At 38.5% G+C, this 57,671-nt stretch carries 34 protein-coding genes (2 of these 34 running past the window's edge); 5 read left to right on the top strand and 29 right to left on the bottom strand.

Annotation, left to right across the window (positions count from 1 at the left end):
* On the bottom strand, nucleotides 1-731 hold the 5' portion of the coding sequence (gene cas6 / locus BM179_RS16190; RefSeq protein WP_092018194.1) for a CRISPR-associated endoribonuclease Cas6. Its footprint begins 64 nt before the window's first position; only the first 731 of its 795 coding nucleotides appear in the window; it begins with the start codon at nucleotides 729-731; its stop codon lies off the left edge, out of view.
* A gap of 381 nt (nucleotides 732-1,112) precedes the next feature.
* Here cas6 and BM179_RS16185 point away from each other — a divergent pair, with 381 nt between their 5' ends.
* The 3 genes from BM179_RS16185 to BM179_RS16170 all read left to right on the top strand — a co-directional run bounded on the left by BM179_RS16185 (nucleotide 1,113) and on the right by BM179_RS16170 (nucleotide 3,684).
* The gene (locus BM179_RS16185) at nucleotides 1,113-1,571 is read left to right on the top strand and encodes a hypothetical protein (RefSeq protein WP_092018193.1); all 459 of its coding nucleotides are present in this window, start codon (nucleotides 1,113-1,115) and stop codon (nucleotides 1,569-1,571) included.
* A 247-nt stretch (nucleotides 1,572-1,818) separates the two neighbouring features.
* Nucleotides 1,819-2,424 carry a TetR/AcrR family transcriptional regulator gene (locus BM179_RS16175; protein WP_092018191.1) on the top strand — a complete coding sequence of 202 codons (606 nt, stop codon included), beginning with the start codon at nucleotides 1,819-1,821 and terminating at the stop codon, nucleotides 2,422-2,424.
* Between the two features lie 3 nt (nucleotides 2,425-2,427).
* The gene (locus tag BM179_RS16170) at nucleotides 2,428-3,684 is read left to right on the top strand and encodes a Na+/H+ antiporter (RefSeq protein WP_092018190.1); all 1,257 of its coding nucleotides are present in this window, start codon (nucleotides 2,428-2,430) and stop codon (nucleotides 3,682-3,684) included.
* Between the two features lie 116 nt (nucleotides 3,685-3,800).
* Here the strand turns inward: BM179_RS16170 and BM179_RS16165 are convergent, their stop codons facing one another.
* The 8 genes from BM179_RS16165 to BM179_RS16130 form a co-directional block, all read right to left on the bottom strand.
* Nucleotides 3,801-4,295: an SRPBCC family protein gene (locus BM179_RS16165; protein WP_092018189.1), complete on the bottom strand. Its 495-nt coding sequence runs from the start codon at nucleotides 4,293-4,295 to the stop codon at nucleotides 3,801-3,803.
* Nucleotides 4,285-4,611, bottom strand: coding sequence for an ArsR/SmtB family transcription factor (locus BM179_RS16160; RefSeq protein ID WP_092018188.1), 327 nt, complete (start codon nucleotides 4,609-4,611; stop codon nucleotides 4,285-4,287). Before BM179_RS16160 ends, BM179_RS16165 begins: the two co-directional genes overlap by 11 nt.
* Before the next feature lie 341 nt (nucleotides 4,612-4,952).
* Entirely contained in the window at nucleotides 4,953-5,405 is a 453-nt protein-coding gene (locus BM179_RS16155) for a DUF1569 domain-containing protein (RefSeq protein ID WP_092018187.1), read from the bottom strand.
* A 55-nt stretch (nucleotides 5,406-5,460) separates the two neighbouring features.
* Nucleotides 5,461-6,264, bottom strand: a complete 804-nt coding sequence (locus BM179_RS16150; protein ID WP_092018186.1) for an alpha/beta fold hydrolase — start codon at nucleotides 6,262-6,264, stop codon at nucleotides 5,461-5,463.
* An 81-nt stretch (nucleotides 6,265-6,345) separates the two neighbouring features.
* A complete protein-coding gene (locus BM179_RS16145) occupies nucleotides 6,346-7,224 on the bottom strand; it encodes an alpha/beta hydrolase family protein (protein ID WP_092018185.1) in 879 nt (292 codons plus the stop codon).
* 301 nt (nucleotides 7,225-7,525) lie between these two features.
* Nucleotides 7,526-9,967, bottom strand: a complete 2,442-nt coding sequence (locus BM179_RS16140) for an ABC transporter permease (RefSeq protein ID WP_092018184.1) — start codon at nucleotides 9,965-9,967, stop codon at nucleotides 7,526-7,528.
* 219 nt (nucleotides 9,968-10,186) lie between these two features.
* Nucleotides 10,187-10,621, bottom strand: coding sequence for a DUF3052 family protein (locus BM179_RS16135; protein WP_092018183.1), 435 nt, complete (start codon nucleotides 10,619-10,621; stop codon nucleotides 10,187-10,189).
* Nucleotides 10,622-10,825: 204 nt separating this feature from the next.
* Complete coding sequence (locus tag BM179_RS16130; RefSeq protein WP_092018182.1) at nucleotides 10,826-11,194, bottom strand: winged helix-turn-helix transcriptional regulator; 369 nt, start codon at nucleotides 11,192-11,194, stop codon at nucleotides 10,826-10,828.
* Between the two features lie 79 nt (nucleotides 11,195-11,273).
* On the opposite strand from BM179_RS16130, the gene BM179_RS16125 reads away from it, so the two are divergent.
* On the top strand, nucleotides 11,274-12,152 hold the full coding sequence (locus tag BM179_RS16125) for an NAD(P)H-binding protein (RefSeq protein ID WP_092018181.1): 879 nt from the start codon (nucleotides 11,274-11,276) through the stop codon (nucleotides 12,150-12,152).
* A gap of 160 nt (nucleotides 12,153-12,312) precedes the next feature.
* On the opposite strand, the gene galE is transcribed toward BM179_RS16125, so the two are convergent.
* The 10 genes from galE to BM179_RS16070 form a co-directional block, all read right to left on the bottom strand.
* A complete protein-coding gene (gene galE / locus BM179_RS16120; RefSeq protein ID WP_092018180.1) occupies nucleotides 12,313-13,329 on the bottom strand; it encodes a UDP-glucose 4-epimerase GalE in 1,017 nt (338 codons plus the stop codon).
* A gap of 11 nt (nucleotides 13,330-13,340) precedes the next feature.
* Nucleotides 13,341-14,714, bottom strand: coding sequence for a phosphoglucosamine mutase (glmM, locus tag BM179_RS16115; protein WP_092018179.1), 1,374 nt, complete (start codon nucleotides 14,712-14,714; stop codon nucleotides 13,341-13,343).
* A gap of 302 nt (nucleotides 14,715-15,016) precedes the next feature.
* Entirely contained in the window at nucleotides 15,017-16,705 is a 1,689-nt protein-coding gene (locus BM179_RS16105; RefSeq protein ID WP_092018177.1) for a DUF4091 domain-containing protein, read from the bottom strand.
* Nucleotides 16,706-16,773: 68 nt separating this feature from the next.
* Entirely contained in the window at nucleotides 16,774-20,886 is a 4,113-nt protein-coding gene (locus tag BM179_RS16100) for a glycoside hydrolase domain-containing protein (RefSeq protein WP_092018176.1), read from the bottom strand.
* A gap of 80 nt (nucleotides 20,887-20,966) precedes the next feature.
* Nucleotides 20,967-25,142, bottom strand: a complete 4,176-nt coding sequence (locus BM179_RS16095) for a T9SS type A sorting domain-containing protein (RefSeq protein WP_092018175.1) — start codon at nucleotides 25,140-25,142, stop codon at nucleotides 20,967-20,969.
* Between the two features lie 51 nt (nucleotides 25,143-25,193).
* A complete protein-coding gene (locus BM179_RS16090) occupies nucleotides 25,194-27,392 on the bottom strand; it encodes an autotransporter outer membrane beta-barrel domain-containing protein (RefSeq protein ID WP_092018174.1) in 2,199 nt (732 codons plus the stop codon).
* An 89-nt stretch (nucleotides 27,393-27,481) separates the two neighbouring features.
* Nucleotides 27,482-28,942 (bottom strand): RagB/SusD family nutrient uptake outer membrane protein, encoded by a 1,461-nt coding sequence (locus BM179_RS16085; protein WP_092018173.1) that lies wholly within the window; start codon nucleotides 28,940-28,942, stop codon nucleotides 27,482-27,484.
* A 22-nt stretch (nucleotides 28,943-28,964) separates the two neighbouring features.
* A complete protein-coding gene (locus BM179_RS16080) occupies nucleotides 28,965-32,045 on the bottom strand; it encodes a SusC/RagA family TonB-linked outer membrane protein (RefSeq protein ID WP_177219426.1) in 3,081 nt (1,026 codons plus the stop codon).
* A 471-nt stretch (nucleotides 32,046-32,516) separates the two neighbouring features.
* A complete protein-coding gene (locus BM179_RS16075) occupies nucleotides 32,517-33,386 on the bottom strand; it encodes a sugar phosphate nucleotidyltransferase (protein WP_092018171.1) in 870 nt (289 codons plus the stop codon).
* Between the two features lie 46 nt (nucleotides 33,387-33,432).
* Nucleotides 33,433-34,512, bottom strand: a complete 1,080-nt coding sequence (locus BM179_RS16070) for a mevalonate kinase family protein (RefSeq protein WP_092018170.1) — start codon at nucleotides 34,510-34,512, stop codon at nucleotides 33,433-33,435.
* Between the two features lie 1,239 nt (nucleotides 34,513-35,751).
* Between BM179_RS16070 and BM179_RS16065 the strand changes: the two genes are divergently transcribed.
* Nucleotides 35,752-36,897, top strand: coding sequence for a hypothetical protein (locus BM179_RS16065; RefSeq protein ID WP_092018169.1), 1,146 nt, complete (start codon nucleotides 35,752-35,754; stop codon nucleotides 36,895-36,897).
* Nucleotides 36,898-37,060: 163 nt separating this feature from the next.
* Here BM179_RS16065 and BM179_RS16060 read toward each other — a convergent pair whose 3' ends face one another.
* From BM179_RS16060 to BM179_RS16015, 10 genes are all read right to left on the bottom strand, one after another.
* The gene (locus tag BM179_RS16060) at nucleotides 37,061-37,276 is read right to left on the bottom strand and encodes a hypothetical protein (RefSeq protein WP_092018168.1); all 216 of its coding nucleotides are present in this window, start codon (nucleotides 37,274-37,276) and stop codon (nucleotides 37,061-37,063) included.
* A 343-nt stretch (nucleotides 37,277-37,619) separates the two neighbouring features.
* Complete coding sequence (locus tag BM179_RS16055; RefSeq protein ID WP_092018167.1) at nucleotides 37,620-38,189, bottom strand: TetR/AcrR family transcriptional regulator; 570 nt, start codon at nucleotides 38,187-38,189, stop codon at nucleotides 37,620-37,622.
* A 351-nt stretch (nucleotides 38,190-38,540) separates the two neighbouring features.
* Entirely contained in the window at nucleotides 38,541-40,769 is a 2,229-nt protein-coding gene (gene katG / locus BM179_RS16050; protein ID WP_092018166.1) for a catalase/peroxidase HPI, read from the bottom strand.
* A 742-nt stretch (nucleotides 40,770-41,511) separates the two neighbouring features.
* A complete protein-coding gene (locus BM179_RS16045) occupies nucleotides 41,512-42,810 on the bottom strand; it encodes a glucosidase family protein (RefSeq protein WP_143095249.1) in 1,299 nt (432 codons plus the stop codon).
* A gap of 95 nt (nucleotides 42,811-42,905) precedes the next feature.
* Nucleotides 42,906-45,596 (bottom strand): glycoside hydrolase family 38 N-terminal domain-containing protein, encoded by a 2,691-nt coding sequence (locus BM179_RS16040; protein WP_092018165.1) that lies wholly within the window; start codon nucleotides 45,594-45,596, stop codon nucleotides 42,906-42,908.
* Nucleotides 45,597-45,692: 96 nt separating this feature from the next.
* A complete protein-coding gene (locus BM179_RS16035) occupies nucleotides 45,693-48,437 on the bottom strand; it encodes a glycoside hydrolase family 38 N-terminal domain-containing protein (RefSeq protein ID WP_092018164.1) in 2,745 nt (914 codons plus the stop codon).
* Nucleotides 48,438-48,488: 51 nt separating this feature from the next.
* The gene (locus BM179_RS16030; RefSeq protein WP_218159236.1) at nucleotides 48,489-50,732 is read right to left on the bottom strand and encodes a glycosyl hydrolase family 95 catalytic domain-containing protein; all 2,244 of its coding nucleotides are present in this window, start codon (nucleotides 50,730-50,732) and stop codon (nucleotides 48,489-48,491) included.
* Nucleotides 50,733-50,992: 260 nt separating this feature from the next.
* Nucleotides 50,993-53,656, bottom strand: coding sequence for a glycoside hydrolase family 38 N-terminal domain-containing protein (locus tag BM179_RS16025; protein ID WP_092018162.1), 2,664 nt, complete (start codon nucleotides 53,654-53,656; stop codon nucleotides 50,993-50,995).
* Between the two features lie 18 nt (nucleotides 53,657-53,674).
* Nucleotides 53,675-55,498, bottom strand: a complete 1,824-nt coding sequence (locus BM179_RS16020) for a class I mannose-6-phosphate isomerase (protein ID WP_218159235.1) — start codon at nucleotides 55,496-55,498, stop codon at nucleotides 53,675-53,677.
* 493 nt (nucleotides 55,499-55,991) lie between these two features.
* Nucleotides 55,992-57,671, bottom strand: the final stretch of a protein-coding gene (locus BM179_RS16015; RefSeq protein ID WP_092018212.1) for a VCBS repeat-containing protein. The gene runs 1,902 nt beyond the window's last position; only the last 1,680 of its 3,582 coding nucleotides appear in the window; the start codon falls outside the window, past its right edge — the gene reads right to left on this strand; the stop codon is at nucleotides 55,992-55,994.

Here is a 57,671-nt window from a genome sequence, read left to right as displayed (position 1 = left end):
AGTCCAACTTTAATGATCTCCGGGGGTGCGGTTAATTCAAAAGAAAAGTTACGATATCCTTTTATTTCAGTAGCGGCTCCTCCTCCTTCTTTAATAGTTACTTTTCTGGATTTCATCTTTGATGTGTCCAACAGTTTAAATGCAATATGCTGGTCATTCAACGTTGAATCTATTGATTCTCCTCTTTCCAACTTCATGCTGATGTATTTATCAATTAAGCCATCAATCAAATATTTTTCAAATAGCTTATCTGTTGGTTCCAAGTATTGATAGTTACCATTTACTTTTTCAGCAACCACCATTGCGGATGAGGCCCAAAGCTGGGTGCTACTGCTGATTATCGGCTCAGAAAAGGTTTCTACACGTTCTATAATAAACGTAGCGTCAAATTCCTGATTAAATAATCTTATTTCCTGATCCCTGAAAAGACCAATAATGAAATTTTCTGCTGTTTTGTCTATTAAAAACGATACTGTCCATTGTACATTGGGTGAAGCTATCTCAAAACCATTCGTTAACTTCTTCCCCATCTTGAAGTGTAAATCTGAGAAGGTGAAATGTTTAAAGGATTTTCCGTTACTGGCTACATATCCTTTTCCATGGAGGAAAGTGGCATAATCAGCATCTGCCTTAGCAATAATCCTGTACAACCAGGATGCAAGAGGATAATGATAATTCCACATGACTTGTGGATTAGGGGTTAGTGGTTTAAGATGCAGTTTAATTCGCATAAATTTTATCAAATAAGGTGACAAATCGTAAATTGCGAACAATTTAATCAAAAGAATGATTATAAATACCTATCGACAAAAAAATTTATTATCCGGTAGTTTGCCTAACCGGGGCAGCTTAACAGACTTTGTCTTTTTACAGATTTTCTTCCACTCCAATGCTATAAAAATCAAATAATATTCCCTAAATATTCTGATTCATAATACAGTATCTATTTCTTCCCTCTTCCGGTATTTCTTCTTTTTTTAAGTTTTGTAACAGAGATATGCAACCTTCATTACATATCTCAACGTCTGTTAGTTGCAACAATCTTCCTTTTTATAAGACTGTTCCGCGTACCAAGGTTGAATGATTTCATTATCACCTTAAAAACCAAACATATGAAAATCAGACTTTTACTCTTGTTTATCGCACTGATTGTACTTCTTTCTTCCTGTAAAGAAGACAATCTGATTAATGTGACACAAAATTTCACGGGAAATTTTCGGGGAAAAACAGATTCTACTTTTAAAGGGAATACTTATGTAAATACTTTCTTTGCAGTAATTATCTCTACCCGACCAGGCTACCTGACTTTAACCTTATCCAATGAAAGTCGTCTGATTTTGGCTGAAGCCTCCTGGATCGATCAGGCCAGAACTACTTCATATACCATGAGTAATATTCTGGTCAAAAAACCGGATTACTTCGAAATAAATGAACCGGTAAAAGATTCGGATGGTAATATTTATACCGTTAAGGGCAATGGCACACTTAAAGGAAAAAATATAGAATTGTTGCTTATTTCTGACAATGGAGGGATTACAAAAACGCAGACACTGACTTTAAATAAGTATTGATTTCATAAGTCATTTTTCAATAGAGCATATTCTCCGGTTATTGCTTTTTGTTACCAGATCAACTAACTTATCATCTTTGCAGTACCAAAACCAAGTATATTTCTGCATATACATTAGTAAATTATAACATTTCCCCTCTTCTGCTTTTAGCCTTGTATCATTTCTAAAGTTGTCTCCTTTCAAGCCGCATAAATATTTTTTGTAATCCTGACCCATTTATTATATTTATATACCAAATGGTCGGTTTATGAACGAATCTAAAGAGCATATTTTACTTACTTCACTTACTCTCTTTCTGCAAAAGAGTTTTAAAGAGGTAACCATGAAAGAAATTGTTGATAAAACAGGACTTTCGAAAGGTGCATTTTATCACTATTTCAACAGCAAAGAAGAAGTTTTTTCAGAAGTAATCAACCATTTTTTTACCGGAATGATGACTGTTGATTTCAATACGCTTGCACGGGATTCGTTACAGGCATTTTACCTTGATATGCTTGAAAAATTTGAGGAAGGCAGGGAAAATATGTCCAGAATTCTTCCGAAAGATAAAGACAGAATTTTTAGCAGCAATTTTTATTATCTTCTGTTTGATGCCATAAGAATGCTGCCGAAATTCAGAGCAAAACATCATTTGCTACAAAAAGAAGAACTGAAAGCCTGGAAAAATATGGTAAATTTTGCCAGAAAACAAAATGAGATCAGTACTGACATGACTAATGAACAAGTTGCCAAACTTTTTATATACCTGAGTGACGGAACCAATCTGAATCTGATACTTGGCAATCAGGTTAACAAGAAAAAAAATGAATTGAAAAACCTCTGGGATGGATTATATAATTCTTTGAAAGCATAAATTATGGAAAACTATAGCATTGTTCTTTTTATTCTGGCAGTTATGATTGGTTTATCTGCCCTGGCAGACAACATAAAACTCCCCTACCCTGTGTTATTGATTGTAGCAGGGATTGCGGTAGGTTTTATTCCGTCATTACCTGATATTTCTTTAAATCCGGAGATAGTTTTTCTTATTTTTCTGCCACCCCTGCTATATGATGCCGCTTTTAATATTTCATTCAAAGAATTCAAAGTCCATATCAATACCATCAGCACTTTAGCCATATCACTGGTTTTTATCACTGCCTCAGGCATAGCGCTGGTGGCTCATTATCTGATCCCGGGTATGACCTGGCCACTTTCTTTTGTTTTAGGTGCCATTCTTTCTGCTACTGATGCTGTTGCTGCCATGAGCATCACCAAAGGACTTGGTCTGGCACATAAAACCTCAACAATCCTTGAGGGTGAAAGTCTGGTCAACGATGCTTCTGCACTGGTTGCTTATCGCTTTGCCGTTGCAGCCGTAACCGGAACTGCTTTTATATTTTGGAAAGCATCTCTGGAATTTGTGATCCTGATGGCAGGTGGCTTATTAATCGGAATTATTATGAGTAAGATTCTGGCTGTCATTATCAAACGTGTAAAAGACAATAATATCGTTACCATTAGTTTTATGTTATTAATGCCATTTATTACTTATCTCGCTGCAGAATCCTTTCATGTTTCCGGGGTTATTGCGGTAGTTATTCTGGGTTTAGCAATTTCCCGATTCAGTAATAAAGTTTTTCCGGAAAACTTAAAACAACAATCAAAATCTATATGGGATATTATCATTTTCCTTTTGAATGGCCTTATTTTTATCCTCATTGGCCTGCAATTTCCTTATGTGGTTAACAGCATTGATAAAAGCAATCTCTTACCTTTTATCGGGTATGGTTTTATCATTACAGTGGTAGCTTTAGCCTTGCGGATGGCCAGGGTATTTTCACAACAGGTCAACCTTGAGAAAGCTTTTCAGAAAGGCAGAGGTAAGATTACTGAACATGCCTTGCTGGATCTGAAGAACAGTCTGATTATAAGCTGGTCGGGTATGAGGGGAATTGTTTCGCTTGCTCTTGCAATCGGTTTACCTACTACGCTAAGTGACGGAGGTTCATTCCCGGAACGCAATACGATTATATTTATTTCTGTAGTTGTGGTGCTATTTACCCTTATCGGACAAGGATTGACTTTGCCATTTCTCGTACGTAGTTTAAACCTTAAGCATTCAGGAAAATAACAGACGATTAAAATCTGGCGCAATGGGTAACTCTATTATTTTAACATCTGAAATAACCGAAACTTCAACGTGATGCCTTTTACCTTTTTGCGCCAAACTATTCTTTACTATTCTGCCTAAGAATTTAGCAACTTATCAAGGTTTTCTAAGGCTGAAGTAAATCCGTCTTTAAAATTCATCGCAACAAGCATTTCCAGATCAGAAAGCTGGTCGAACTTCAATTCAACAGATACTATTGTTGAATTAGCTCTTTCGCTAAATTCATTTGTCCATAATGATTTCGTCGCAGCCAGATTAATATTACCGTCTTCATCACAAAAAGCAACCTGTGAAACAAATTTTTTCAATTGTACGATGGATTTAAATTCTACCTTTGACCAATGCACTGTCCCGTCCGGTATAATCATAGCATAAAGCCAATACCCGCCCTCTTTAAAATCCATAATTTTGGTTCTGGCTTCACAAGGTTTTGGCGCCCACCATTGATCCAGCAGTTCACTTTTTGTCCAGGCAGCCCACACATTTGAAATGGGTGCTGCAAACTCTCTTTCAACATTAATTTTGTTGTTTTCCCTGTCAACGGAAAAATTCATTAAAAGGTTACTTTTCATCTTTGTTCGAATTTAAGTTAAGTAATACCTGATCAAGCTGATTAAAACGTTTTTCCCAATGTTCCTTGAATTGCTCCAACCATTGGTCTATCTCTTTCATTTTTACCGGATTAAAATGATAATAAATCTCTCTGCCAACTTTTTGCTGTTCCAGCAAACGACATTCTGTAAGGACCTTAATGTGTTTTGACACTGCCTGACGGGTCGAATCGAAATGCTCCGCCAACGTATTGGGAGTCATAGCCTGTGTGGCAATAAGCACTAATATTGCTCTTCTCGTCGGGTCAGCTATCGCCTGAAATATATCTCGTTCCATATAAGCTAATTTAAATTAATGCAATCATATGGTTGCAAATATAAATGCAACTATTTGGTTGCGCAAATTTATTTTCAAATATTTTTCAGACTGATTACAATGATACTCATACCTGCTTTCTGAATGATTAAATGTATCCATCAGAATAATCTATCTTAAATATTTGATTTACAGCAGATTAAATGAATTCCACAACTGACAGGATTAATTGAAATGGGTCCTAAAACAAAAGCAAGGCTATTTCTAACCTTGCTTTTGTTTTGAAATGGATCGAATTATTTAACTTTTATTTACATCTCTGTTTGATGTCGGAATCGACACTTTCTTAATCAATTACTTTTTTATACATCAAATTGATTTAAATGATGATCAAGGTGTTTGTAAAACATATTATTCCATTCTGTTTTAGTCAGATTACCAAATGAGTGTGAGGCTTTGCCGTCAAAATATCCTTCACCTAATTCCTGAGTCTTTTTAATATAATTGACCAGTCTGGCTCTTTCAGTATCAAAATCTTTGTCATCTTTGACTATAAACTCCGAAGCTGTAGGGCTGCTTTTAGGATAAGGTTTTTCAGAAACCACTAATTTTTTCACAAATAACTTAAGCAGAAACTGCTTAAGTGCATTCGGTTTAGGGTGTTTATTGTCATAAACGAGTTCATACGTGACGCTGCAATGTGCCAGCATCTGAGCAACCGTCATTTTCCCCCAAAGTGGCTTTGTGCCCTGATTTAATCTGTTGAGGCGATTGATTACTTCTGTGGAAGTTTCTTCGGTAAAAATGTTTTTCATTTTTATAATGTATTATGTATCAATATGATGGAATATGTAATTAATTTATTCTTCGTTATTTGTCAGAGACAATCACCTCATCAAGAAATTGCTCAATTAAAGGCGTGATATACTCCTGAGTCCAGTTTCCATTATTTAATGTTGTTATTTCTCCGATATATTTGCCATGACCGCCCGGAATGATTGCTAACCGGGAGGCTGGAATCATGCGATACATTTCCACGATATGTTCCGGACTCCCAATATCAGAATCACCGCTAATAATCAAAGCAGGAGCCTTAATTGATTGAATCTGCTCATCACTCCAGCCTTTAAACTCAACCATTCTCTTTGCACATTTGTCGTGAAGATTTTGTAAACCATTCGGATTCGCCGATACTTTCAGATAAGCCTCTTTGAGTTCAGCGGGCATATTTTCAATTTTTGCCTGTTTCATAAAATCCCAGAATTGCGGAAAAACCCCGCTCCTTTTATAAAATGCGGAACCTATAATTATTTTGCTGACCAACTCCGGATATCGGATTGCTATTTCCAGAGTAGTTTGTCCGCCATTACTAAAGCCCAAAAAATCGGCCTTGGCAATCTGAAGGTTTTTCAGAAGCTGAATAACATCATCTGCATCCTGTTCAAATGATAAATCTGTATCACGGTCATTTGTACGCCCGTGAGCCTGCAACTCAAGTCCGATAATTTGTCTGTGTTTTGCAAGTTCCGGAATGATTTTCCCGAAAGACGTCTGAATGGTCGAACCGCCTCCATGAATTAAAACCAATGGTTTACCATGTCCATAAATTTCATAATACATTTCCAGTCCATTCACTTTGGAATAACCGCTTTTAAAATCAAAATTATCAGTCATAGTGTCTACAGGTTTATCTTAAAATTCTGTGGCTCTAATTTCGTAAAAATTATTATTACACAGCTTATCCCCAATATTTTATTATCTTGAATCTCCTTTTAATTTATCATTAAGAAAGTCCAGTATTTCTACCGGAAGTTCTTTATGAAACTGTTCACGATCAAATCCTTTCGGATCAGTTGACGGCAGGAAATCCGGTTTTTTCATTGCATCCGGAAAAGGGCTCAAAAAAGAAAAATGCCCTGCATTTTCAACTTCTCTGAATATAACCTGAGATTGATCAGGAACCCCTTTCAGAACAATTTCCGCATTCCAGGCCGGAGTAACAGGGTCATACTGAGCAGTGAGCATAAGAATCGGGATCGTAACTTTATCTAAAGAGTTCATAAACCACCCTGTTCCCGGAGCTAATAAGACAATAGCCTTAATTCTGTCATCGGATGAAACGTCAACCTTCAGTCCCTCCTTCGTTCTGGGGACTCCACCTGCTAAAGCCAGGGCCGTATAACCACCCATTGAATGTCCGATTACCGCAATTTTATCAGAAGCAATGCTTTTATAAAATCTGTTTTCAGAAAGCATTTCATTAATTGTCAGACTGATATGCCTGGGGCGATTTATCAGATTTTCTGTTGTATTTTGTAATTCATTGTTATTGCGATTATTGCCATAATGTTCAACCATAGCAACGATATATCCGTTCTTTGCTAAATGCGTACTTATTGTGCGATAAAGAAGATGAGATCCTCCATTTCCATGGGAAATAATAACGAGAGGATATTGTCCTTCCAATACCTCTGCATCAGGGCTTACATCCATTATATAAGGTCCGAAAGCAGTTGGTTTTGAAGGCTCATTTGTAGGATATTGCACTAACACAGGGAATGAAATTTTCCCGGACTCTTCTACGATTTTCAGTTGTACACTTCCTGCAAAAATCTCTGTATTTTTAATAGTCATCGGTTCAGGTTTCTATTTTCCAACATCTTTAATATGTTTTAAAGCAGTAATCCGGGTATTGCAAAATGTTGAATAATCCGTAAATATTTACCAAAACTACTATTATTAAATGTAGTTTCATCGGCTCACGGAACTGAAATGCGAACTTCAGTATTAATAATGAGTCTATTTTCTTCTGATATCTATTATCCGGTTTGTTTTCAAATAAGCATCATCTCTTACAAAAAGAAACACCTGGTTTCAATTCACAGACAGAGATCTGTAAATTGAAACCAGGTGCCGTATTTTGTTTTAAAATTCCTTATTCTGACCTTAAACTTTTTACCGGATTTGCCAATGCTGCGCGGATACCTCTGTAACTCACAGTAGAAAATGCGATTAACAAGGCTCCGATACCTGTGCAAACAAAAGTCCACCAGGAAATTCCGACTCCATAGGCAAAATTCTGAAGCCATTTATGCATGAAAAAATACGCCAGCGGAAATGCAATCAGTATCGATAATAATACCAGACGAAGTAAATCATGGGAAAGTAATTTCACGATATTGAATATACTTGCACCAAGCACTTTTCTGATGCCAATTTCTTTTGTCCGTTGTTCAGATATATAAGTTACCAGGCCGAACAAGCCCATACAGGCAATAAACATAGTCAACACTGCAAATGTCAAAGCTATCTTTCCTACCCGCTGCTCCGAACGATACATCTGATCAAATGATTCATCCAGAAATTTATATCCAAAAGGTATTTCCGGAGATATTTTTTTCCATTTATCTTCTATTTGATTAATGATTGAAGGCACGTTTTTACTCTCTATTTTAAATGCAAGCTCCCAATTGCTATTTCCTAAAATCATGCAGAGCGGCTCTACCGTATGTCTTAATGATTCGTAATGAAAATTCTTTACAACCCCGACAATTTCATATGCAGTGACTTCCGAAGATCCTAATGTGCCACTACTTGAATAAATCTTTTTCCCAATCGGGTCCTTATAACCTAAAATGGCGGCTGTCGATTCATTGATAATTACTCTGTTTGAATCAGCAGCTCCGAAAGATCTGGAGAAATTCCGGCCTTTCTTAATCTCCATTCCGAATGTTGGGATATAATCATAATCAATCTGCCAGAATTGCATAAGCAGGCCATTTTTAGCATCCATAACCGCTTCTTTTGAGAAAACATGCCCATTTCTGGCTGAGGCCTCTACAGGAATATAACCTGCATTTGAGGCGTTTTTAATACCTGCAATTTTAGAGATTTCATTCTTAAAAGCATTCGTATTATTTTTCAAGGCACTGGTACTATTCACTATCAATACCTGGTCTTTTGCAAAACCCAGATTCTTTGTATGGATATAATTCAATTGCTGATAAATTACTATTGTACCACAAATCAGAATAAGAGAGGTAACAAACTGAAACGTTACAAGAATATCCCTCATATTATTTTTGCTGTAACCGCCGGTCAATTTACCTTTTATGGCCTTGATAGGATGAAAAGAGGACAGAAAAAACGCCGGATAATATCCTGCAATTACACCAACAATGAGGGGCATTATAAGTAAATAAGGCAGGTATTGAGAATTGAAAAGAGAACTGGCTGTAAACGATTTAGTGGTGATATCGTTAAAATAAGGCAATAACAATATAACAAGAAACAGCGCAATTATAAAAGCAAGGCAACTGGTAAACATTGACTCAACGATAAACTGCAAAACTAAAGAACTGCGCTGGGATCCTAACGTTTTTTTGATTCCAACTTCTTTTGCCCGGTTAGCTGATCTGGCAGTAGTAAGGTTAATAAAGTTGATACAGGCGATCAGCAATATAAATACTGCCACAATAGAGAAAATATATACATATCGGATATCACCGTTAGCTCTCAGTTCATCAGCTTTGTCGGAACGCAGGTGAATATCAGTAAGAGGGATCAGAGAATATTCTAACTTATTTCCGGCTTTTTTAAAATCATCCATTGTGTTTATCTTAATAAACTGTGTGACCTGCGGAAGTACATATTTTGCTATAATATCATCAAATTTTCTATTAAACACCTTATAATCAACACCCTCTTTCAGCACAATATAGGTATAAAAATTATGGCTCAGGAAGTTGCCGAAACCATATTTCAGATTACTCATAGGCAGGATAAAATCCAGCTTAAAATGAGCATTTTCGGGTATATCTTTATAAACAGCCGTTACCTTGTACAAAGCCTTCTGATCCGTTCCGATTTCAAGTGTTTTACCGGCAGCTTCCGTAGTCTTGAAATATTTTATGGCAGACTTTTCACTTATCGCTATCGAATTAGGGTCATTTAAAGCAGTTTTAAGATCTCCGTCAATTACGGGAATTCTGAAAACATCAAAGAAGGTGGAATCTGCATAACAAATGTTATCTTCTCTTACAAAGGTCATTCCTTTCTTTATCTGCTTAGCTCCTTCAGAAGTATATAGCCGGGTATATTGCTCTACCTGTGGATAGTCTTTTTTCAGTGCTGCACCCATCGGGTCTGAACTTAAAGCCATATTCAGATCGGCATCGCCAAACCTGATTTCAGAATTAATCCGGTAAATTCTTTCTGCATTCGGATAAAAACGATCATAGCTTAACTCATCCAGAATATACATGGAAATAAGAATAAAGCAAGTTAGTCCTATGGCGAGTCCACAAATATTAATCAGTGAATAAACCTTGTTTTTAATAAGGTTTCTAATGGCAATTTTTAAATAACTTCTGAACATGCAGGTAGAGATTAGGAAATAATATGATAAACAACTGTTAAATTTCTAATTCCATGCCAAAATCACAACATACTCATAATCAGAAAATTATATTATTTTCTTGTAAAATTGTGTTCGAAAATGGACAATTATTGTTCATTTTCGAACACAATTGTCCGTTTATCATCTGATTCCCGGAAGTGTTCCGAACTTTTTTTCAAAGGTTGAGTTTATTTACATTTATTCAGAAACTGTTTTCGGGGACTTTCTCTCCTTTACCGGAATTACTAATTTTAGTCCTGACCAGATTTCATCAATTGCACAAACTTTTATATCTACAAGCCCATTAGCTAAAGCAAAATTTCTGACATCATCTAAACTAATATCTGATACAACTCCGGAAGATTTCTTTGGGCAGGAAACCCATATCATTCCATTTTGCTCTATTTCTTCTCTCAATAAAAGTATATCGACTTTGAAATCGGCTATTTGTCTGGTAAAATAATGAATAAAGTTCTTCTTTGAATTTGCATCATCCAGAATCTCTATGTCATCTGGTAAATCATCAAAAAGATCAAAATAATAATCCGGAGGATTAATAAGGCGGATTTTAAAACCGCCTTTTATCCCTAATTTTTTTGCCAATGGCGTTCCTGAGTATCCGGTCGTTTTCATAATCAAAGTTTATCCTGTTCTCCAATCACAAAGTTCAAATATTTTTCAATAAAACATTCTCTATAAAAGTATGTAAATCACTCATAATGAATCCTTAATCACGGATTATCATAATCGGATTCCCAGATTTCCGGTTATGATCAAATTTCAAATCTGTCATTTTCCTCCGGTTTTCAGGATAAACTATCATTCCTTATTGAGTGGCTACACCTGGTTAAACCTTCCGTCCAGGTCCTTAAAAGCCCAGTCTGCCATGGCATGAATTACAGGGAGTAAGCCATTTCCTGCGTAGCTAAGCTTATATGTCACATAAGGAGGCACAACGGGTCTGGCCTCCCTGATAATTAAACCGTCAGCTTCTAACTGCTTCAAGTGCTGAATCAGCACTTTTTCTGTTATAACAGGAATCGCCCTTTTTAGCTCACTATAACGTTTGTCACCTGTCGAGAGGTAGTAAATGATAATAGGTTTCCAATAGCCTCCTATTTTTTCCATGACATGCGTCACCGGACATTGCTGCAAAGCATATTGTTTATTTTCCTGTATAGTCGAATTCTCTTTAATGGTCGCCATAATACATACTTTAGGGTAAGTACTTGTACAAAAGTAAGTACAAATATACCTTTGGTTCTCAAAATAAAAAACAATTAAAATGAAAATTACAATCGCAGGTTCTTTAGGGAACATAGGAAAACCTTTGACCAATCAACTTATTTCTGCAGGACATAATGTAACTGTTATCAGCAGTAATGTTAGCAGAAAAGATGAAATAGAAAAACTTGGTGCGAAAGCTGCTATTGGGTCGGTAGCCGATTCCGCTTTCTTAAAAGAAGTTTTCACCGGAGCTGATGCCGTTTATACCATGACGCCACCTAATTTGGGAGGAGCCAATGTTATCCTCAATACAACCGAAGCAGGTAAGGCGTTTGCAAGCGCAATCAAGGATACCGGTGTAAAACGTGTGGTAATGCTAAGCAGCATAGGAGCCGATCTCCCGAATGGAACAGGTCCGATTGCAGGGCTTTATAATATTGAGCAACTATATGCTGCGCTCGATAATGTAGCGATCACATTCCTTCGGGCGGGGTTGTTTTATACCAATTTTTACAATGATGTACCCATGATTAAAGGTTTGTCCATCATGGGCTCCAATTATCCTGCTGACATCAGTCTGCCTTTAGTGCATCCCGATGACATTGCCATAGCTGCCGCAGAAGAATTGCAAAAACCTTCGGCCGGAAAGAATATCCGTTACATTGTAAGCGATGTTCGCAAGCCACTTGAATTTGCAAAAATTCTTGGTTCGGCAATAGGAAAACCGGAACTACCCTGGGTAGAATTTACTGACGAGCAGGCATTGACAGGTATGATACAAGCAGGCCTGCCAACAGAAATCGCGGGTTTATATACCGAAATGGGAGCTGGTTTCCGCACAGGAAAGATTGCATCCGATTTCCAAAAAAATAATTCCCCGGTAAGCGGTCAGACAAAACTTGAAGATTTTGCAAAAGAATTTGCCCACGCATTTTAAATCATTCGGTACCAATCAATACATGACCAGATTTAATGATTCTGTAAGGCCGAAAAGATAAACGAGGCTGCCCTTTTAAGGCATCCTCGTTTGCTACAATTTCAATGCCAGAATAAAGGAAGGATAGCTTAGCTTGCAGTTTTACTGAATAAGTGCGTAATTAACCTTGCCTCAGTTTCATTTCCCAGCGCCATACATCTTCCAGGGATTCTTCGAGCGTTTTTTCAGCTTTCCAACCTAGTAATTGTTCCGCTTTTTCCACATTTCCGTAAATCTTTTCAATATCACCTGCACGTCTTACCCCTATTTCGTAATTGACCTTTATTTTATTGACTTTTTCAAAAGTATTTATCAATTCCATGACTGTATTTCCCTGACCTGTCCCGACATTAAAAACATCGTATGAATTAGTGCCTGATTGCTCCTGAAGGAATTTTAACGCCATGATATGAGCTTTTGCCAAATCAACCACATGAATAAAATCTCTTATGCAGGTACCATCGGGTGTATCATAATCATTACCGAAAACCATCAGTTTTGGGCGGAGACCTGCTGCAACCTGTGTAATAAAAGGTACTAAATTACTCGGTATTCCACGAGGCAATTCTCCTATCAGTCCGGAATGATGGGCTCCTATCGGATTAAAATAACGCAGTGAAATAGCTTTTAGAGGAATATTAGAACCTACCGTATCCCGAATAAGATCCTCACAAATTACTTTTGTATTACCATAAGGTGAAGTAGCTGCCTGCCGGGGAGTAGTCTCTAAAACAGGGATATTTTCAGGTTGACCGTAAACGGTACACGAAGAAGAAAACACCAGATTCTTAACACCCGTTTTTAGCATAACTTCTAATAAGGTAGCTGTAGAACCTACATTATTGATATAATATTTTAAAGGATGCTCAATAGATTCATTTACAGCTTTATATGCAGCAAAATGAATTACTCCTTTAATATTTTCTTTTCTGATAATTTCCTCCAATATGACCGCATCATTACAATCATCCCAATAATATTTTACCGGAAAACCCAGAATTTTCTCCAGTCCCAGGAGAACGGAAGGATCTGAGTTACTGAAATTATCAATAATAATTGGTTCAAAACCGGAATTATACAGTTCAACTATTGTATGAGAGCCAATAAAACCAGCTCCGCCTGTTACTAAAATCTTCATACCTCTTTCATTTAAATTAATAGATCCCTCACTTCATATGCAAGTTTCTGAGCCTGTTCATAAGTATTTGCTTCAGAATATATCCGAATAACCGGCTCTGTATTGGATTTCCTCAAATGAATCCAACTGTTATCATTTTCAATCTTGATTCCGTCGATAGTTGTAAACTCGTAATCCGGAAATTTCAATTTTATTTTTTTCAAAACGGTTTCCATAGATAAATCATCCTGAAGTTCGATTTTATGTTTGTACATAAAATACTGAGGGTATTTACTTTTCAGCGCTGACATGGTACTGTTACCTGTCGCCAAATGACTTAATAACAGACCAATTCCCACCAAAGCATCTCTTCCGTAATGCAATGCGGGATATATAACTCCGCCATTTCCTTCTCCCCCGATAATCGCATCAACCTCCTTCATCTTCTCCACTACATTTACTTCACCCACAGCAGATGCAAAATATTTTCCTCCATGCAGATTCGTAATATCTTTCAAGGCTTTTGTTGAAGATAAATTTGATACTGTATTACCCTTTTGGTGAGATAATATGTAATCTGCTATTGCGACAAGCGTATATTCTTCATTAAATGGTTCTCCATTTTCACACATTAGCACTAATCTGTCCACATCAGGGTCCACAGCAATGCCAATATCATAATTACCTGTCAACATTTTTTCATGCAATTCTGTCAAATTTTCAGTTAGTGGTTCAGGATTATGAGCAAAATCACCGGTAGGTTCACAATTTAATAGTTCAATGGTCTCTACGCCCAGGCTCCTCAGTAAAATTGGCACGGCAATCCCCCCGGTAGAATTAACAGCATCAACAACAACTTTGTATTTTTTATTTTTAATTGCTTCGGTATTTACAAGAGGTAAGCTCTTAATCGCTTCGATATGATGATTCAAATAATCGGATTTGGTAGAATAAGTCCCCAAATCATTTACTTCTGCATATTGATAATCATGAGTTTCCACACGGGCCAAAACCTGAGATATATCTTTGGCTGAAATAAACTCTCCCCTTGCATTCAGTAACTTCAGGGCATTCCACTCCTTAGGATTATGACTCGCCGTTAAAATAATTCCTCCCAGCGCATTTTCAGCTGTTACTGCCATTTCTACGGTTGGAGTAGTCGATAATTCTAAATCTATAACATCCAATCCAATAGATTGTAAAACCCCGCTGACAATTTTTGCAATAGCTTCTCCTGAAAGTCTTGCATCTCTTCCTATTACGATTTTTTTACGTGTAGCATCGTTATCTTTCAACCAGCTTCCAAAAGCAGCCACAAAAGATATAATATCATTGGGAGTAAGACTATTCCCAACGGCTCCACCGATGGTTCCTCTTATTCCGGATATAGATTTAATCAGAGACATAAATATTTATTTAAGTTATTATAATGAAAATTATACAGGAAATTCAAATCCGGCAGTTCCCAATTTCAATAAAGATTCCGGAAAAGAGACCCCAATGAATCAGGTCCCTTTCTGTTCAATTGAAATAGTTCTAAAATTATAATTTTGACCCTATCCTTAACATTCACCCATGTGTAACGATAATTTATATACGCAATACACTTTCAGACAGGGAATCTATTTTTTAAGCTCTGTCCTCAGAAAACAAATTGTTTTACGCATGCCAACATTACTATTTTATTTCGGCATAGATTGATATCTTTTTAATCAGGTTTAGAGAGATTAATAATCTTCTGAGAATTAGAAATCATAGCTGAAGCACTCTTTTTTTCTAAAGATTTGATTTCAAATGTGCTTAACTCCTGGTTCAATTGTTTAAGTTCTCTCATTCTGTTTTGTTTTGAATAAAGGTCCTTAAGAATTCGAATTTTCTCAAAATCCTGAACACCTTCAATGAGTTTCTCGAATCTGATTGATGTTTTTGGTCCTGGATAAATCTGATAAGTATCTCCACCCGGCCAGGCTGTATATCGTGAATCTTCTGAAGGGTTCAGCGGCCAACTATTATAAGCCCATCGCAAATATCCGGTAAATCCTTTCGCAGCGGCGTACCAACCCAGCCAAACATGCTCGGCTGGTGGTGAAAAAGTGAAACCATTCGGATATTTTTCAACACAACAAGTATAAAAGGTACTGGGCTTACCGGCTTTTTTTCTTTTCGCTAAACTCTTTGCTTTAAACAATGATTTAGAGGCTATGCTATAGTCAAAAATGTCATTTTCTATTTCAGGATGATATGCTCCCGCCAAAGATATTTTCCAATTTGAATCAATCTCTTTTAAAATATTAATTGCAATTTTCATGTCTTCCAAGGGTCTTTCATCCACTGAGATACTCGTAATATTAAACCAGTTTTTATCTTTAAGATGCTGAGTAAAATCTATCAGCATCGTTTTCCAAAATTCCTTGTATCCTTCCGATTTGGTTTTTAAAATAATTGTAGTATCTCGCCCAAGCATCTCATCGTGATATAAGAATGACTCTGACCAGGGTATCATTGTATAGCAGTTAATGCGTTTATTAATGCCGCAGCTCATTACAAATTCAACATATTTATCAAATAGAGAATAATCATACTCCCAGTTCCCATTTTTTTTCTTAATCCATTTAATTAAGCTCGGGCAATCATCAAACGTCTGATGTCCCCAGGGTTCGTTAATTATACTTGTTGTAATATTTTTTTGCCCTGCTTTTGCTAATGTATTAAAATAAGGTCTCATGAGGTTAAAATGTTCCTCACTCCAAAGGGGAACATGATGGATTCTGGCTATGGCAGCAGGACTTTGCCATAAATCCAGATCAAAAGCCCATTCCTCCGGCGCAGGCAGCACATGATCTATTACGTTTATTTCTAAGGAAAGTTCATATTTGCGATCTGCATTTATGATAATTTTCCCCTTATATTGTCCCGTACTACTGTTTTTAGGTATATCAATAGTTAGCCAGACAGGCTGAACAATATCCTTTAATATGTGAGTACTTACTCTTTCATCAATCAGGTCTGTAACCCATAAAGAATCATATGCATTGATCTTATGTTTTACACAATCCGGTACATAAGTATCGGTTTTGACATAGTTTAAAAATCTTGCTTTAATGTCTTTAATACTTTCTCCGTTTGTATTAATTAATTCTATGGGATCAATCATCAGATCAGGAATATCTATTTTACTAAATACTGCAAATTGCAAACTAAGTCTTTCTCCTTTCCAGGCTTTGGCTTTGGTTGATTTTTCAAGCTTAAAATGTACTTTTTGCCCCTTTATAAAGCGCAAATTACTATTTACAAAGCTTACCTGCACTAACTCTTTAGCCGATTTCTGAGAGACAGATTGTCCGTTACAATTTGATATTAAAGTTATTAATAAATACAATATTCCTGCTTTCCTCATATACACAATTGTTTTATAAAAGGTACATCTATTTCTGTCATAAATGTACCTTTCAGACTAATGATAAACTATTCTGATTTGATAATTTTATATGTTTGTTTATTATTGATTACTAATACATAAACGCCGGGAGATAAATTTGAAATATCTATTTTATTGGCTCCCACCTTATGAAGCTGCATTTCTTTTCCTTCTTCCGAATAAATATGCATAGTATTTATTTCTTCTGATAGCCCCGAAATTGTTACTATTGAAGTTGTCGGGTTAGGAAAAACAATTACCTTTGAAGAATCTATTTCACTTTCCTGATTATCTGTTCTTGCTCCGGAAATATTTTTCTTGTAAATCTTAATTTCCGTAATATTTCCGTACCCGCCATCCGGTGATAGATATCGAACATAACGGGCAGGAATACCATTCTGAGCAATACTCGTGAGATAGTAGTCCGTAAATGAAAGATTGGCATCTTGTGGGACAGTATAAATAGTAACAGGATTGCTAAAATTAGCATCTGTACTTGTCTGAAACTTTCCGCCACGCATTCTGTTTGCCCAACCATTTCTTGGTCTGAATACAATACATGAAATATTTTGTGTACTGCCTAAATCCAGTCCGGCCCACTGACCATTTGGAGATGGCGCATCGAACCATGTATTATTATTACCATCAAAAACATGTTCTTTAACATCACCATAATTACCAAAAGAACCCGGTGAACCTAAAACTGTCCCGCTTAAAAGAGTTGTTGTACCGGAACAAGCCGTTGCAGAACTAAAACTTTCCACAAAAATATTAAAATCTGTAGTACTCGTTAAATCCTGGATTCCGCAGGCAGCAGGTGTTCTCCATGTAGCATCACAAACCTGTACTCTCATTCTTACTAGCCCATTTACAGCATTACTCGGAACAGTTACATTAAATGAATAATTATTACTATTTGTTTCTGTTTGCAATGTTCCTCCAAAGAAAGAGACTTCACTATCTTCAAATGTATTATTCCCATTCCAATCAATCCATACCTTTGTTACGGCCCTAAATGAGGCCATAGATGTTATAATGTTTACATTAAATATTCCTCCCTGTGTGGTAGTGATCCAGGTAGAAGAGAATTGTTCATAACCACCTTCGGAATATTTATCCCTGGAATAATTAATATTTGTTTTAGCATTTGACGTAGTAAGATTTTGTATAAAATACCCTTTATATTTACCTCCTCCTACAGCACAATACCTGTCTGATGCAAAGTAATTATAAGTATTTTGCTGAACCGGGCTTGTTGATCCGCTCTGCCAGCCAAGTGTTACCGTTATCGGTCTTCCGTCTGTGGGTAATGTAGCAGTCTGGGTTGATAATGTACTACCGCTCAGTGTCTGGGAATTAGTGATCATATTTCCAAAGTCCTGATAAGAAGTTGTAAATATCCATTGCGAAACAGGTGTTGTTCCGTTACTTGTCCATGAAAAAGTACTGACAGCATTTGTTAATTGAGTATTAGGTACCGGACTATAGATAGAAGGAGAACAAGCTGTCAAACTACTACTTATTTCAATGTTAAAATCCGTAGTACAGGATACTCCATCAATGAGGCAGGCATTAGGCACATCGTTCCAGGCATCCCTGATCTGTACCCTCATCCTGGTAGTCCCTAATACGGCATTGGATGGGACTGAAATATTGAAGCTATACTTTGTCAGATTAGCACAACTCTGAAATATTCCTGCTGAAAAAACCTCTTCTCCTGAGTCGCTGAAATCTCCATCTCTGTTCCAATCTATCCAGGCCTTTGTACGACCACAAACAGCGGTCTGAGAATTTTGCAGATTAAACATAACACTACTGCCAGGCTTCACTTTTATGTTATTATTGGTATAGTAATCATACCCGTTTAAAGGAGTATAGCTCTGATTATAACTTATATTTCCATTACAGGCATTTGTGGTTTCTAATTTTGAAAGATAATATTCGCCCGTATTCCACTGAGTAGAAGCTGAACAATAAATATCTGAAACGAAAAGATCAAAATCCGTAGTTTCAGTAAAATTGTTAATTCCACAGGACACCGGTAAAGCTTGCCATGCATCTCTGAGCTGGATCCTCATTCGTTTTTTCCCAATACTTGCCCCTGTCGGAACAGTAATACTGATCGTGTAATTTAAAGGATTGCTGCATGATTGAAAAGTACCTCCTGTAAAAAAATCCTCCCCTGAGTCTAGAAAATCATTATCCCCATTCCAGTCTATCCAGACTTTTAGCCTCGCACAATTGGATGCACTTGAGCTATTTAAAATTAAGGAAAAATTGGTTCCTGCTCTCGCTGAGATAAAAGATGAGGTATGATGGCTAACTCCCCCTGTGGGATAAGTACCACCTGTAAAGTTAAGGTTACTTATGGCACCTGTTGTACTGGCGCTGGATAAATAATAACTTGTATAACTTCCTCCCCCCACTTTACAAACCCCATAATTTCCTGAAGCAATATCCTTTAAAAGCTGCTGCCCCTGCACTACCAGCGGAAATGCACCTGTTCCGTTATTTTTTGTAAACTGATTAATTTTTGCATTCAGGGCAGCCAGTGCTTCCAGGTCAAAAAGGTCGGTTGAAGCACTTAATTGATTCCGGAGTATTTTACTTTTTTCAAAATCCTGAATCCCGTCTCTTAATAGTTCCAACCGGATACTGGACATAATTTCGGCATTTGATTCATTAGAACTTCTGTAAATCATGGCAAAGTCCCCGGCTGTGTTCCCCTTATTTCTTAGCTCAAAAGGGTTTATATCATACCAATTGTCATAGCCCCATCTTAAATATCCATCCAGGTTCTCCTTTAAAGCATGCCAGGACATCCAGCTCATTTCAGCCGGGTTATTTTGCGGGGTAAGATAATTATTCGGAATTGTTTCAGAGCAACTGGTATAAAAGGTAGATACCGGATTGGTATGCCCTGTTGCTAAAGCTAAATTACCGGATTTATCATACAAATTACTCACTACGTCACTACTTAACTCTTTCCAATGTGCCACTCCGATTTTCCATGCACTATTGTTGTTTTTTATCAGCGTTATAACCTGCTGCATTTTGTCATCGGCTATCTCATCCATAAATAACACGGTCTTATCAAACCAGCCATTACTAACCAAATAGGTTCTGAAACTTGTTAGGAAGTCATTCCACCTAGTATTAAATGTTGCTGATCCAACCGGAGCACTTAAGTTTTTCATCGTACTGCTGCTCTCATCCCAATATGGAATCACATCCTCGTTCCATCCAACCAGAGAGAAACAATTTATCTGTCCGGATATACCTACAGAATCTCTGAGGAATTTCACATATTTTGTAAAAGCTGAATAATCATAGTTCCATGTACCATTGGTTTTTAAAGTCCATTTTATCATTGATGGGCCACCAAGTGCCTGATCCTTGATATGTGTAGTTACTGCTTTTTGCCCCATATCAGCCAGTAACTTATATTCGGGCTTAATCAACTGCAAATGTTGGTCGGACCAGACTGCAATCTGAGAATTGGGATGACTCTCATTATAATATTTTAATATCTGATAAGGATATTGCCATAAATCCAGGTGGAAAGACCATTGAGAAACAGCCGGAAGTGTTTTATCCACTACCTGAATGCCAAGATTAAATGTTTTCTGTACTGTGCCATTGACTTTAACCTGAATAGTACCGGTATAAGTCCCGACAGCTGCGGAAGAAGGTATATCAACCGTTACCCATATTTTAATCGGGTCCTGCGTAGTTAATGTAGAAACAGGTATAGCAGATAAAGCATCTGCTATCTGTACAACCGGCTGATTAGCCCGGGTTGAATATTCAGAACAGGACCTTGCTTCCGGATCACCATTAGCATATTGTGCAAATCTAAGTTTAATATTGGAGGACGGGATAGTTTGTGTTCCCTGAATCAGATCGCTTACTGTATAACTGATATTATTAAGGCTTGTAGTTCCCGAATTCCATAATACAATTTGTTTGTAAAGTCTGTCTCCTTTCCAGGCAACATCGCTCCATTGCAGGGAAGAAGTACCTGTAAAAGCCTGCCCGGATTGATATCGGCTGAATTTACTGTCAAATGAGCCTTGTAAGTTTTGACTAAAGGTCTTTAAGACCATCAAAAACAAAACCAATCCCAGCAGCAATCGTCTTAAAAGAAAAAATATTTTCATAGTTTCATTGGGTTTTATTTAATAATTGCCGTTAAAGATTACAACGGCAATTATTAAACAGGTTAGCTAAGATTCATTTTTCAATTATTAATCACCACTTTTTTAGTAAAGTGTGAATTATTGATAATCGCTTTGATGATGTACATTCCGGTAGCTAAATCTTTTGTTTTTATAGTAAACTGATCTGCAGAATCGGCAATATCTGTATGCACGAGTGCTTTTCTACCTAATAAATCAAGCAATTCAAAATGTACCTCCCCGCTGACTTTTTTAGAAAGGAATACCATTAATGCTCCGTTATAGCTTGGATTGGGGGCAACTTCCATAGCTAATTCAGGGCCTTCTTCTGCCGCTTCACGACTACCGCTCAAGGTTGAGGTATAAGTAGCGACCAACGTAGATGTTGAACTGTTTGCCGGATTATTCTGATACACTTTCACGACATTCCCGGGTGAGGAAAGCAAACCGGCTGTCTGATTACTGACAATCAGTTTTCGTTTGAATCGGATGTCATTATAGAAATCCTGCTGATCTTTGTAGTCATCTGTATAATCGGGTGCCTGAATGTTTTCCGGATTTGCAGGATTAGGCGGGGTTCCAGTAAAGGCTCCATTAGTTGCGCTGAACACTTTCGCCAGATCATAAATACAGCTTGGATTTGTACGAGCCCGTATCCCATAATAGTCGGTATATGAAAGCAGAGGAATGACAAACTGCCATGGTGCACTTAGCTGACTTGCATAGGTACTTGTATTAAACAGTGTATTCTGAATATAGTTGTTGTATTGATCAAGATCCGAAGGATTAACAATACGTTTGACACTTGAGGAATATACGTACGGTGGTAACCCTTGCTGACCTATAGAATTTTTATTGATATTCAGCCAGTTACTTGAGTAATGAAGTGCCCAGTCATTCCAAAACCAAGCTCGTCTGACCAATCCATCATATCCGTTGACATACGTTCCTACTTCAGATACAGGACTCACTGTAGTTTCACTACCTCTCATGGGTAAATATTTCCAGGTATACTCATCAGCATAATCATTCGTTTTTGACCATCTGTTTGGTTTCGGATAGCCTGCAGCATCATAATAGTTTCTTCCCTCTCCCGTTTCGTCATTCACCGTCGCCCGGAATCCATCCTGATAACGATACTTGCTTTGGAGATCCTGGAGTCCATAAACCCAATAATTAGTTTTATTGGCAGAAGAAATTCCCAGCCATCTCGCTTCATTATCTGATAAGTTGCGAGGTACTGCAACAAGGCCTTTTTCATTGTTGGAGTAGTCCACCACCTTGATTTTACGATATAATTCGCTTCCGTTCCGATATACCACTTTTAAAGCATAATATCCGGCTGTTGTAAATGTACATGTTAAGGTTTTCTTTAGTGTACTAATAGTTGAAACACCACTAACTGTACCTGTTGCTCCGGAGCCAATCAACGTATAGGTATTGGTATTATCCGAACCATCGCTGTTAAGAGGTTTAAGATAATATTGAAGATAGGCTTTGGTAGCGTTTGGCGTGCTGCTCTTCACTTTTTCACCATAAGTTCCAATAGAATAAGAACCATCAAGCAAATAATCCCGAACGCGTTTCGCCATTGACCGATTAGAGAGATACCATTCTTCATCATTGTTATCAAACATGAACGGATCACCATCCAAAGCGGTAAATGTCAAAGCTGTATTTGTATTCACTATATAACTACGATCGAACTTATTAATGTATTTGGTCGAAGATCCAAACTGGCGAGCAGTTGTAAAATCTCCACCTGAAGCTTGCCTGTACTCTTCCTGAAAAATACCTGTTCCTTGTCCTGGTCCTTCAGGAAATGCTTGACCATTCATCTTTTCAATGCCACAGAACAAGAGAAAGATTCCAGACAACTCCTTCCCTGCAACAGGGACTTTCTGCGAAGTACTCGTCCGCTGGTAATAGGCTGTAAGCCATCCATAAGCCGGTTTGTCAAGATTGATTCCTCCGGTTCCTTTCTTATTTACCCACTGCTGCCAGCTCGTTTCACCTGATGTAGAATAAGGAGTCAGAATCTGGTCTTTTACGCTATAGCTCGTTTCCGTAATATTACCTAGACGATCCATGGAAGAATAAACAAGTGTATACTTGGCTTTTTCCGCATCAGTTTTATTAGCAACCCCCCGTAGCCAATACCTGACACCTGTTTCACCATAGGAAGGTGTGCTTTCTCCAACCAACGCTTCGTAAAATCCCAGACTACGCGGAATCTCACGGATACTTTCACTATCCAACGGAGACGAAACATTCATTGTGATGACTATTGTTTTCGAGCCTCCGCCTATTCGGATTACACCCGGATGCATAACGTTCGGGCCATTTCCATCCGGATGATCCCAATCTGTATTCCGGTCCTGTATTTCATATCCTGCATACAATCTTCCTGATGCCTGTGCATTGAAATTCTTGTTAAGCACAAATTTGCGTTGCGCATTCACCACGTCGTTAATTGCAAAACCACTTTCGGGGAAACCTGTATAATCATTGTAATTCTGATCCTTCCCTTCCGGCATCGTTTTCCAGAGCAACTTTTCCAATTTGGTAATTCCGGCGGACTGTTGACATCCCGGCGTAGTACATGGAGTCAATGCACTTTTATTGGGATCTTCCGTTACCTTGGGATACTTCGTGTTGAAATAAGCCAGTTCATCATCATCAAATCCTTTCATAAACTTTGTTACCCCATCATACCCCTGCACGTTAGGTTCCCATGGCCAGTTGTTCGAATATGTGAGATATTGAATATTCAACCCCTCCTTCTGATCCTGTCGCTGGTAAACAGGCGCACTATCAGTCCCCATATTTTTACAGGTATAGGAAGCAACCCCTTCTCCGGTTCGCGTCAGATAGGTAAGACTTCCATCAGAGTTAGTGGTAGTCGCAAGATGGCATTTAGGCCAGGTCAATGATGGTGTATATTTCGTCACATTGCCATCCATAACCCTGTCGGCCGTCCAACTCCAACGATAACGGGGTAACCCTTGAACCATATCTTTCTGCCAGCTCGGGTATAACTCAGATTGGGTTGATGGACGCGACCGCATCATCAGTGTATGAACTCGCGAGTCATAACCGATAAATGGTCTGGGGCCACCCGGTTGAACATTTGGATTGCAGTGAAACATCATGTCGCCGGCAAACGCAGCCGGCCAGACAGATGGGACACCAGCAATATCCGGTGCATTATCCAATGATGATTTGTATTCGATAGAAACATCATCGCCTAGCTTCAGAGATACATTAGCGAGAATTTCTTCTGCATTACTATCAGCGGTATTTACATTGATCCGTTCTGTACCGTTCACCAGCAATTTAAATTGAAAATCATCTGACCCAAAATAGTTATTCAAATCACTAAACGTCAAGTTGGTTTTGTTGCAAGGCAATCTGATTCCTTTAAGTGTCGCATTGGTAACTGTAACTTCAACAATCGTTTTAATAAACGGAGAATCCGTTTCTATGCATTCAATTTCATCTTTATCTTCCAGATCTGAAAGACTGAAATCGCCAATTAATTTTTTATTAAACAAACTACTTGCTATTGCATTAACGATGCATCCACCAACCATAGCCGGAATCTTATACCTACCCCGGAAGTAATATCCAACACTCCGAGCTCCTTTGATACAAGCCGTTCCGCCTTTCAACAATGCAATTAGGGAACTCGAAGCTCGCCTAACATCGATTATGTTTCCTGTATTTTTTTCTTTATATGCACGACATGCTCTGGGATCATAAATTTGCATCGATGACAGCCGCATTAACATATTGGATTCAGAAACATTTATGAGAGACATAGAATCTAGAGGGTTCTCAATCTGTATAACTCTTGCCTGTTCAACATAGTCCAAAGAAGACGAGCTATTATGATCCGAATAGCATGAATACAATTTTGGACCTTTTCCATCTGTGACCATAGGATTATACAAGTACACGTTCAATTCTATTTTCCCACCAGGGCCAAAATTGTCTGCGTAAATACCTCCGTTTCTGTAACCCGCTACACCGTCAACACTATAGTATAGCATCATTGCATTCAATTCCTGAACATCTGAGCCCGTAGTCCCCATCTTTGCGTCTTTTGCATTTTTGGGATTGAGGCTGCTAAAAGTACGCGAAGTACTACCAACCGTAATTTGGCCGATTGCCGGCAACGGTAATAACATTCCAAGACATAAAATAACCTGGAGTAAGCTTGTCAGTTGTTTCATCATGATTTGTGCTTTTATCCGGGCCTAGTTTTCCCGTGCCCAGAATAGTTTCAATTATTTTCTAATCTGTTCCTTAAGCACTTCCAACTCCATTCGTAACTGTTTCACCATATGTAATTCTGCCTCAAGAATCTTAATTTTCTTCTGCTGTTCAATCGTATACAACATCAAATGCTCTATTTTTTCCAGGAATACAGTATTCAAATTATGACTGGAATAACCATCTTTTCTTACTTCCTGTTCAGAAGGAATCCCTGGCAAATGTCGATACTCCTGAATAAATTTTTCGACTTCCGGCAACTCAGGCAACAGATATCCAGGTTGAAACACTTCATCCTTCCAAATCGTTTTTGGTGAATAAACAAAGTCCTCACTAACCACCCCTTTTTGCACCCACAAATTATATTTCTTCAGGTAATCACCCTTTACTGCACCAGCTTCAATACCTCTCCATCCACCGATATAGGTTGGTCCGCCAACTGTCAGTGCTGCATTACCTACACGGGCGTCTGTGTTGATGCTAACTGAAGTAAGACTATCAGAATCATTATTAAAGATGGCATGACCATGAACATCCATTAACAGAGTGGTTGAATTGGAGACGTTTTTGCCTACTTCCAGTTGTACCACAGGCGTCGTTGTCCCAATTCCCACACGTCCGTTCCCATCCAGCGTCATAACGTGTTGCGTTGGAGTTGCTGCAGTAGCGTCTGTCCCTTGTTTCCATGTATAGAAATCAAGGGCATTCCCTGCCATTCCACCGCCATTATGACGGGAACGAATCGCATGCATGTAATTTGCTGTGCCGTTAAAGCCAAACAAAAGCTGCTCATTACCAGTAGTTGCAGTATTGCTTCCTCCCTTCAAAAGAGTGGTTGTTTGAGCCATATTTACCCCACCCGAAAACGTAGCTCCTCCCTCATTCCAGAATTTTATTTTTCTGTTTGTACCAGAGGTTCCGGCTCCGATAATATCAAGTGCATCAGAGGTAAAGGTCTGATAGCCTATCTTACCGGCATTCGCTTCCCGCCCTGAAATCGTTGAGCCTAAATCCAATAGAGTTCCAATACTTGAAGAACCAGTCGGCGTTTGCCAGGAAGCTAAGCCATTGGCATCGGAAGTCAGGACTTTTCCATTACCCGGTGTACCTCCCGTTATTTTAAGCTGCCCATTTACCTCTAGTTTTGCGCCAGGAGTAGTGGTACCAATGCCGACATTACCATTTCCATCTAGCGTCATGACATGTTGAGTTGGGTTAGCATTAACAGCATCCGTTCCATATTTCCATATATAGAAATCCAAGGCATTACCCACCATTGCAGTACTGTTATGACGGGAACGAATAGCATGCATGAATCCGCTTCCACTCCAGCCAAACAATAGCTGCTCATTACCAGCTATTGTAGTAGCACCACCTCCCATCATTAGAGCAGTCGTTTGAGTCATGTTTACACGGCCTGAAAACGTAGCTCCTCCTTCATTCCAGAATTTTATTTTTCTGTTTGTAGTAGAGGTTCCAGCTCCGACAATATCAAGTGCATCAGGCGTTAAGGTTTGATAGCCTATCTTACCAGCATTCCCATCACGCCCGGTTATGGTTGAGCCTAAATCTAGAAGAGGTCCTATGCTAGAAGAGGTCAGCGTTTGCCAGGAAGCAAGGCCATTGGCATCAGATGTCAGGATTTTTCCACTGCCTGGTGTACCTCCCGATATTTTAAGTTGCCCGTTTACCTCTAGTTTCGCACCGGGAGTAGTAGTACCAATACCCACATTCCCGTTTTTAAGCAAAGTCATCAGCCAATATTCGGAAGCGGTACCTGGACATTCATCCGTTCCTGAACAAGGGTCCCCATTCGCTTCTAAATAACCAAATCTTAAATCATTAAATCTCTTATACAAACCATATTTATTGTGTCCACTTGCCCAATCAACCGTTTCGCTGTTTGCTCTAATAGTTCCAACATTTCTTAATCCAGTGTAAGCATTATAACCATCTTCGGATCGATAAGTATCAAGTGAACCGAACGTGAGATAATTATATTGCGCCCAGTTCCTATTATCAAGTTCATAATAAGATTCTGTTGAGCTGTTACTGGTAAGAGGTGCAATTCTTTTTGTATATGTACTCTGCGCCCTTATGTCTATAGTCAAGCATAAAATCACAGCACCCAAATACAATAATTTCTGTAGAAAACACCTTTCCCCCAAAGAAAAAACGACTACCTTTTTAATAAAATTTTTAGCATTTTTCATATTTTTTGTTTTTTGAAGTGATAAAAATAATTCTTTTACGAAGTCATCTATTTTGGTGGGTCAGGAAATCTATAAAAATGATGCAGCAATTAGTATCCCGGATTTTGAGTAAGGCCTTTTATCAAAATCAATTCAGTAGAAGGTTTAGGAAGTAACTTACGGTTATCATTTACATCCGGATACCATCCTTTCATCGTTGATACAAGCAGATTACGACGCACAAGATCAAACCAGCGGTTATGTTCAAAAGCTAATTCCCAGTTGCGTTCGTCCAGTACTGCTTTATCAAAAGCATCTTTCGACAGGCCGGCAGGCAAATCGGCCAGGCCGGCACGTTTCCGAACCTTATTGATAGCAGCCAGCGCCGCAGCAGACGGACTTCCCTCGGCCTGATTAGCTGCTTCAGCGTATATCATAAGGACATCAGCAAAACGTAGCAGGGGAGCACAAAAATCTCCGTCACTTCCATTGCAAACATCATTGGGGCCGCATGGGGCACCGCCATCACGATATTTGGCGATATAAGGTTGTCCATAATCAGATTTCTCCCAGCTAGTGCCATCCCGCAATTGAGTATGAAAGGATGCATCTTTGCGCGGGCCTTCCGGAAACATGGCAAAGAAGCGTTTATCTGTCTCAAAATCTCCCCAGCCGCCTTCTCCTCCATCCCAGGGTCTGGTTGCTAAATGAAAGTGGCTCGCAGAGATATGTCCGCCATTTGATACGCCTTGCAGCGCAAAAATGAATTCTTTGTTGCTAAGTTTGTTTTTAACCAGCCAGAGGTCCGCAAAATTGGGCTCCAACTGATAAACATTCATGTCCATCACCTCTTTAGCCTTGTCACGGGCAAGGGTATATTTATCATTCTGGTTGAGAGGCCAGCCAGCCATTGTCAGATATACTTTGGCTAATAATGCTTTTGCAGCTCCCTGTGTAGCTCTGCCCTTTTCACTGAATGTTACAGGTAATTTAGTTTCCGCATCCTTCAAATCCTTCACAATCAAGGCATAGATATCTGAAACGCTGGATTGTACTACACTCTCGGTTTTGGTTTGATTTTCGTAGGTAATTAATGGTACCTCACCAAACCAGCGGGTAAGGTTGAAATAACTAAGCGCACGGAGGAACTTAGCCTGTCCTTCAAATTCTGCCTTTTTATCAGCGGAAACACTTTGAGCATTAGGTAAATTGCCTATTACAAGGTTGGCATTAGCAATACTGGCATAACTTATTTTCCAGAGTGGAGTTGTTATTTCATCGAAAGAGCCGACATTGGCATTAAGAGCTTCTATCCCTTTCCAACGCTTTATGATGGTATGGATATCTTCAGCACCTGCCTCAGCAATAAAGGGAAAATCGTAGTCAAACCCATCATAACCCTGAAATAATGGATGGTAAATACCTGTCACTGCTGTCTCAAAATCTGACGAAGTCTTATAGAAATTCTCAGGAGCCAACAGACCTTCCGGTTTTTCATCAAGACTAACGCAGCCTGCAGTTAAACCTAATGCAAAAATTAGCGGATATATTTTTTTATATGATGTCATCATCTTCTGTTCTTGTATTAATATTTTAAAATTTGATATCTAAGCCCAATGTGAATGTTTTTTGAGCAGGATAGGTAGCTAAGTCTACACCGGCCCGGGTATCAACGCCGGAACTGGATTCAGGATCAAAGCCTGTGTACTTTGTAAAAGTGAATAAATTTGTTGCACTCAAATACACACGCAACTGACTCATTTTTAAACGATTAATTACATTTTTCGGCAACGTATATCCTAAAGAAATATTTTTCACTCTCAGATAAGAGCCATCCTCAAGCCAGCGCGATGAGTTGAGGCGTCCGTCATTACTACCTTTAAAAGAAGGAACATCTGTATTTTCATGCTGCGGAGTCCATCTGTCCAGCACTTTACGGCTTGTTGCATCTCCATCAGAGCCGGGCGCCTCAAAGCGAACCCTTGAAAGGTTATAAATCTTATTGCCCTGTACACCTTGCAAAAGAATGTTTAAGTCTAAATTTTTATAGCTAAAACTGTTATTCCAGCCGAAAGTATATTTAGGCTGCGCATTCCCGATATCAACAATATCTTTATTGTCAATTACCCCGTCTCCATTCTGATCTATGTATTTTGAATCACCGGGAACGGCTCCGTATTTTTTAGCCTGCTCTGCTTCCCCACTTTTCCATACGCCGTTATACTGGTATCCTCTGAACAATCCTAATGGCTGGCCAACTTCAAGCCATAGACTTTGTCCAAAACCGGGAAGCCCTGGATTTCCAAGTAATATTTCAGTCTGACCTTCAGCCAGAGCCAGTACTTTGTTACTATTTGAAGCAAGGGTAAAACCTGTATGCCATGTAATATCCTGTTTAATCGGAGTACCTCCAATGTATAGTTCAAAGCCTTTGTTTTCAACAGAGCCCACATTTTTCAGGATAGTACCATTTCCACCGGCAGTCATCGGAGTAGGTACCGACAATAATAAATCGCTGGTTTGTTTATTATAATAATCAGCAGAAAGCTCTAATCTTCCGTTAAGGAAAGTAGCATCCAGACCAATATCAGATTGTGTTGTTTTCTCCCAGCGTAAATCCGGGTTAGCATTTCCCCCTACTCCTACTCCTGTGCTAAGATTTGTCCCATTTATCGGATATGGATTGTAGGTATTTAAGGAGGCTAAAGACTGGTACGGAGAAATCGCCTGGTTTCCGACAATCCCATAACTTCCCCGAAGTTTCAAATCGTAAAATACATTTTTCAGGTTCGTCATAAACGATTCGTTTAATATATTCCAACCGATGGCAGCTGAAGGAAAACTTCCCCATTTGTTATTCGCACCAAAAACAGATGAACCATCAGAACGTAAAGAGAGTGTTAATAAATATCTGTCTTTATATCCATAATTTACACGACCTAAATATGACATAAGGGTACGGCTATTCCGATATGAACTTGAAATCTGCGGTTTTTGACCCAACGACAAATTATTATATGTAAGCGCATCGGTAGAGAATCCTATTGCGCCGGCATAACTTCCATTATTTTCTTCAAATTGTTGCTCTACTACTCCGGTTAATTTCAAATTATGCCCTCCCTTTATTGCCGTTTCGTAAGTCAGCATATTTGTATTCTGAAGAAACAGATTCCTTTGATTAACAATACTTGCCATTTCTGTTCCGCTTGCTCTGGTAGGCAGCGAATTAAAGTAGTCATTTCCCTCAAACTCGCTACTTCTGTATGAACCCAAAACTGTCAGATTCAAACCCTTTAAAATCTGATAATTTATGTTCCCTGTAAAATTGGTGGTTGTGGTAAGATAATCACGTACAGGCTCCGTTGCTAAAGCCAGGGGATTGTAATTTGTATTGGGTCCTGCACCACCGCCCGGAAGGGTATAATTGCCTTGTGAATCATATATAGATTTGGTTGGTGACCAGACCAATGCCGAAAATACAGGGCTACCAGCATTATTTCCGGCAAAAGTATTCAAAACAGTCGGGTGATCCATTTCCCGTACTAAAAAGCCATTTATACCCAGGCTTAACTTTTCAGAAAGATTGGTTTTCAGATTTGTTCTGATCGCATAACGGTTATAAGAAGAACCTTGCACCAAACCTTTCTGGGTAGTGGCATTCCCTGAAACATAGTATGAAGTTTTTTCAGTGGCATTACTGATGCTCAGCTGATGGTTCTGTGTAAATCCGTTCCGGAAAATGGCATCCTGCCAATCTGTTCCCCCCTTCGCCTTAAAGCCTGCAATATCCGCATCTGAAAATACCGGATTCTGTCCATACTCTCTGCGGTTAGCATTAACACTCTCGGCATATTCCGCTGCATTAAGCTGATCGAGTTTTTTACGAACCTGGGTTACACTAAAATAAGTATTGTAAGAAATTTCAGGAGCATCATTTTTACCCTTTACTCCTTGTTTAGTTGTAACTAAAATTACCCCGCTTGAGCCTCTTGAGCCATAAATTGCCGTAGCAGAGGCATCTTTTAAAACTTCTATTGATGCCACATCATTCGGATTCAATGTGGTAAGACTTCCTCCCTGCATTCCATCAATTACAACTAAAGGGTTATTCCCTCCGTTGATAGAACTTGCTCCACGAATACGAACGGATACCTGAGCATTCGGAGAGGCATCAGTATTTTGAATATTAACCCCCGCTACACGTCCTTGCAATGATTGGTCTACCCGAAAGGAAGGAGCTTTTTCTATCTCCTTCATCTTTAAGGAAACCACTGACCCGGTTATATCGCTCTTTTTCTGGGTCCCATACCCCACTACAATTACACCGTTTAATTCAGTGGTATTATTCTGGAGTTTTACAGTAATAAAAGTCTGTTTTCCAACCGTTATTTGCTGGGTTTCGTATCCCACAAAACTAAAAGCCAAAACGGAATTTTCACCGGCAACATTGATAGAAAAATTACCATCAGTATCTGTTACAGTACCAGTCTTTGTACCTTTCAAGGTGATAGCCACTCCAATCAAAGCCTCCTGACTTGTCGCATCAATGACTTTGCCTTTTACAATAGTTCCAATCGATTTATAAGGTCCGGTTTTTGACCAGCAAACTATTTGTGTAAGCAGTAAAATCACTACTAAAATCAATTGTTTAAATTTAAATAAATTATTTCCCATAAGGTAAATGGTTAAAAATGAAGAAGATCTTTTGAAACTTGAATTGTCTTTTACTTTTTGAATATCCCTTGTAAGAGGGATATTTTTCCCATAGAAGTCCATGCCTGCATGATTTATAATGCAAGACCAAAACAAACACTCTGTTATTCTCTTAATCCGATCTTTTTACAGAACACCCGGATACTTTTGTGCAATAATCCGGTGTAAATTTGCACAAACATTACCCGTTTAGATGTTTTAAAATAATTTATGTCCCGTATACTACTAAGATTACTTGTAACATTCAAATAACCCAATCATTCCAATCTATTAAGGTGATATTTGTTGATATTTCGGTGATATTTATATTTTCTCGGCATATGTTCAGATATTCACTGCCGTCTGCTCACTAATAAAAAATAAACAGGCGGCAGTTTTTTGAAAGTGTTTCAGACGGATTGATACAATAATTATCATTAAATCATTAAATCATTAAAAAGTATTTTGGTACTCCCTTTCCAGATACTCCTGTACTATACTGATGTCATATTTACTGGTAAGATCAGGGACATTTTCATCTAACGGTATTACATATACGGAATTAGGAATTTTATGAACTAACAGACTAACGGCATAGGGCAATTCCTTTTCATTGCGAACCGGATGGAAAGGTGTATTCTCGAGACAGGGGATCAGCTGCGATGCTTCCATTACGAAAGCATTCATACTTACTCCAACCCGGCCGTCTTTCATCTCTATTGCTTTGGTCTGCTCTTCTTCAGGCTTTTCAATAATATTCTCTAAAAACCCTTCATCATTTGTCCTAATAACTGCAAATGCTTTGATTCTTTCTTCGGGGAATTCCAGCGCAGATTTACCATAGCTGATCAAGGCATTATCCGACTTACAGTTCCAAAGCAGATTTAAGGCGTTTACAGAATAAAGATTGTCGCTATTCAGAATGATAAATCTGCCTTTCTGCCACTCTTTATGTTGTTGAAGAGCCTGTAATACAGCGTCTGCTGTTCCGGCGGGTTTCACCCGATCCTCTGCAATATACTGTGTAGCAAAAAGAATACGGAGTCCAAACGTTTTATCCTTTGCCATCAGGTTTTCATAATAAGCCTGCGTAAAATTATCTTCCGGATGTAAAAGAAGTAATAGCTCCTCAAACCCAGCCAAATGAGCGTTGTAGAGTTCATAATCGATAAGAGACTTCCCGTCCTGTCCTACTGAAATCATACCTTTTGTTAAGGTATCTGCCTGCTCAATCAACTTAGCGTCAACATTCTGCAAATTTTCAGCAGCTTTCTTCATTCTCGATGCTACACCTCCTGCTAAAATCAAAATTCTTTTTTTCATTATATGTTACATGTTTTGACAATTTGTATAAATAATTCTGCATTTATTAAGACAACACCCGGGTCCCTTCGTCCACTACAACAATATAAGCTTTCCCGCCTTCCCGCTCAATTGCATCAACTACTGCCTCAGGATTCCCGGGAGCATAGGCAAACATACAGCCTCCCCCTCCTGAGCCGTTAATTTTGGCACCAAGTGCTCCTGCATCAATCGCGGCATTAATCATTCTGTCAATCTTTTTTGTAGAAATCCGTTTAGCATCTCTTAGATTATCCTGATGAAGATTCAGCAGCATTCCCAGCCTGGAATCGTTTATTAAATCGTTCTCAAACATATATTTTGCTTCCTTCAGAATATCCCGGTCCGAAAGATTGCTTTTAAATAAAGTAAATTCATCCTGAGTCAATAACGACTTATACTTATTTCCCTCCTCATAAGGAAAAGTATGAAGATCAAAATCCGGGTCAAAGGCCTTAATCCGTCTTATAATCTCCAGCATTCCATATTTTACATGTTTCAATATCCCAAGTGTATCTTTGGCTTCCAACGAATCGCCGAGTACAAATGTCCCGAGTTTCGGGCTGTATTTTTCAGTACGTATTTCTGGTGAGGTTTCAAGATACATAATATTGCCTATTGCAGTTGCATACTGATCCATTCTTCCTCCCGGTTCACCAAATTCTTCCACTTCAGCCAGATAAGCCAGTTCTCCAACATATTTATTGATATCTTCATGTTGTAAACCAATTGTTTCCAGTAAAAATTTAGTCCAGGAAACCACAAGAGCAGAAGAGCTTGAGGTCCCTGAGTTAATCGGGATATTTCCGGTAACTGTTACTTCAAAACCCTTGTCAAAATTTACATTAAGTTTTCTTTTCAGAAGGTTTAATACACTTTTAAAATAATCTCTTTCTTTATGGTAAATCAGTTCCCCGTTTAATTCAAATTCCTCCGTCTGACTTATGTCAGGCATGTGAATAATTATTTTGTTGTCAGCTCTGTTTTTTCCGCTAATATAAATTCTTCTTGAAATTGCCGCAGCAATTACCGGTAAACCCAGATAGTCCTGATGCTCTCCGAAAAGGCAAATCCGGCCGGGTGTTGAAATAGTTAATACTTTATTCATATTTTGATTTTAATTTCAATTCTCCACGATTTCAGGCTCCAGCGATGTTATCAAATCACAGATTCTTTACATCTAATCATGCTATAATATAATTGGATGGTCAAATGTAATAGAATTTTATTCAATTACTAATCATAAGATAATCAGTATTTTATCAAAAAAAACGCACAATCGTTTGCATCAATAACACAAACGATTGTACAACTTTTGTATTTTTTTGCACATTTCATTCGGGCAACCAAACTGTAAATCCGGCAAAAAATTTATATCTGCATTTTACCGATACCAGTCTGATATTTTCCTAAAAAGAAGACTATTGCCTCTCAGAGGAATTGAGAAAGGCCTTTGTTGAAAAGAAAAGATTCCTCCTGAGATACAATCAGAAAACAGCAAGTATCGAAAATGGCTATTAAAACAGATCTATCAAGAAAGAATTACCCATTCCTGATCACAAATGGTAAGAAGAAAACGGTAAAAGAGGCCATATCCTTAGCAGAAAAGACATACTTTTTAACCAAAAAGGCATATTTGCAATCTGGTTAGTAAATATTCCAACAAAGCCAGGTATTTTTACCAACGGATTTCAAACACGCGGGGGTGTGTTGGAATTTATTGAGGACAAGGTGATGACTCCCTTGTCCTCTTTTATCTGATTATATGTGATTAATTTCTGAAGGTGTCAGCCCGGCTTCTCCACATTTTCAATAATCAGTAGAGATTATTGGACTCAATTCTCAATTGACGAATGACATAAGTACCTAAGCTGGCCTACTGATTAATATAAACTTTATTGGTGTGTTAATTTAAATCATTAAAGCCTTTTCCTCCTGGGAAAGGGCTTTTTCGTTTATTAAATAACCTCATATTTAGCCATTCAGACATTTTTCATAACAGAAAAGTCTATTAACAATCTGACATTTAAAATACTCCCCAAAGCTAAATATATTTACCCCAGGATACTTAAACATAGCGGGAATTTACCTGAGTATAAATCTCTTCTTTCTGTTGCTTTTTTTATCAAAGCATCTTATCCGGTAGGGAATACCCTATTTCAGATCAATTAGCAACTGATTCAAAACAATTTAACAAACAATGCATTGCTATTAAATAATTACGAAAAATCCAATCATATTTTCCCTGCAACTCTCATACTTAATCATGAATTTCTCACTTTTTGCCGATCAGTAATTAATCAAGTTTTTAAAAGAGAATCAGTTAACCTTAACAAATACATATCTTATGAAAAAATCTATCACTAAACACTTTTTTTATCTTCTTGCCAGCACCAGCCTGTTCTGTGCCTGCCAGAAAGACTCCATTTCAGATCTTGCTCCCAAGGAGGATATCACCATTGAAGAAAAGGGAATATCTGATATTCAGGATCCATCAGGTGTTATTATTAAAACTTATAGTTTTGATAATGATCAGAATTCATCTCTTATGTTTCAGGACGATGAGTCTGAAGCCGTGATGACTTCGGAAGACAGAGCTTACAATATCGCTCAGGTCCTGCGGGTAAAAGCTATAGACAATAAAAATATTGAAATTGCCAATTTTGCTCCGTTCGATATCAAAAATGCTACCATACAGGCTCAAATTCCGGGCAGTACCAACAATCCTATAAGGCTTTTAAAAATTAACATCATAAGAGCTCACGGCAAACGAACCATCCCATACCCCTTTGTAAAAAACACTACACTTTTTGTAGATACAGAAGGCAATAAAGTTGATTTATCTCAATATCAAAGCACAGGAATCTTACCTAAAAATATATCCTTTGATTTTGCCGGTGACGGCCCGATTGTATCCAGGCTTAAAAAACTGTCTAAACTTAAATGGAACATAAAATATCACGATTTTGACCCGAACAATGATCCAGCTAATAATTGGGCAGATGACATTACACCCAAGCAGGTTCGTCGTTATACAGGACTAATGATTAATTTAGGTCTGGTTGCTGTATCTAATGACTTTAAACAGGATTTCTTAAAGGAACAGATCATAGGGAATGATGGAATTACACCTTTAACTCTAGCTCAAAAAGAGAAAACTTATAATGACCTTATCAATTTCGGCCGTTTAAACTGCGGTGTTGTTGGAGGGCCAAATAATGTGATTGGCTTAGGGGGCGGATCTACTTTTGGACTTGCAGATTACCTCTTAAAGAATTATATCAATAAAGTTGGTTTTGGCGATGTTCCAGCCCATGAATTAGGCCATTGTCTGGGATACAATCATTCTTCTAATATGACCTATCCTCAAAAAATAAATGGAGTAAATACAGGATTTAGTCCGGTAATGATCAGAGCATTTACGAGATTCTTCGAAAAGAATGAATTCTCTGTCAGATTGGATAACTATTACAAGCCAAGTGACTTTAATTAATAAAATACGAAAGGATTAGGCTTTTATAAGTCTAATCCTTTGATAAAGATTAATCCTGCCAGAATCTCTTTTTCATCCTTCAAAACTTACAACCCGGAAGGACAGAACCATTTCAGAATCCGGCTTTAAAATCGCGGAATATTAAGGAAACAATTGTTTGTACCTATTTTCCTATTATACTCTTTGCCTCTTCAAGTTTTAATTGAGCATATGTAATATTTTCTTCCATGCTCGCTACCATAGCTTCTAATTGAATTTGTGATACCTCCGGTTCCCGACTTTTCACTTCCTTTAGCCGGATTAAAGAGGTTTGTATCAAATATTCTAATCTTTTAATATCAAGACCGGATACCTCTTCCTTATACTTCTCTGAAACCATACTACTTAATTTTTTGAATTAACTTTATACACATTCAGTACAGCCATTACTATACAAATTATGCTGGCATAACCAGATCTCTGTATTTTAACTGTGAGAATTTCTCCACCACAGTAGCCCAAAAAAAAATTGATATTTATTGATATTCTGTGCACCGGGAGCCCTGAGTAAGTAAAAAAAAGCCTAATCCTAAGGTTCAGGCTTTTCCATTCTCCATATTCTAATCAAACTAAAATGGTAATTGCAACAAATATTGGCATCGGCACTTCTTAATAATCTTAGTCATATTCATCTCATAAGAACTTATGAAATCTATACAATCACTCTTCGTTATTTTTCTTTTCTAAATTCTTTTTATACCATCCCAGCAAACCATAAATGCCGTTTCAAGCTCAGAAATAGAAATATTATATTCTCTGGATAACTGAAGTCTGACCAGGGCATATGCGCTTCCCATAATCATCGAAATCAATATCTTCGGAGAAATATCTCTTAAAACCTGCGTGAAAACAGCTTTTCTAATGAAATCATAGACAGGTTGATCCAGTTTCTGCAAATCAGCTCTTGAAATAGTATTAACAAACTGAGAATTGACGAATTGCTCCAGGAAAATGAACTCATTTTTATTATCGGTATAATGATTAAACAGCAGAAGATAAAAAATTCGGAAACGATCTTTAAACAGTCTGCCAGAGTCATCATTTTTAAACAGAATTTCATTCATCCGTTCCTTATGTCTTACGAACAGGGCATGAATCAATTCATCTTTATTCCTGAAATAATGGTAAATAGTCTCAGCCGTAACATCAGCGTGTTTGGCCACATCTGACATTAGGATAGAATGAAGATCATGTTTCACAATAAGTTCAAGTACGACATTAAAAATTGCTTCTTTTTTATTCAATCCGGTCATAAGGCTTTAGAGTTATGACATGTTCATTACTAAAAATCTGTCAGTTATTGATTCCTTGAACTGCAATAGTATTATTTTTTATCGTCTTAAAATTGCTACAAGCCTAAACCTCAAAATTCTGACCTGTATAACATTTAATAAACAGTCTATATTTACCCTTTATAATATCAACTATACAAGTATAATAAAGGAATCAGGTAAACATAATAGCCTGCTTTAAAATATGGCTTTTTTGACAAAAGAATAGACTTTTTTGCATCATAAAGCTTGTTTTTTTTTAACAAAAGATAAGATAAAAAAAGAGGTGGCTTGCAAGCAAACCACCTCATAAACTAAATTATTGTATTGAAATCAGGCAATATCAAACCGTCCAAGATTCATCACCTTTGTCCATGCCGCTACGAAATCCCTAACAAATTTCTCATGAGAATCGGCACTGCCATAAACCTCTGCGATAGCACGAAGCTCAGTATTTGATCCGAAAATCAAATCAGCACGGGTTCCTGTCCATTTCAGTTCACCGGTTGCACGATTACGTCCTTCAAATACATCCTGGAAATCAGAAGCAGCTCTCCATGTTGTTCCCAAATCAAGCAGATTTACAAAGAAATCGTTTGTAAGGGTTTCTTTACTATTTGTAAATACACCATACTGAGATTGATCAAAGTTAGTATCAAGTACACGCATCCCTGCTACAAGAACCGTCATCTCAGGTGCTGTCAGAGTCAATAATTGTGCTTTATCAACCAGAATTTCTTCAGCTGAAATTGTATAATGTCCCTTCTGATAGTTACGGAATCCGTCCGCAATTGGCTCGAGAACGGCAAATGATTCTACATCTGTCTGTTCCTGTGAAGCATCAGTACGTCCGGCTGTAAACGGTACAGTAATATCCTGTCCGGCATTTTTTGCAGCCTTCTCTATTGCTACGCCACCGGCCAATACAATCAGGTCAGCAATTGAAATCTTTTTTCCTCCGGTCTGAATCGCATTAAATTCTTCCTGAATACTTCCAAGAACCCCTAATACTTTAGACAATTGCGCAGGGTTATTAACAGCCCAGTCTTTTTGCGGGGCAAGACGAATACGTCCGCCATTAGCACCGCCTCTTTTGTCAGAGCCACGGAAAGTTGAAGCAGATGCCCATGCTGTCGAAACCAATTCAGATACTGATAAACCGGAAGCAAGAATATTTTTCTTTAATTCTGCAATATCATTTTCGTCTGTTAAGTTATGATCTACAGCCGGAACAGGATCCTGCCAGATTAATTCTTCTGTCGGCACTTCCGGACCAAGGTATAATTCCTTAGGCCCCATATCACGGTGTGTAAGTTTAAACCAGGCACGTGCAAAAGCATCAGCAAAATCATTAGGGTTTTCAAAGAAACGTCTTGAAATAGGCTCATAAACCGGATCCATTCTCAAGGCTAAATCTGTAGTAAACATGATCGGTGTATGACGTTTCGACGGATCATGCGCATCCGGAACTGTATTAGCTCCCATGCCATGTTTTGGTATCCATTGATGAGCTCCCGCCGGGCTTTTTGTCAGTTCCCACTCATAACCAAACAAATTCCAGAAATAGTTATTACTCCATTTGGTAGGAGTAGTTGACCATGCTCCTTCCAAACCACTTGTAATTGTACTTTCTGCATTTCCTTTTCCAAAAGTATTAATCCATCCCATACTTTGTGCTTCAATACTTGCCGCAGCTGGTTCCGGGCCTACATATTTACCCGGATCAGCAGCACCATGCGCTTTTCCGAAAGTATGTCCCCCTGCAATCAAAGCAACTGTTTCTTCATCATTCATGGCCATACGGGCAAATGTTTCACGAATATCCCGGGCTGCTGCCAAAGGATCCGGATTTCCGTTAGGGCCTTCAGGGTTTACATAAATAAGCCCCATTTGAACAGCAGCCAATGGATTTTCCAACACGCGATCACCAGAATAACGCTTATCATCCAGCCATTTTCCTTCTGTTCCCCAATAAATATCTTCTTCAGGCTCCCATACATCCGCACGTCCGCCACCGAAACCGAAAGTTTTAAAGCCCATTGACTCCAAAGCGCAGTTTCCTGTCAGGATCATTAAATCCGCCCATGAGATCTTTCTGCCATATTTTTGTTTAATTGGCCAAAGCAATAAACGGGCTTTGTCCAGGTTTCCGTTATCCGGCCAGCTATTCAATGGTGCAAAGCGTTGAGTTCCTGCACCTGCTCCCCCGCGCCCGTCAGCTATCCTATATGTACCTGCACTATGCCAGGCCATACGAATAAAGAATGGACCATAATGACCATAATCAGCAGGCCACCATGCCTGAGAAGTAGTCATCAGATCATTGATGTCTTTCTTTAAGGCATTAAAATCAAGTGATTTAAATGCTTCAGCATAGTTAAAATCATCTCCCATCGGGTTAGATAACGAAGAATGCTGACGTAAAATGTTTAGCCTTAACTGATTTGGCCACCAATCCTGATTTCTTGTACCACCACCTGCACTTTGTTTAACTGGTGCGGTTGCTCCATGATTAAATGGACATTTTGCTTCTCCGTTGGCGGAAGATGAATGATTTTCCATTGATATAGTTTTTAACGTTTTATGATAATAATGATTTTTTTATAATTTTTACTTATTGATTCCAGTTAAACATTCAGGTCTTTTAAAAATTTATAAGCAATCTGTTTTATTACTCTTTTTCAATGCTGTAAAACCTCTTATTCTCTTTTTTAAAGTTCCGAAGATTATATGTTATTTTCGCTAAATAATGTTAAAATTACGATTACCAATATTATAAGTCAAATTGATTGATTTTATAATTATATAGTTTTTATCTATATTCATAAAACTGTTTTGTCTGCTGAGTTCAATGTACATCCCAAACTATCGGCCAGACTGCTTATCTTCTGAAACTTTTTATCATGAAAGATATTATTTCATCGTAACCTTCATTTCCGGGTACATTGCTTCTGCTTACAGACACTCAAGATATAGCAAATTATAATCAAAAAAGATAATTAATATGTGTGCAGGACAATGACACTCCTCAGTATGTCATTATGTTGTGGAACAGACAGGAGGCAGATTAAAGAAAAGGTTGTTATTATATACAATCAATGGCTAATTGAGCGAATCAGGATATGGCTGACTACTTCATGCTACAAATTGTGATCATTGCATTCTTTCAGAATATTAATTTTGATAAGTCTGATTGAGATAAGACAGATGGCTGTTAATATTCTGCTTAACAGAAAAAGCGGAATATTAACAGCAAATAAGATTAAGCAGTTTTAATTATATTGAATTTCTGCTGGTACTTCCTTTATTTTTTCAAATTTTCCATCATCACAATGGCTTCATACAGAACCCCTGCTTCACCTCTGAATGTGCCTGAACCACGGGGTTTATTATCCACTGAGTACCATTCATAAAAACCATTGTTATCTTTTACCCGTTTTACCATTGGTTGTATCTGCTCATAGGCATCTTCTGCAAAACCATATTTAACCAACTGTTGTATCATTCTGGCACCAAACCATGTCCAGTCGCCTCCGTTCTGATAACTGTAAACAGGATTCATTATTTTATTCACAAAATAGCCATCAGGATAAGGCGGGTAAAGAGTAAGACCAATTGATGCCGCACCGGACTGTTGTACTCTTTTCTTCATTTCTTCCAGTGATGCTTTTATTTCTTTGCGACTGAGTAATCCTGCTTCAATTGCAACAGCAGTACCCCCAAAATAATAAATTTTATTCTCATCAAAATCAGCCGGAAATGGCGAACCTTTCAGGTAAATATGCGGAATAAACTTTTGGTGTTTGTCATCCCATAAATACTTTCTGCAATTTTTAGCAATACTCGTTTTTATTTTGCTCCATTTCTGATTGGCAGAAGGATTCATTTCTATCAGATTATTTAACGCAACCACCATCATAGCGTTGTCATATATATCAATCGCCGGATGCGTATTCTTATCTAAATCAACTCCCCAGCCTGGTTCAGGTTGAACATCACCCCAGTCAGCTGTGGTGGCACCGGTAATTAGCCCGTATTGTTTATCAAAGCGATGATTCATTAAAAAATCCATCGCCCGGTTAAGTCTTTCTCTTACGGTTTCTTCTCCTACTTTTTCATTTAAAATGGTTTTATCACCTGTAAGCTGAATATATTTGTAAACAGCCTGTACCAGCGAAGTTTCCTGATCGGTTTCCACTGTATTTTTATGCCCTGCATAGCGGGGTTCCAGTTTTGAATAGGAAAAATCAGTTTCTCCTTTGCCGATTTTTTCAGCCGGAGTAAATCCATCAATGATATTGCCATCATCGCCCTGCATGCGAAAAAATACCAGAAGATTTTCTTTCAGCACTTCTTTGGGATATACCTGAGCAGCCAATTCAATAAAAGTATTGTAATCACGAATCCACACTTCCCTGTAACCATCACCCGCATTAAAACCTGTTTTCATTACTCCCAGAGCTTTTGCTTTTACAAAGGCAAAATATTGATTATTCTTTATTTTTTCAGAAAGTGAATGGCTGTCTGTTACATTTACCTGTGCAGGAACAATTAAAGCATGAAGCAGCCATATTGCTAAAAAAACATATTTCTTCGATTTCATTTTTTATGTAGTTTAATTTTATTTTAAATATTCCTGGTAACAAATAAATCTGATCATAACTTTCTATCTATGAAGGCTTTTCTATGCCTCCACAATTACTCCAATATAAAACTGACTGGCCCGAATGCCTTGATTGTACAATTAATTTTCCTCTGAACAATGTCAATCGGTTTTCCACTTACTTCACCACGAAGGTTTACCGGTGTAGCTTTATGGAATATGTTACCTTCAGGCAGCATTATACTAACCTCACCATTATTGCCGGCTTGTTCCCATATTCGTAAAAGAGTGCCTTTATTACCGTCAGGATCTTGTCCAAAGGCTGTTACAATTATTCCTCTGCGGGAAAGTTCAATTCCTTTTCGTTGTGCAGGCAATGTACCTGTGCTATTTTCCGGAATTATGCATTGCAATGGGCTCCGGGCTTCCAAAGCAGGAACTGCCATCTGATATTCTTTGACTGTATTAGCATCAAAACTCCAGATTCTTACACGGGAGCTCCAGGTACCAGCGTACCAATAGCGGTAATTAGTATTCCACTGATTATTATATAAGTTAACATATACAATAGGGGTTCTTGGCACAAAATCATACGAAAATTGCCAGATACCAGTTGTATCCAAACTGATAAGCGGGTGATCAATTGGTGCTACAGCAATACCTCTGCCTTCAGGGTCGGTTATGGTAACACCTTGCCCCACTGCATAGATATATTTGTTGGCACCGGATGCAATATCTGTTGCGGGATTCATAGTTCCTAATGGGCGATATACCTTAAAAACTGGATCCTTGATGTTAAACGGGAGTGCGAGCCAATCAGCTTCCGGCCAGTTATCTTTTGCTTTGTTGAGAATGGTTATTTCCAGATCAAGGTAAGGCTGCCCTTCTACCAGCGTTACTTTTAATTGTGATGCCGGTAAATAGTTAGATGTATCCACAGGCATTTCCAAGGTTGCTGTTTGCTGTAAAGTACTATTGCTGATTATTAGTTTACCACCTCTGGGAGATGCTTTGCGATAAGGTACTTGTTTTTCGGAAATCATGCCAGGTTTAGCTATTCCGGGGTGCAGCCATTCACCGCTTGCTCCAAACATTTGCCATGCCCGTTTGTTCTGGTAGTCTGCCGTATATTTTGCGGTTTGCTCATAAGTAAAGCGTTCATTAATATAGGTTCCTGTCTGGTTTCCTGACAGGTTGGCTGCCCAATCATGACCGGTTCGTTTATCTATAAGTGATCTGATGCCACCTTTATCGACATCAAAGGTGATTTTATAAAATTGATTTTCGATACTTTTTTCGTCTGATGTTGTCAGCACTTGCTTAGCACCAAGAGGAACGATAGTATAGCCCCCGGCAGGAATATTTTTCACAAACATTGATGTTCCATCCACCTCTATCATCCCATTGCGCTGCCAGGGTAAAGGGTTATAGACAATTACACTGTTCGGTTCTGACTTTACTGATCGTGCCAGTAACTTCAGGTTATCCTGTTTCATCTGATTAGCAATACGGGAGGCGCTCCGGACATAGCCTGTTTTATCATCCCATGAAGCTTCAAGGTCTGTAAATTTTGTGGCGGGTAGTTTTTTAAAAGCCTCACCATAGTCATTTACCGAAGCTGCTCCACCCCAGGTATGTTCTGCATACAAAGCCATCATTTCGAAAGCTTTTTTTACAGAGTCATTAACAGAGGCCACCGGGGCTCCCCAATTCTTCAGTTGGGTGTTCATTAATTCATCAGCTGCTAATAAAGGCACCGTTTCTCTTGACAGCTTTGCCCCTCCGGGGTCGCACATTACCCCATGAACCCAGGTATCGGGCATTTCCTCTTTAAAAACAGGCAAGTTGGGTTTTTCGGCCATAAAAGCATTATAAAAATCGTTCATACTGCCAGTCCTTACTTTCACACCGGGCATTTTTTTATGAATTTCATCAAATAAGTCTTTTACTTCACTTTCTTTAGGCGGTCCGGAATTATCCATTGTTACTAAAATTGCCGGCCATACTTTATAAGGCCAGTCGGCCGGAGGTATTAAATTTTGTCCGATAAACTTATCGCCTTTTCCCCATTGGTGTGGCCAGCTCAGTCCTGTCGCTGTTCCATAATTGCTCGAATAAAAAGTAAGCAAACGGGAACCATCAGGTCCTTCCCACCAGAATATCCCTGGTGTACGTACATAACCGCTTGGCCAATTACAACCAATATGTAAAAACTTTACCCCGGCATTTACCAAAACCGTTGCCAGTTCTCCTGAATGCGAGGGCATATCTGTAACTTTTGCCGATATAGGAAGCGGAAGCTGATATTGTCGGGAAAGCTGAGAGGCGAAACCAAGTCCGCGGGTAATTACTTCGGGTTCGCAAACATCTGTTTCTATCGTAAAAGGCATTGCGTGGGTAATGAATCTTCCGTTCCGGAATGCCTCATCCAGTTTACTTCTTCGTTCAGGTGTTTGTCCCTGCCATGGTTCCATCGCCTTAGCCATTACCCATCCAGGGGCAGTCCACCTGAACTCCTGTCCTTTTGGTACAGCCTTAGAAGTACTCATGGCTTTGAGTGCTCTATCAATCATTTCAGTCCGGTAATATTGCACCACGTCTTTTACACGATGTGTATAACCAATATCGAAATGTGTTTTAAAAACTACAATAACCTCTTTTACCTTATCATTTCTGACAAAAGAATCGGGTTGTTTGCTCTGAGGTTTTGCGGTTTGCGCTAAAGCATTATTTATGACAATGCACAAGATCGTTAGAAAAAGTAAGACAAGTTTCGATTTATTCATTGCATGATAACTGGAGTTAAATGTGTTTTTATGGCTAATACTTCTGAGGCAGCTTCTTTTATTTCTTTCTCCTATCTGCCATTTTCAAACAGTTAATTATTCCAATATGAAACTGGCTGGTCCGAATGCCTTGATCGAACAACTGAACTTTCCTTTGACAATATTCACAGACCTTCCACTTATTTCGCCACGAAGGTTTACAGGTGTGGCTTTCCGGTATATTTTACCAGCCGGTAAAGTCACATCAACTATACCTTTATTACCAGCTTGTTCCCATATTCGTAAAAGAGTACCTTTATTTCCATCGGGATCCTTGCCAAAGGCTGTAACCAGTACGCCTTTAGGGGAAACAGCAATACCTGCTTGCTGCACAGGTAATTTTGCTCCTTCTCCGCTGCTTGAGGTTATGGTCATAAGAGGCACTCTCGCTTCCCATGATTGTATGGCGAGGTTCTCAGAAGTTTTGATACCAGGCTGAATATTCCAGATACGAACCCTTTCTGTCCAGGTTCCTTCTGTCCAGTAAGGGAAATTGGTATTCCACATATTGTTATACAAATTCACAAAAACAGTTGGTTGCTTCGGAAAATAATCATAATCGTATTTCCAGAGTCCTGGTTCGCCAAAACTTAACAGGGGAGCATCAATAGCACAAAGGCCGACTCCAGATTGATCCGGAGACACAACAGATGCACCGCTTTGGACGGCATATAAATACCTGTTTCCCCCTACAATCTGATCCTTAGCCAGATCTATTGTACCTCCTAAGCGGCCTAAGATATATTTAGGGTTATTTACATTAAAAGGGAAACAAAGCCACCCTCCGTCAGGTACGGTATTAGGTATTTTGTTTTCAACCTTCCATTCCACATCTACATAGGCAAAAGCATTGGGAAAGGTAAAACTTATGGAAACAGATTGTGCAACAGGTTTTGCATGAATCGTAGTAAGTGTAACTTCTGTGCTAACTGACGTCCGGGTTGTTTTCATCGTCCAGTCGCTAAACGTAGTGGCCAAATAAGCAATATCTTTAGGCATATTTGGTTTAAGACCAGCCAAAGGATTATTCACTGTATAATTCCGATCGTGATAATCTTTAGTTTGATCGTAGCTGAAGCGTTCATGCAAAAATTCTCCTAACGCATAGTTTGAATGCTGATCAACTAATTCTTTTCCTGTGCTTTTTTCAATTAACGAAGTAATACCGCCTTTCTTTGTATCGAATTTTACTGAATAAAAAGTGGTATTCAGTGTTGTTGCGCTTTTATCAGTATCATCAATAGCAACATCCGTTGTCTTCGGTTTGGCGAATGTTTTGTAACCATTGGCAGGTATATTTTCTGCCAGTATTTTTTCTCCGTCTATTTCAACTATCCCGCTGCGCATCCAGGGCAGTGGATTATACACGATTATATTACCTGGTCTGGTTTTTACATGATCCGACAGCAGTTTCATACTTTCAGCAAAATTGTTGGTAACAAGGCTGTCTGTAATATTGATGTAATGAGCTTTGTCTTTAAAGCTTGCTTCAAATTTCCTGTAAAAGCCTTCTTTTCTTGCTTTCACAAACTCATCGTTGTATTTATACCGTTTTTCTACAGGTACTTCTGTTTTCCCGTCGGTTGAAAAAAATCCTGTACCCGGTGCCCATGCACCAAAAGTATGTTCACTAAAGAGCATACTATTTTCATAGGCTTTTGCTAATGGTTCTGCTAAAGAAGGGGTTTTAATACCCCAGTTTTTGAGCTGGGTATTAAAAATCTCCAGCGCCGGTTCTAGCGGGCGAACATTTCTCGCTGTTTTCGATTCCTGAGGCATGGCCATTACACCATGAATCCAGGGGTCAACCATATCACCACGAATTGTCGGCACTTCCGGGTTTTCCTGCAACAACACTTTTGCATATTCTTCCAGATCGGCTAAATGCAGGCGTACGCCTTTCATTGTTGCAACTTGTTTTTTTACAGCTTCAATTTCTTTGGAAGAAGGAGGACCTTCATTATCATGCGTCATAATTACGGCAAGGTAATTTTTTGAAGGCCAGTTTTTGGGAGGCTCTACTCCCGAACCGTAATGAGGGGTGTAGTTACAAAGTACTTTTGAGCCATCGGGGCCTTCCCACCAAAAAAGCTGCGGAAGTCTCATAGCCTGCACGGTGTAGTTACAGCCTATCTGAATAAATTTGATACCTGCGTTATGAAGTAAAGTGGGTAATAACCAGCTATGCGCAGGAACATCAGTCATCTTTGCCGCAATGGGTAATTTATGCCCGTATTCCCTGGCAATTTGCGAGGAAAAGATTAAACTCCTTACATAATCTTCCTGCTCCATCACATCCGACTCTAAAGTAGCAGGCAAGCCATGTACATTGATTGCTCCTTCTCTCAAAGCCTGTTCTACTTTTTGTTTTCGTTCAGGCGTTTGCAAAGGACCAAGTATATCTGCTTTCATTGGCCAACCGGCTATAGTCCATTTAAATCGCTCTTTAACAGGTTTTTTTCTGTCAGCTTCAAATAAACGGGTAGCATTGTCCATCATATCTACTCTGTATTTTTTAAATACGGCATCAGCCGACATCGTATATCCCAAATCACAATGGGTTTTAAATACGACCCAGATATCGCTTACAATCGGGGCTTTTTTACCCGGAAGCAGATTTGAAACCGGTGGTGGTACAGGGATAGGTGATACTGGTGTATTTCCAGATATTTCCTGTGCTGATATTCTGAATGGTCCTGTTAACAATAACGCAAGGAAAATGTATGGAAAAATCGTAACACGTTTCGCATTAAGTGTTGCAAGGCAGGCTACTGCCAGTTTTATTTGTTTCGTTTTTTGCATGCCATGAATGTTGTTTTAAACAAATATGATAGTACGATCTTTCCACAACCGTTAAATATCACCCCCCTCCGGTGTTATGAATAATGTTTCACCTGCTAATGTTGGCAACTTAATTTTTTCACCATCCTGCTTCCTTACTTTTCTGTATTTGCTTTTAATGATTAATGTTTTGCCTTTCCATGGATTCTGAATAACACAATCCTGTCCTTTCTCACTCGTAATAATCAAATATTTAACCGCTTTATTTTTTAATTCAGACGAAACCAAAAAAGCACCATCACACCTGATATTTGAAAAAGAAGCATTCTTTTCCTTTGGCCAAACGGCAAATACACGCAATACATTCTGGTTTGACATACATAACATTTCATTAATAGTATTGGGTACTGTACTACAATTCTCAATACCATGCGGGTTACCTGATTGAAAGCCATTAGGGTAGGTATGCAAACTATAATCATGAAGTTTTGTCAAAATAGTATCAGAATTATATCCCACCCTAACGGCTGCCGGGAAAAAGCTATTGGAGCCATTATAATCCTTCCATCTGTTCATAACCTCTATCGTATTTCTGGCAACCTGCAGCAGATTACTGTCGCTTTCTAAGCCAATTTGCCCTGCCGGATAAATATGCTGGATTCCAAGAGTATTGTCATTCCACCAGTCAGTTCCTTTTTCGCTGTATCTGAAAACAGTCTTTCCATTTCTGACCTGAAATGTATATCCGGAAAGATGATCAATCTTTTCTTTCCAGTCATCCCGCAATGCTTTATCTTCATTCAACAATGTACTCATATCAATGGCAGTTTTTAATACCACAGGTACCAAACCCAGGGATAGAATTGGGTTCATAGTTCCGAAAGTACCTTCATGGATAGCATCATTTTCAATGATATAACGTTTGCCGTCTTTCTTCAGATAGTGTTGCCAGAATATGGCTACAGAGCGGATGAACGGATATACATGCTTTGCAAAAGAGCGGTCATAGGTCTTATAAAAATGCATAGACATTGTAACAGCGCAATAGGCCGCATTACTTTTTTGTCCAAAAAATAAACCCTCGTCCTCAGTCTTATAATTCATGAGTGAATTTTTGCGAGTCGTTTCTATACCCAAAGGGCCTATTCCGACGGGATACAGCACCCCATCCGGAATTTGAGTAATCTTCTCAGAATAATATTTTCCTCTTTCTATAAAGTCGAGCAAAGGCTCGTAGTAAGGCATTGCCTGCTCAAGATGGTTGGATGAATACAAGGCATAAAACGGCGCTGTATAATTATAATTGAGGTGATAATCTCCATTCCAGCTAGGAATTTCACGCGTTACCCAACTACCAAATATCCCTGGTGGAAATTTCGGATCACGACTACACGATGCCAGATTATACTGAGACCTGTAATACTGTTGTTCAATGACAGGATCTTCAATATTCACCAAACTTTTATTCCAGAAGTGTTTCCACCATGCAAGATGTGCTTTGCGTGTACTTTTAACTGTTTCTATTGATGTTTTTCTTATTTGTTGTTTAACTATTTGAAGGCAATTTGTATCCCTGAAATTGCTTGATAATGCACATACCATGACCATTGTCTCACCTGGTTTGAGCAAAAATTCATTCGAATCCTTTCCTATTATTTTTAAAGCCGCAACAGCCTGACTTTGAATACTTACATCCTTTACAAAAGCCCGTTGTATCCATTGCAAACCCTGTGCATCGTTTCCGGAAGAGGTACTATCCGGGAATTTATTTTCAAGGGGCGGATTTACATAAAACTGATCAGCCTGAGGTAACAATAATGCAACCTTCCCTCCCATTGAAGCCTGTCCATTGTTTTTTATCTCAATAATTAACCAATCTTTGGTAGCAGCAACTTCCGATCGAATAATAGCTGAAGCATTTCCTTTGGTAAAATCTGCTGTGGCAGAAGCGTGATATAAATCCTGCTGAATTTTGTAGGAAGCAGATTTTAAAGAAGGAATATCAATCTGTAATGTACCCAGTACAGCAGGAAAGGATTCATTGTATGCCGATTTCAATCTCCAGAAATCATTGCGTGTCAGGTAATAGGTCTGCTGCTCAGGTTGTCCGGCCATAGCCACAGCGACAGAGCCATTTCCCAGCAACGGGCCATCTACGGCTACCCTGCCCGGAGTTTTGGAAGGCGGAGATAAAAAAATATTTTTGTGCCTGCCAATAATTTGTTCAGGAGATTTCATTTGCCCGCTGACATCGCAAACAAACATTGGCAGCCCTATAAATACATACCCGAATATTTTCAAAAACCACTTATACATATTTTTCGTATAATTTAAAATATGACATAATATCGAATAAATAGGGACTAAAAGTCCCTACCTATTAATCTACCCAAAACAAGTACTATACTCCACTTAAATCTTATTCTTACTTCAAATGAGTCAAAAACGGGTCATTCATCCTTCCCTTGTAGTTTCATTTAACAATTTCCTTCTCTATTCCGGAGCTGGTAACCTTTTAGAATAAACGTCACTATTTCAGTCTGGTTACACAGGTTTAAACTCCTGTAAGATGTGGTCTATTCTAAAATAAAACTTAGCGGGGCGTACGCACTAAAACTACATTCGAATTTACCAGAGCTAATTTTTACAGGTTCTCCTTTTTTCTCTCCTCTTAAGTTTACCGGAGTTGCCTTTAACACTTTCATGCCTTTTGGCAAAGTCACAGTAAATTTTCCTGAATTTCCGGCTTGTTCCCACAAGCGTAGTATGGTTCCGTTTCCATCCGGATTTTTCCCGAATGCTGTAACCAGGATTCCTTTTTGAGATAATTCAATACCTTCAGCAGATACCGGCAGATTCCCTCCGTTGTTATGCATTAAAACGGATAAAAGTGGCGATCTGGATTCTTCAGACGGGGTAACTATTGATTTTTCATTATTGAAATGATCTACACCCCATAAATTAATTTTCGCAGACCATGAGCCTTCAACCCATTCGGTAAAGTTCGTACTCCAGATATTGTTGTAGAGATTGATAAAGACATTTGGTTTCTGAGGAATGAAATACCCCGAAAACTTCCATAATCCCGGTCTGTCCAGACTGATACCCGGAGCATCAGGTGAAGAGAGCCCGAAGCCGTTTCCATTGTTATCAATTACTGACATACCGGAATTAAGGAAACAATAGTCGAAATTGGTGCCTTTAATAAAATCCTTAGCCGGATCAACTATTCCACCCAGTCTCCCTAATTTAAACGTCGGGTTTTCTACTTTGAAGGGCAGACTTATCCAGCCTGCTTCCGGCCAGGGTTCTGCCGGCTTATTGTTAATATTCCATATCAATTCTACATTCGGCGTATTTTTATACAAACTTACCGTAACAGAATAGTCATGCGGAAGATTTGCCGAAGGAGAAAAGATCATAGTAGCACTTACTGCAGCCGGACTTTCTGAATAAACAATTCTGGCATTCTTCCCAGTTTCTGAAATATGCGGCCCTTCTGATAAATTGGGTCTGCCTAATTCGGCATTTGCCCATTCTTTACCCATAGCCTTAACATAGACATCTGTATAGTTTTCAGCATCTTTCTTGCTAAAACGTTCATAAAGGTATTGACCGAAACCATATTCACTTTTGGTATCAACCATTTCTCTCCCGGAACTTTTTTCGACAATAGAACTTATGGCTCCTTTAGCGGGATCAAATTGTATTTTAAAGTATTTATTTTCTATGCTGTTGGCTGATTGACTGACGAAAAGCTCTTTTTCTGAAAGCGTTACATTTTCATTCACCAAAGCATAGGTACGATAGCCGGAAGCCGGAACATTCTTAGCTACAAATTGAATAATATTCTTTTCATTCGAAACAGGGATCATTTCTCCGGTTTCAACATCTTTTACAGCCGTTCCTGAGGTATTTTCTTTAATCGTTACCACACCATCCCTTTTCCATGGCAAAGAGTTATAAACAACAATTGCTTTCCCTTTTACATTTATTTCTTTAGCCAGTTCTCTGAATTGTCTGTTTAAGGAAGGGGTTACCTTTTTATCAGCTTCAAATACACGATTTGCCTTTTCTTTCCAGGATCTTTCGATATCATCAAACACACCTTTTGCTCTTTGTATCTTAAAATCGTCTCCATAAGCCCAAACACCATTACTGCCATGACTCATTGCCATACCGAAAGTATGTTCATCAAATAAAAGTGTATTCGTATATGCTTCAGACAATAATCCGGAGATATTGTACCCTTTTGGTGACCACATGTCATATAAAGTATTGAGCGACTCCAACGCAAAAAGCTCTTTGCTAATTCTGCGGGAATCCTTTACTTCTCTTGGCATAGACATGAACCCATGAATCCAGGTATCAGGCATATCACCCTTAACTATCGGTAACCGGGGTTTTTCTTTAATAATTTCATCATAAAAATCAGACATTCGCCCAATCTTTACTTTGGCATTCGGAGCCAGTTTATGCAGATCCTGCAAATATTTCTCAACTTCTTCCGGAGTAGGCGGTCCTGAATTATCATTTGTCTGCATTATTGCCAGCCAGCTTTTATAAGGCCAATCCGGAGGCGGTAACAAAGAGGTACCGTAATATTTTTCTGAATACATTGTCATGAGTTTCGAACCATCCGGTCCCTCCCACCAAAACAAAACCGGAACTTTGGGAGATTGTGATGCAGGATTGCAACCGATATGAAGGAATTTTACTCCCGAATTATTCAAAAGCGTCGGTAAAATCCATGAATGGCTCGGAACATCAGACATTTTCGAATCATATGGCAGGGATAAGCCATACTTCCGAGAAATAGCTGAAGAAATATTCAGTCCTCTAACCAGCATTTCAAGATCGGCAGACTCCGTTTCCATACTAAATGGTAAAGCGTGTACTGCGAAACGGCCGTTTGCCAAAGCAGCTTCTACTTTAGTTTTGACAGCGGGAACACTCTGTGTTAACATCTGGCTCATTGGCCAGCCGGAAACGGTCCAGACGAATTGTTTTTCCAGTGGCAGCTTCTTGTTCTTTTCAACAATTTCTAAGGCATTTTCCATCATGGAAGTGCTGTATTTCTGAACAACCGCTTCTGCATAGTCTGTATAGCCAATATCAAAGTGTGTTTTAAAAACAAGAACAATCTGCCTTACAGCAGTATCAATCTTTACTTGTTGGGCAAATGCAGCAGATCTGCTGAACAACAAAATTGTTAAAAGCCACAGTGTCTTTTGTTTCATATCGATTATAGTGTTAATCTACTTTAAGAATGCTTTGATAACCTTTGCCCGGTTTTTGCCTGAATTTGTAAGCGTATAACTTCGTGCAGCAGCCGGAATAATAAAAGTTTCAGCATAAGCAAACGTCTTTTTGCTGCCATCTGCTGTCTGTACTGTAACTGAATCCCCCTCCACCAACATCATCACATGACAACAGTCATTGGTATCAATACTTATTGTTTTATCAAATTCAATCCGATGTACATCATAAAAATGCTCTTTGTGAGTCGGTAAATGAATCAGTTGCCAGTCTTTGCCTTCTCCGATAACTGTTGGAACTGAAATAAGCGTTTTCTGAACCTGATCTCCTTTCCGGGCAAAATCAAGGTTATTAAAAGCGTGGTCAATGTTTATTGGTCTGGGATTTCCATCCATATCCAACCGCAGCCAATCGTACATTTTAAAGGTAAAAATGTATGGTGTAGCACTGATTTCAAGCACCAGATTATCAGCCCCGGCACTGTGAACAGTACCATTCGGAATTAAAAAAAGATCATGCTTTTTTGAAGAATGTACTTGTACGTATTCTTCAATGTTCAGCGTAACATTCTCTTTCTGGCTTTTTATTAAATCATTTTTGAATTTAACATCGTCGATATTTTCCTGAAACCCCAGGTAAACCTTAGCACTATGTTTACAATCAAGAATATAATATGTTTCATCCTGAGTAATTGTTTCTCCAAAATGTTCCTGAATGTATTTCAGTCCCGGATGGCATTGAATTGATAAATTGCCGCCATCGTAAGTATCCAGAAAATCAAACCGTATCGGAAATTCATCACCATATTGTTTTGCATGTTTGCCAAGCACCTGCTCCTGATTATGAAACATCAGAAAGTCAAACGAAACTTCAGCCAGGCAACCATCACTTTCAAAAACCAATCCGTTCTCGGGTACAATTAATTCAAAAGACCAGGCAATATTAATCTCTCCGTTATCCGCTTTGGGAATATGCTGTTTTATCCATTGCCCTCCCCATACGCCAGGTTCAAACCATGGCCTGACCCGAATCATCGAACGACTGATTTTGTTCAGACCTTCAATAAAATCTGTCTTTGACAACCAGTTGATGTTATCGAGCCATTGCCCATCGGCGACAACGGTAATTTTATCAAATATTTCCTTTTTGTGTCGATTTAAAACAGGCCAGTCCACAAAATAGAATCGCTTATACATTAAATAGGATTCATAAAGCCTGGTACTGCCTAAATTCGTAATGCTGCCAGCCCGCATTCTGTATTGCAATTCATTTTTAGGCAGATCTATATAAATTACTGGTGCTGACCAATCTATCAGGGCTGCTCCTGAACCTATTACAATATTTATCTCACAGTCTGCCCTTGGTAATTGTGCAGAAAAGTCTTCCAGTTCATAAAAGTCTTTTATTTCCAAAGTACATTTTGTCCCCCAGACAGAGTCGGGTTCAGCTAAAAATGGCAATACCATTTCTTCAACCGCTGATTCGGGTTTTAAGTACGAGCCTGTTCTGATCCAATTGCTCGTTAAGCCCTCATCTACAAGATATTGATGAATAGCTGATTCAATTTTGTCCCAAAATAACCCGGCATAACCATCAATAATTACAGTCTTATGCTTTATTATCCATCTGGCAAGAGAATCAAAGCCACTGAAAATTTTATTTCCGCCAAGCGGGTAAACCGGATAGATATGATATGCCTCCCTCTCCGATTCTATTGCCTCCCGGTTTAATTTTACCGGCATAAGTTCCCGGGAAGATTTGCGCAATACTTCCTCCACCTGCATCTGACTAAAGGTTTGTGTATGAATGTTATCTGGATTCATATTTATAGGAGATAATATTTTATTTTTTATAAAAACAACCTCAGCAGACACTTTTTTAATTCTATTATAAATAGGAATTATTCTATAAATAATATTATGTACAAACATATGAACATTATTCATTATAACAAAATAATCCTCCTATAAATTTCACTCAGAAAGAGCGGTATTTACCTTAATTTCATGTGGAAGATCATGTGTTCCATTACCCGCAGACATATTGCTATTCAGGTACAAACACTTTCAGAAAAGCCCTGAAACAGGCTTTTTAATCTGAGGGAAAGAGCTATAAATCTACTTAGATGATATAAAATTGAGAGGCTGGTTTCTGTGTAAGTACTTCGTGGTTTGAATAAATGATTGGCACCGAATATCCTGGTTTTTATTTTATGTGTCAGGTTTAAAACTGCTTTTGCCAGGTCTGCTGTTTTTGCAGGATTCGGAAAAAGCAGTTTCCTGATTTATAGTAAATACTGTTTATTTCTGATATCTATTAAAAATCCAATTTCCTTGTTTTCCCAATGTTATCGGTAATCATAACGGATTTCACATTTTTATCAATGCTCAGGAATCTTGAAGATTGTGACAAAAAAGAAGACCCGTAATTGAACTCACGTTTTTGCTTTTTACCATTTCTATAAAATATTTCAGAACTTGCATCATTCTGTCGCAAGGAAATACTTTTAGTGTCTTTTTTTAGTGTATATATTTTCAGAGGTCCACGGTTTTGTCCGGCAGCCAGCAGATACCTTCCGTTTTTACTTCTTAATTTTACCAACGCCTTTCCATTTCCCGGAATGAAAATACCGCTTTCCAGAATGGATTGAGGGATAAAGTTTCCTTTTCCGTCACCTTTCAGGAGTAATCCGTTTAAGGCATCATAACGCCCTACAGTTACATCCGTTCCGTAATCGTTCGTATTCATTACCAGATCGGTGTTGCCATCTCCATCGAAATCATCTGTTATGATGCCATTTAAGGCAGAAAACTGTGCTTTGACAGGCAAAGGGCTTATTGTAAATTTACCATTGCCATCATTTCTGCAATAGGATGAATTGAAATTATTTGCCTTTAGCATTATTCCATCCTTTAACTGCTCTTTTGTGAACAGCTGATCCATTGTAGCTTTGGCATAGGATTTATAATCTGAAAATTTTGCCTTCATTCCTATAATTTGTTTGGTCATATCATCTCTGAGCGGAACGGGGAATTCTTTTTTCACCGGATCTTCCTGACTGGCAGGAAGAAATAAAGAAAGGATCGCATCATAACTACCATTGGAGTCGAAATCTTTGGCATAAACTGATACAGGATACTGCTCAGAAGCCTTAAAAAAGGAATTTTGTCCGAGGTTTCCCAAAACATAATCAATGTCGCCGTCATTATCAAAATCACCGGGAGCGATGGTATTCCACCATCCGATCTGGTTTGAAATACCGGAATTTTCTGTCACGTTTTTAAAGATTCCTTTATTATTTCTGAAAAACGTAACCGGCATCCATTCTCCTGCCAATATCATATCAGGCCATCCGTCATTGTCGAAATCGGTAAACAATGCATCACAGACAAGCCCGATATTATTAAGTTCCTTTGCTACCTGATGTGTTACGTCAGTAAACTTAATCTGCCCGTTCTTAGTATCATTTCTATAGATATAACTCGATACAGGTTTAGGGTAAGACCAGGGCTCCACACGTCCTGCAATAAAAAGATCAAGATCGCCATCCTTATCATAATCAATTGCTCTTGCACAGGATTTACTGGTAAAGTTTTGAGGAAAAGCATTTAAATCAGGGCTAAAATTCCCTTTTCCATCATTTCTGAAAAACTCATCTCTGTAGGTAATCGTATTTGCCTGGCTTTCATACCCGCCTCTTGCCAGGTAAAGATCCAGATCACCGTCCCCATCTGCATCAAACAAGGAAATACCCATGTCCTGAAAGGCTTTACCACTTGTTTCATCAGGACTCATTATGGTTTTCTGCGAAAATAAACCATTGGCCTGCTGCAACAAAAGCGTGGTTTCAAATGAAGTACTTCCTCCTATTATCATATCATCCAGGCCATCACCATTTACATCACCTGCCGCTAAGCCCGGACCATATTCTGAAAACTTATGTGGTAATAATTTCTGAATGTTAAAATCAATAAAATCCTGCTGATGATGTATAAA

Origin of the sequence: Pseudarcicella hirudinis (assembly GCF_900115665.1) — a bacterium.
Taxonomy (GTDB): Bacteria; Bacteroidota; Bacteroidia; order Cytophagales; family Spirosomataceae; genus Pseudarcicella; species Pseudarcicella hirudinis.
Note: the sequence above shows the minus strand (reverse complement) of the source record. Positions and strands in the feature narration are given on the sequence as shown.

Coding starts and splice junctions, on each gene's coding strand:
- BM179_RS16185 (WP_092018193.1), top strand. CDS start 1,113: ATGAAAATCAGACTTTTACTCTTGTTTATCGCACTGATTGTACTTCTT.
- BM179_RS16175 (WP_092018191.1), top strand. CDS start 1,819: ATGAACGAATCTAAAGAGCATATTTTACTTACTTCACTTACTCTCTTT.
- BM179_RS16170 (WP_092018190.1), top strand. CDS start 2,428: ATGGAAAACTATAGCATTGTTCTTTTTATTCTGGCAGTTATGATTGGT.
- BM179_RS16165 (WP_092018189.1), bottom strand. CDS start 4,295: ATGAAAAGTAACCTTTTAATGAATTTTTCCGTTGACAGGGAAAACAAC.
- BM179_RS16160 (WP_092018188.1), bottom strand. CDS start 4,611: ATGGAACGAGATATATTTCAGGCGATAGCTGACCCGACGAGAAGAGCA.
- BM179_RS16155 (WP_092018187.1), bottom strand. CDS start 5,405: ATGAAAAACATTTTTACCGAAGAAACTTCCACAGAAGTAATCAATCGC.
- BM179_RS16150 (WP_092018186.1), bottom strand. CDS start 6,264: ATGACTGATAATTTTGATTTTAAAAGCGGTTATTCCAAAGTGAATGGA.
- BM179_RS16145 (WP_092018185.1), bottom strand. CDS start 7,224: ATGACTATTAAAAATACAGAGATTTTTGCAGGAAGTGTACAACTGAAA.
- BM179_RS16140 (WP_092018184.1), bottom strand. CDS start 9,967: ATGTTCAGAAGTTATTTAAAAATTGCCATTAGAAACCTTATTAAAAAC.
- BM179_RS16135 (WP_092018183.1), bottom strand. CDS start 10,621: ATGAAAACGACCGGATACTCAGGAACGCCATTGGCAAAAAAATTAGGG.
- BM179_RS16130 (WP_092018182.1), bottom strand. CDS start 11,194: ATGGCGACCATTAAAGAGAATTCGACTATACAGGAAAATAAACAATAT.
- BM179_RS16125 (WP_092018181.1), top strand. CDS start 11,274: ATGAAAATTACAATCGCAGGTTCTTTAGGGAACATAGGAAAACCTTTG.
- galE (WP_092018180.1), bottom strand. CDS start 13,329: ATGAAGATTTTAGTAACAGGCGGAGCTGGTTTTATTGGCTCTCATACA.
- glmM (WP_092018179.1), bottom strand. CDS start 14,714: ATGTCTCTGATTAAATCTATATCCGGAATAAGAGGAACCATCGGTGGA.
- BM179_RS16105 (WP_092018177.1), bottom strand. CDS start 16,705: ATGAGGAAAGCAGGAATATTGTATTTATTAATAACTTTAATATCAAAT.
- BM179_RS16100 (WP_092018176.1), bottom strand. CDS start 20,886: ATGAAAATATTTTTTCTTTTAAGACGATTGCTGCTGGGATTGGTTTTG.
- BM179_RS16095 (WP_092018175.1), bottom strand. CDS start 25,142: ATGATGAAACAACTGACAAGCTTACTCCAGGTTATTTTATGTCTTGGA.
- BM179_RS16090 (WP_092018174.1), bottom strand. CDS start 27,392: ATGAAAAATGCTAAAAATTTTATTAAAAAGGTAGTCGTTTTTTCTTTG.
- BM179_RS16085 (WP_092018173.1), bottom strand. CDS start 28,942: ATGATGACATCATATAAAAAAATATATCCGCTAATTTTTGCATTAGGT.
- BM179_RS16080 (WP_177219426.1), bottom strand. CDS start 32,045: ATGGGAAATAATTTATTTAAATTTAAACAATTGATTTTAGTAGTGATT.
- BM179_RS16075 (WP_092018171.1), bottom strand. CDS start 33,386: ATGAAAAAAAGAATTTTGATTTTAGCAGGAGGTGTAGCATCGAGAATG.
- BM179_RS16070 (WP_092018170.1), bottom strand. CDS start 34,512: ATGAATAAAGTATTAACTATTTCAACACCCGGCCGGATTTGCCTTTTC.
- BM179_RS16065 (WP_092018169.1), top strand. CDS start 35,752: ATGAAAAAATCTATCACTAAACACTTTTTTTATCTTCTTGCCAGCACC.
- BM179_RS16060 (WP_092018168.1), bottom strand. CDS start 37,276: ATGGTTTCAGAGAAGTATAAGGAAGAGGTATCCGGTCTTGATATTAAA.
- BM179_RS16055 (WP_092018167.1), bottom strand. CDS start 38,189: ATGACCGGATTGAATAAAAAAGAAGCAATTTTTAATGTCGTACTTGAA.
- katG (WP_092018166.1), bottom strand. CDS start 40,769: ATGGAAAATCATTCATCTTCCGCCAACGGAGAAGCAAAATGTCCATTT.
- BM179_RS16045 (WP_143095249.1), bottom strand. CDS start 42,810: ATGAAATCGAAGAAATATGTTTTTTTAGCAATATGGCTGCTTCATGCT.
- BM179_RS16040 (WP_092018165.1), bottom strand. CDS start 45,596: ATGAATAAATCGAAACTTGTCTTACTTTTTCTAACGATCTTGTGCATT.
- BM179_RS16035 (WP_092018164.1), bottom strand. CDS start 48,437: ATGCAAAAAACGAAACAAATAAAACTGGCAGTAGCCTGCCTTGCAACA.
- BM179_RS16030 (WP_218159236.1), bottom strand. CDS start 50,732: ATGTATAAGTGGTTTTTGAAAATATTCGGGTATGTATTTATAGGGCTG.
- BM179_RS16025 (WP_092018162.1), bottom strand. CDS start 53,656: ATGAAACAAAAGACACTGTGGCTTTTAACAATTTTGTTGTTCAGCAGA.
- BM179_RS16020 (WP_218159235.1), bottom strand. CDS start 55,498: ATGAATCCAGATAACATTCATACACAAACCTTTAGTCAGATGCAGGTG.